The following is a 54,907-nucleotide window of genomic DNA, read 5'->3' on the forward strand; positions in this document are numbered from 1 at the left end:
ATCGTCAGCGTCGCCTGGATACGCTCGGCCTCGGTCGGCGTACGGCCGGTGGTCGGGTCCTGCGTGATGTCGCTGACCGTGAAGATTCCGAACTGCATCTCGCCCTCCTGGGCTCTTCGTCCTGCTTCATGCGTTTGCATGCAATCGTATGGAACGGAGGTCGGGTGCGAACTATTCCCGGGTTCGTCCGGCCAGTTCCAGCACCCGTTCGGCGGCCTCCGCGAGTGCGACGCCGTAGCCCCTGCCGTGGCCGGCCGCGTGCACGGCGAGCGGATGCAACTGGTGCACCGGGAGCCGCTCGCGCCATCCCGCCCGCAACGGCGAAGCGCGGTCGTACGCCGCGAGCACGTCGTCGAGGAACGGGCAGCCGAAGAGCGCGAGCATCGCGAGGTCGGTCTCCCGATGGCCGCCGTGCGCCGCCGGGTCGATGAGCACGACGCCGTCGGACGACCAGAGCACGTTCCCGTTCCAGAGGTCGCCGTGGATCCGGGCGGGCGGGTCGTCGTCGTCGAAGGCGCCGGCGGCGACCACGGCGGTCGCCCTCCGCACGAGCGCACCCTCGGCGGCCGTCGCGTTGCCGACGTCCTCGGCGATCTCGAGGTAGGGCAGCACCCGGTCGCGCGCGTAGAACGCGCCCCAGGTCCGATCCTCGGCCGCGGGCAGCGGACGGCGGCCGATGAACAGCGGGCCGCCCCACCCGTCGGGACGTGCACCGAACGCACGCGCGCCGGCCGCGTGCGTGCGGGCCAGGGACGTGCCGAACGCGCGCGCCGCACCGGCATCCGCGCTCGCTCGGTCGACGCGCTCCAGCTCGATCCGGCCCGGCGACACGGCGACGACCGCGACCGTCGCGACCCCTCCGGCGGCGCGGAGCCACGCGAGGCCGGCGGCCTCGGCCTCGAAGAAGCCGTCGGGGGCATCTGCGCGTGCCTTCACGATGGTGTCCACCCGCCCAGTGTGCCCGAGCGCCGCGACGCGGGCACGCCGACGGCGCCGCGGCACGCGAAGGGCGGGGGTGCCGTCGGGCACCCCCGCCCCGTCACTGCGTCGACTCAGTCGGCGTCGTCGTGCTCGTGACCGTGGTCGGGCGCGAGGCCGCCACCGCTCGGAAGGTTGACCGTGCCCTCAGGCCCGGCCGGCGCCGGGAACGCGAAGTTGCCCGGAACCTTCTTGCCCACCACGCCGTTCACCGTCTCGGTGGAGTAGGCGTACGTCAGCACCGCCGCCGCGATGGCGTCGGAGTTGACGTCGAGCGCGTCGAGCGCGAGGTTGTCGATGTCGTCGCATGCGAGGTGGTAGCACGGGTCGTACTGCGCACCCGCGGTACCACCCCAGATCGCCGCCTGCTGCGGGGTCTTCACGACCTCGGCGCCCGTGAACAGGCCGCCCGCGGGGACGCCGTTCTGGATGAACGCCTGGTAGTCGCTGCGACCGCTGAACTGGGCGTCGTCATACGGCACACCGGCCCAGGTGTAGTAGCTCTCGAACAGGTCCTCGATCTGGATCGAGCCCTCGGGGATCGGCACGCCCGCGGGGGCGTCCCATCCGGACTCGTCGCCGTCGTACACCATGAAGATGTAGTTCGGCGAGGCCACCATGTCGAAGTTCAGGTAGAGGGCGACCTCATCGAGCGTGCCGGCCGTCACCTGGTCGGTGACGTAGGCGCGCGAACCGAGCAGTCCGCTCTCCTCGGCACCCCACCATGCGAAGCGGATGGTGTTCTCGGGCTTCAGCTTCGAGATCTGCTGGGCGATCTCGAGCAGCGCCGACGACCCGCTGCCGTTGTCGTTGATGCCGGGGCCCGCCTGCACGGAGTCGAGGTGCGCGCCGGCCATCACGACGTTGTCGTCGTTCTGGCCGGGCAGCTCCGCGATGACGTTGACCTGCGGACGCGACTCGGGCGAGGAGACCACGACGTGGGCCCTCGAGCCGGGCTGCGCGAGCGCGGCGCCGTCGGCGAAGCTCGCACCGACCACTGGGATGCTCAACGGCGTCTGGTTCACGCCGAAGAGCGTGCCGGTGAGCAGGCCGGACCGGAGTTCCGTGTTGCCCTGGTTGAAGATGATGACCGCCGACGCGCCGGCCTCCTGGGCATTGATCGCCTTGACGCCGAACTCGCACGTGCCACGCTGGATGAGCGCGATCGACCCGACCGGGAACCCGGCGAAGTCGCTGTCCTCGCAGCCGCTCGTGACGGGGTCGCGCGGCGGCGCCAGCACGATGTCGACGGGCACGACATTGGCGGTGATGTCGCCGTAGCCCGTGCCCGTGAACACCGCCGACTCGTACTCGGCCGCGATCGGAGCGACCTGCTCGAGGATGGGCGGCGGCACGTACGTGAAGTCGAACGGGTCGAGTTCGACGTTCCAGCCGGCGGCCTCGAGCGTCTCGACCACGTAGTCGACGCTCTCGGTGTATCCGGTGGTGCCGGCCGCGCGGGTGTCGCCATTGGCATCCGCGATGGCCTGCAGGGCCTGCTCGTGCTCGAGCACTCCGTCGACCGTGACGCATCCGAGGAGCTTTTCGTAGGTGTTGTTCGTCCTCGCGTCGCACCCTGCGGCGGGGGCGGCCATGACGGCGCCCGCCGGCACGAGGGCCAGGCCGGCCACCGCAGCGGTCGCGATCGCCGCCGTCCTGACGCGCCTGGAAAGTGTTGCAGATGGGTACATCGTCTTCCCTTCCGTGCGGGTGTCCTCGTCGACACCCGTTCTGGGCGAGCCTAAGCGGATCCCCGGCGCGGCGGGAAGCCCCTCTCGGCAAATGCCGACGGCGGCGCACGAATGCTGCGTGGTCGCGCTCCCCCGGTGGCTAGACTCGCCGTGATGGGCACGATTTCGGTCATTGTTCCGAGTCTCAACGACGCGGACTACCTCGCCGTGTGCCTCGACGCGCTCGCCAGGCAGACGCGCCGGGCCGACGAGGTCATCGTCGTCGACAACGGCTCCACGGATGCCACGGCGGCGGTCGCCCGGGCGGCCGGCGCCCGAGTCGTCGACCAGCCGGTGCGCGGCATCTGGCCTGCGACGGCCGCCGGATTCGACGCGGCATCCGGCGACGTGCTCGCTCGGCTCGACGCGGACTCCGTGCCCGCGCCCGATTGGCTGGCCGAGGTCGAGCGGCGGATGTCGGCACGCGACCTCCCCACGGTGGTGACCGGCACCGGCGTGTTCTACGGCGGCACCGCGCCGCGGCGCTGGATCGCGCGCCACCTCTACATCGGCGGCTACTTCACCGTCATCGGCGCGCTACTGGGACATCCGCCGATCTACGGCTCGAACTATGCGATCCGGTCCGACGCCTGGCTCCGGCTGCGCGACATCGTGCATCGCGACCGACCCGACGTGCACGACGACCTCGACCTCGCCTGGTGGCTGCAGCCGGGCATGACCGTCGTACACGACCGGGCGCTCATCGTCGGCGTGTCGGCACGGCCGTTCGACAGCCTCTCCGAGCTCGGCCGGCGCCTGCGGATGGCATTCCACACCCTCGGCGTGCTGTGGCGGGCCTGGCCGCCGTTCGAGCGCCGAGCCGTGCGTCGCATCGGCGACGACCTGATCTCCCCGGCGATGCTCGCCGGGGCGGTGGAAGCCGAACCCGACGGCGAGGCGCCGCTGCCCGCCTGACCCGTGGCGCACGTACGCGGGGCTACGGGGTGACGCCGGTCTCGTCGAACAGCGCGGTCATGTCGCGCACCAGCTGGTGCGGCGCCGTCTCGCACGGGCTGTGGCCGGTGGGATAGACGGTGAAGCGCGCGCCGATCTCGCGTGCGAACCGCTCGTGCAGCTCGCGCGGCCACAGGTCGTGCTCGCCCACGGCGACGAGCTTCGGCACGGGCGAGGCCAGGAGCTCGGTGCGCACGTCGGGGGTCTGCATCATGAGGGCGATGATGTCGTCGACGCTCTCGCGCCGGGTGAGCGCGAATCGCTCCCGCACGAACGCGAGGCGGCGCGGGGGCACCCGGTTGAGGTTGTTGCGTATGCCCCACAGCATCAGGGCCGCGCCCTGGCGCGGCGACGTGAGGCCGCTGATCGGCCCGATGCGCTTCACCCCGCGGAACGCCTGCCCCGGCTCGGGCGGGGCGCTGAGCAGGGTGAGGCTCGCGAACCGGTCGGGCCGCACGAGCAGCGCGAGCTCGGCCAGGGTGGCCGCGAAGCTGTAGCCGAGCACGTGCGCCCGCGGTGCGCCGTCGTCGAGCACCGCGAGGAGGTCGTCGAGGAACAGCCGCTCGTCGTAGCTGGTGCGTGCCGGATCGAGGTTCCACGGCCCGGCGGCCCACGACTCGTACTGCCCGGCGAGGTCGTAGGACTCGACCCGATAGCCAGCCGCCGCGAAGAGCGGCATCATGAGGACGAAGTCCTCCTTCGAGCCGGTGGCGCCGGGGACGAGCACGACCCGAGGCCCGTCGACGGGACCGAGCGCCACGCGCGCGAGCGCACCGCTCGGGGCGTCGAAGCTCGAGCGCTCGGTGCCGGGCGCGAAGGCCCGCCAGTCGAGGTCGGGGATGGCCTCGTCGAGCACGCGCGCCTCGTCGGCGACATCCGCCGACGCCGCCGAGACGACGGGCGGCGTGCCGCGGCGACGGAACGATCCCCGCGCACCTCCGATTGCGACCACGACCACACGATACCGTCGGCCGGCGACGACCGGCAGCCGGCGCCCGGCGTGGACGACCGGTCGGGCCCTCGGACGCACTCGGGTCGCCCACAGCGAACACCGGACGAGCGCCCAGACGGCCGTCGTAGGGTGGACGCATGGCTACCGTGGCGCTGACCCTTGAGAACTTCGAGCAGACGATCCTCGACGGCGGAACCGTCTTCATCGACTTCTGGGCGGGATGGTGCGGACCGTGCCTGCAGTTCGCCCCGAACTACGAGGCCGCGTCCGAGGCGAATCCCGACCTGACGTTCGCGAAGGTCGACACCGAGGACCAGCAGCAGCTCGCCGCCGCGATGAACATCACGTCCATCCCCACGATCATGGCGTTCAAGGACGGCATCGGCGTCTTCGCACAGGCGGGGGCCCTGCCGCGGCCGATGCTCGACGACCTGATCTCCCAGGTGCGCGCGCTCGACATGGACCGCGTCCGCGCCGATCTCGCCCGGCAGGAGGCCGAGCAGGCGGTCGCCTCGTCGCAGGTCAGCGAGGCCTGAGCCCCGACGACCGGCCGGCGGATGACGCGACGGCCGGTCATTCCCCCGGAGCGATGGGCGCTCCGGGAGCGCCGGGCGCCTCGGGGGTGTCGGGCCCGTGGAGCCCCTCGAGCCCGCTGAGGTCGAGTTCGACGCGGAACGGGCGGGCCGCCCCGACGATGATGGCCGGCACGCGCACGTAACCGCCCCGTTGGCGCAGCCCGTCGAGCAGGTCGACCCATCGCTCCTGCGCGGCGCTGCCGAGGAACCCCGCGTGCCGCGGCCGGTCGCCGCCGACGAGCTGCACCCCGATGCGGTACCGACGGGAGAGCCAGCGGTTGGCGCGCGGCACGAGGACCGCGTGCTGCTCGGCGCCGCCGTGCAGTCGCGCCAGCTCGATCGCCGGCTGGTGGCGGTTGGCGTCCTCGACCGGCACGACCGTGCGCACCACGCGCTCGCGTCGCGGAGCGTCGATGAGCTCGAGGCCCTCGAGGGTGGACAGGTCGCCCCACTGGTCGGGGTTCGTGCGCCTGCTCGCCTGCACGAGCGAGACGACGAGCCACGCGAGCGCCGCCAGCACGGCGACGACCAGCAGCCAGAACACGACGAGCGGACCGTCGGGGCGGATGACGCCCGTGAGCAGCAGGAGCCCGACCAGCACGAGGAACGGGAGCGGCTCCCAGGCGTGCAGGGGCTTCGAACGGGGCGCGGGCATGGGAATCAGGCTATCGCGCGGCCGGCGGACGACCGGTCCGCGGCTGCCCGGGAGGCGGGGCCGCGCGCGGCCTCAGCGGAGGGAGGGGAGCCGCGTCGCCACCTCGTCGAGCACCGACTCGTCGCCGGCGTAGAGGCCGTGGCCACGAGGCCAGTGCGAGACCACGTCGGTGTAGCCGAGCTCCGCGGCGCGGCCGACGGCGTCCTCGAACGCATCGACGCTCACGAGGCTGTAGCGCCCCTCCGCGTCGAGCGAGAGCGTGCGGCTGATCGTGCCGGGATCGCGACCCGCGGCGTCGCAGGCGTCGTCCAGGCGTCGCACGAGCTCGCCGGCCAGGCGCCACCACGCCTCCGACTCGTCGTCGGCTCCGGCGGTCGTGACCCAGCCGTCCGCGATGCGCGTGGCGAGCGCCAGCCCCTTGGGCCCGTCGGCCGCGAGGAGCAGCGGCATCCGCGGATGCTGCGCCGGCTCGCCGACCATACGGGCGCCCGACGCGGTGAACCACTCCCCCTCGAACGAGACGCCCCCCGAGCCCGGCGACTCGAAGCGGAGCAGCAGGTCGAGCGCCTCGGCGAACTCGGCGAACCGCGCGAACCGCTGCCGGGGAGCGAGCTCCGGCTGCCCGAGCACGTACGCGTCGAATCCCGTGCCGCCGGAGCCGACGCCGAGCAGCATCCGCCCGCCCGAGATCTGGTCGACGGTCGCGACGTCCTTCGCGAACGGCACCGGATGACGGAAGTTCGGCGACGCGACGAACGTGCCGAGGGCGATCCGACTCGTGACGGTCGCCGCGGCCGCGAGCGTCGGCACGGTGGCGTGCCAGCGCTCTCCGGCCAGGCCGCGCCACGCGAGGTGATCGTACGTCCAGGCATGGTCGAAGCCGAGCTCCTCGGCGCCGCGCCATCGCCGGGCGGCCTCGGGCCAGTCGTACTGGGGCAGGATGACGATGCCGAACCGCATGGCGCGAGTCTACGGCGCGTCCGCGGGGCGGGCCGAGGCGGCCGGCACGGCAGCGTCGGTGGCATCGATCGCATCCGGCACCGGCACGAGGTCGACGTCGAGCGCCGTCGCCGCGAGCGCCGGGGCGCGCCGCTCGAGGCGCACCAGCACGATGCCGCCGAGGATGAGGAGCCCGCCGAGGAGCTGCACCGGCCCGATCGCCTCGCCCAGCAGGGCCCACGACACGATGGCCGCGAAGACGACCTCGGAGAGTCCGAGGAACGACGAGAGCCGAGTGCCGAGCAGGCGGATCGACTGGATCCCGGCGACATAGGCGAACGCGGTCGAGATCGCGCCGACCATCAGCACGGGCACCCACCAGGGCGCGGTGCCGCCGAAGAACGCGATGTCGACGAACTCGGCCTCGAAGGGCACGATCCCCGTGAGGCCCGCGAGGCCGAGGACGATCGCGCCGATGAGGCATCCGACCGCGGCGAGCGCGACGGGCGGCACGCCGACGTCGGTGCGCTCGCCCAGCACGTAGTACACCGCGACGCCGAGCATCGCGACGCCCGCGATGACCACGCCGAACGGGTCGAGCGCGCCGCCGGCGGGCCCGATCACGAGCACGAGTCCGGCGATCGCGACGACCGAGCCGGCGAGCACGACGAGTTGCGGTGCGCGCCGGGTGCGCGCCCACACGAACGCCACGAGCGCGACCGGGGCGAGGTACTCGATGAGCAGGGCGGTGCTCACCGGGATGCGGGCGATCGCCGTGTAGAAGGCCAGCTGCACGCCCGCGACCGCGATGACCGAGTAGACGAGGACGGTCCACTTCGCACGCCAGAGCGGGCGGAGGTCGAACCCGAGGGCCATGAGCCCGGGGACGAGCAGGATGAGTGCGGCGACCGACACGCGGAAGAACACCGCAGCCCCCGGCGACCACCCCGACTCGAGCAGCGGCTTCACGATCGCGCCGCCCGCGCCGAATGCGAGGCCGGCGGCCAGGCCGAGGAGGATCCCGACGATGCCGCGTGAACGGTGCATCCGCTCGACCCCTTCCCCCCGGCGCGTCAGCGCTGTAATGCCCGAAACTCGTTATACTGATGACACTACTCGGGCAGGACGTCAGGAGTCAAATGTTTTTCACCCATGACACGGAAGCGGCGCTGGGCTTCGTGGCGGCGCTCGCCGACACCACCCCCGCGGCATCCGACTCGGGCGACGACGAGCTCACGACCCCCGCCGAGCTCGTGGCCCTCCTGGACGCATGGAAGTACTCGGGCCGACGTGACGGCGACGCAGCAGAGCTCGGCGAGGTGCGTGAGGCGCGGGCCCGCCTGCGCGACCTCTGGCTCCTCGACCGCGACGAAGCGGCTGCGGCCGTCAACGAGCTCCTCGCGGAGGCGCGCGCGCTTCCTCGGCTCGTGCGCCACGACGATATCGACTGGCACATCCACGCCACCGCGCTCGACGCGCCGCTCGCCCGCCGCATCCTCGTCGAGGCGGCGATGGCGTTCGTCGACGTCATCCGCTCCGACCAGATGGAGCGCCTGCGGGTCTGCGACGCCGACGACTGCGAGAGCCTCTACGTCGACCTCTCGAAGAACGCGTCGCGACGGTTCTGCAGCACGAGGTGCGGCAACCGCATGGCGGTGCGCGCCTACCGCGCACGCACGGCCTGAGTCGGAGCCGCCGCGCCCGTGCGCTCCGCAGCGCACGACGCGCCCCGCGGCATCCGGCCGGGAATGACGAAGGCCCCCGCCGTTCGGCAGGGGCCTTCGCAAGAAGTTCGCGGTATCAGCGAGAGCCGCGTCGGAACGACGCTTAGCGGCGCAGCCCGAGACGCTCGATGAGCGAGCGGTAGCGGTTGATGTCCACGTCGGCGAGGTAGCCGAGCAGACGACGACGCTGACCGACGAGGAGGAGCAGGCCACGACGCGAGTGGTGGTCGTGCTTGTGCTCCTTCAGGTGCTCGGTGAGGTCCTTGATTCGCTTCGTGAGGAGCGCGATCTGGACCTCGGGGGATCCAGTGTCACCGGGGTGGGTCGCGTACTCTTCGATGATCGCCTTCTTGACATCAGCTTCAAGTGCCATAGATGGGATCCCCTTTCTCCTTGTTGCGCGCTGCCCGGGGCCGAATGCCTGGGCTCTCTTGATGCGCGGCCGATTTCACGGCAACCTCAGGAGTCTACCAGAGCGGATGCCGCGTGGCCGCCGTGCGCGATCCTGCGCCATCGTGCTCGTGGTGCTCGGCGTGCGCAGGGGCCGCAGGCCCTGAGGTCGCGGTTCCATCACTGCGTCGGATCGATCACCAGCTTGCCGTGCACGTCGCCGGCGCCGATCCGCGCCAGCGCCTCGGGCACGCCCCCGAGCGGCAGCACGGCGTCGATGACCGGGCGCACCTCACCCGACGCGACGATGGCATCGAGGTCCTCGAGGCCCTCGTTCGCGTGCGCGGCGAGCACCCGGTACGACCGGCCGTCGCGGCCCATGGACCGACCGAAGGCGAACGTGGCGAGGATCACGCCCATGCGTCCGCCGATGATCACGAACCGGCCCTGCGGTGCGAGCATGCTCCGGTAGTCCCGGAGGCGTCGTCGCGCGACGAGCTCGAGGATCGCGTCGTACCCGCCGTCGGGCGGCGGCTGTCCGGCCGCCGGGTCGGCGAGGTCGATCGCGCGAGTCGCGCCGAGCCGCGTCAGCAGGTCGAGCTTGTCGGACCGGTCGACGGCGGTCACCGCGGCCCCGGCTCGTCGCGCGAGCTGCACCGCCAGCGTGCCCGCGCCCCCGCCGGCGCCGTTCACCAGCACGCGGTCGCCCGGACCGACGTGCGCCAGCCGCAGTCCCTGCAGGGCGAGGCCGCCCGCCTGCGGGAGCGCCGCGGCATCCGTGAACCCGATGCCGTCGGGGATGCGGCGGAACGCCGTCGCCGGCGCGGCCACGAACTCGGCGAAGCCGCCCCAACCCGCGCTCGACAGGTCGCCGTGCACCCGGTCGCCGACGGCGAGCTCCGTGACGCCGTCGCCGACCGCGATCACCTCGCCGGCGACGTCGGCGCCGAGCACGGGCATGCGCGGCCGGAGCGGGCCGCCCAGGCGCGCGAACAGCGGACGGCCGCGCAGCAGGTCCCAGTCCCACGAGTTGACGGAGGCAGCGCGCACCCGCACGAGCACCTCGCCGGACCCGGGAACGGGCGACGGCAGCTCGACCAGATGCAGGCGCTCGGGCCCGCCGTACCGCTCATACCGCACCGCGCGCATGCGGCGAGCCTATCCATCCGGACCCCGCCGCGGGCCCTCCGATCCGCCGGAATAGCGCGGCCCCCGTCGAGGTTCACATGCATGTGAATGCAACCGAGGTGGAGGTCGCCGTCATCGGCGCCGGTCAAGCGGGCCTCTCGGCCGCGTACCACCTGCAGCGCCGTGGGTTCACGCCGGTCGGCCGGGATCCGCACGCGGCCGACACGTTCGTCGTCCTCGATGCGAACGCCGCACCCGGCGGAGCGTGGCAGCACCGATGGCCGTCGCTTCGCATGGCGACCGTGAACGGCATCCACGAGCTGCCGGGGCATCCGGTGCCCCCTGCGGACCCCGCGATGCCGAGCCGCGAGGCGCTTCCCCCCTACTTCGCCGACTACGAGCGGCGCTTCGACCTCGACGTGCAGCGCCCGGTCCGCGTGCGGGCCGTCCGACGAGCCGACGACGACCTCGAGGGGCGGCTGCTCGTCGAGACCGACCGGGGCACGTGGGCCGCGCGCCACGTCATCAACGCCACGGGCACATGGACCCGGCCGTTCCGCCCGTACTACCCGGGGATCGAGCGGTTCCGCGGTCGCCAGTTGCACGTGGCCGACTACGTCTCGGCCGACGAGTTCGCCGGTGAGCGGGTGATCATCGTGGGTGCGGGCGTCTCCGCGGTGCAGCTGCTCGACGAGATCTCGCACGTCGCCGAGACCGTCTGGATGACCCGCCGCGAACCGCAGTGGGCCGAGGAGGACTTCGACGTGCCCGCGCGCAGCGCGGCGATCGCCGGCGTCGAGGCGCGCGTCCGACAGGGCCTGCCGCCCGGCAGCGTCATCTCGGTGACCGGCATGCACTGGACCCCCTGGGCTCGGGCGGCACAGGCCCGGGGCGTGCTCGTGCGGCATCCGATGTTCTCGGCCATCGAGGAGCACGGCGTGCGCATGCCCGACGGATCGTTCATCGAGGCCGACGTGATCCTCTGGGCGACCGGGTTCCGGCCGGCGCTCGACCACCTCGCGCCGCTGAAGCTCCGCACGCCGGCGGGCGGATTCCGGGTCGCCGACACGCGTTCGCTCGACGAACCGCGGCTGTACCTGATCGGCTATGGGCCCTCGCAGTCCACGGTGGGCGCCAACCGGGCCGGACGTGCCGCAGTGCAGCAGATCACGGCCGAACGGGCCGCGCGCGCGTCGCGCACATCGCGCACGGTCGCCGCATCACGCACGGTCGCCGCGTCGCGCACGGTCGCCGCGTAGCCGGGCGGCCCCGATCGATTGCCCGGGCCGCGGCCCCGGGGCAGACTTGGCGCCATGGGGTTCGCGATGAAGCGCGTGTACGACGCGCCCGAGGCATCCGACGGCTACCGGGTGCTCGTCGACCGGCTGTGGCCGCGGGGCGTGAAGAAGGAGCGCGCCGAGCTCGACGAGTGGGCGAAGGACGCCGCGCCCTCCCCCGAGCTCCGCGCCGAGTGGCACCACCACCGCGAGCGCTTCGACGAGTTCGCGGCGCGCTACCGCGACGAGCTCGACGCCAGTCCCGCCGCCTCGGCGCTGCTCGAGACGGGTCGGGAGCACGACCGCGTCACGCTCGTGTTCGCCGCGCGTGACGAGCAGGTGAACCACGTGAGCGTTCTGCTGGCATGGCTCGCCGACCACGGGGCATCCGTCGAGGCCTGAGCGGGCGGATGCCGCGGGGCGCGGCAGGGCGCCGCAGCGCGTCCTTCGCTGCACGCGATCGGCTGCGGCGGCGACCCCCTTGTGACCGCTCGGGCGTCGGCGTAGCGTGCCGAATGACCCGAGAAAGTGAGCACTCATCATGATCACGAAGAGGCGCGCGCGAACCGCTGCGCTGACACTCGCCGCCGTCGCCGCATTCACCTTCGCCGGCGCCGGCGCCGCGCAAGCCGAACCCGCCATCCCGCTCACCGGCGGCCAGGAGGTCCCCCGACCGAATGCGTTCGGTGCGCACGGCTCGTTCAGCTACGAGATCGACGGCAACGAGTTCTGCTACACGCTCGAGGTGACCGGGCTCTCCGCTCCTGCCACCGCCGCGCACGTGCACGTGGCCCCGCGCAACACCCCCGGGCCCGTGGTGATCCCGCTCGTGGTGCCCGCGGCGACGAGCTTCGATGTCGAAGCCTGCACGACGGCCGACCCGATGCTGCTCGCCGCGATCGAGGCCAACCCGAGCGCGTACTACGTCAACGTGCACAACGCGAACAACCAGCCGGGAGAGATCCGCGGGCAGCTGAAGTAGCGGCTGGGCATCGTCGATGCCTCCGGGTCGCGGTGCGACCCGGAGCGTCGCGTTGCCGACTTGTCCTCCACAGGACGCGGGCTTGGCGCGTTTTCCACAGGCATTATCCCTGATCAACCGTGGTTTTCATGACCATCGGATGTCGGTGGGTAGTGCTGGAATGGATGCATGACCAATTCCGGGGCCACCAGCGCAGCAGCTGCGTTGCGGGCCGACCTCGACGCGATCGTGGCGCTGGAACGTCGGATCCGGGCGGCGCAGGCCGAGCAGCCGCGGCTGATCGAACGGGCGCACCAGTATGCCCACGCCGTCGAGGGCGTGCATGCGGGGTCGACGTCGGTGCAGCGGGAGTCCGGAACCCGCTCGTTCATCGCCGAACTCGCCACGGCGCTGGTCATCCCCGAGGCGACGGCGGTTACGGCGCCAGCAGGAAGATCGCCGGCCAGCCGTTGTGCGCGTAGACGATGACCGCGAACACGACCGCGTCGAAGAGGAGGTGCACGACCAGCACGTAGGTGAGCGACTTGGTGAGCTTGAACGTGTACCCCTGCAGGAGTGCGAACGGAATGGTCAGGAGGGGCCCCCACGACTGGTAGCCGAGCTCCCACAGGAACGAGACGAAGACGATCGTCTGCAGCAGGTTCGCCTGCCAGACCGGGAAGTGACGCCGCAGCAGCGCGAACACCGTGCAGATGAAGAAGAGCTCGTCCCAGGTGCCGACCGCGTTGACGCCCACGAACAAGCGGGCGATCTCGTCGGGTTCGGTCACCGTCGGCCAGTTCGTGTAGACGCCCGAGGTGATGAAGTAGAAGGGCAGGATCGCCCAGCCGAGGAAGAGCACCAGCAGCAGGTACGCCCACTGCACGCGCGTCCAACGCCGGCCTGTTCGCCACGGGAAGCGGATGACGCGGTCGCCGAACACGAACCTCGAGATCACGTACGGCACGACCACCGCGAGCCCGAGCACGGTGCCCATGAGCAGCATGTTGCCGTAGCTGATGTCGGCCGCGACCGAGATAGTCGAGATGATCACCTGGCCGAGCGCGATGAGCGACAGGTCGGGCAGCAGCCGGCTCGTGCGCCCCGAGCGGTCGGTGAGCCACGCCGCCGCGAGTCCCACGACGAGCACGACGTACCCGGCCCACGGCACCATGAAGCCGAACAGCAGCACCGCGGCACCGCACACCAGCACGGCCGGCACGAGGCCGATCGGGTGCGTGCGAACCTCGGGCGGGGCGGCGAGGGCGGCGGTGGACACGCTCCCAGCCTCCCAAGCCCGGGTGCCGGTGGCAAGAGACAGAACCGGAGCCGGGTCGACCCGGGCGTCGCGCGGCGCGGGGACGCACGTCTGTCGGCAGCACATGCCACGATCGGTGCATGACGCGGATGCCCCGGCCCTGCACCCATCCGTCGCCGCACCCGGCGATCGTGCCTCCCTACCTCCTCGCCCGAATCGCGACCACCGACGACCCCGCCTACGCCGACGCGGCGGAGGCTGCCCGGCGGTCGCTCATGCGCGACGCCCCGCTACGGGAGTTCCGCGCCGAGGGGGAACTGCCGTCGTTCATGGCGACCGAGCGACCCGCGCGCGACGAACGGCCCGCGGCGGCGCCCGGAATGGCGCCGCAGCCCGATCGCCGCATCTCCGACGCCGAGGGCGCCGACCGGCTGCCCGGCCGGCTCGTGCGCCGTGAGGGCCAGCCGCCCAGCGGCGACGCGGCCGTCGACCAGGCCTACGACGGGCTGGGCGACACGTTCGAGATGTTCGCGCGGGTGTTCGCACGAGACTCGATCGACGACGCCGGCATGCCGCTCGAGGCCACCGTGCACTACGGCGATCGCTACGACAACGCCTTCTGGGACGGCGAGCGCATGGTGTTCGGCGACGGCGACGGCGAGGTGTTCCGGGGGTTCACGCAGTCGATCAGCGTGATCGGGCACGAGCTCGCGCACGGAGTCACCGAGCGCACGGCGCGGCTGCGCTACCAGGGCCAGTCGGGGGCGCTCAACGAGCACGTCTCCGACGTGTTCGGCGCGCTGGTCGAGCAGTACTCGATGGCGCAGGACGCCGAGTCCGCGACGTGGCTCATCGGCGAGGGCGTCTTCACCGACGCCGTCGAGGGGCGCGCCATCCGGTCGTTGCTCGAGCCGGGCACCGCGTACGACGACGACATCCTCGGCAAGGACCCGCAGCCCGACCACTTCGACCGCTACATCGACACCGACGAGGACAATGGCGGCGTGCACCTCAACTCGGGCATCCCCAACCGCGCGTTCGCGCTCGCCGCCGTCGAGCTCGGCGGGTTCGCCTGGGAGCATGCGGGCCGGGTCTGGTACGACGTGCTCACGTCGGGTCGGCTGAAGCCCGACACCGACTTCCAGACGTTCGCGAACGAGACGCTGCGTGCGGCGAACGAACGGTACGGTCGCGCCTCTCGCGAGTCACGTGCGATCGCCGGAGGCTGGAGCGCCGTCGGGATCGACCCGGTCGCACCCGCCTGATCCCGGCCCCGAGCCCCGGGCCGAGCGAGGCGGGAGTAGCATCGCCGCATGGACGTCATCGTGTCGCGCAGCGGCGGACTGGCGGGCCTGCGGCTCACCTGGGAGGTGCGCGTCGACGAGCAGCCCGACGCCGACGACTGGTACCTGCTGATCGAGGCGATTCCGTGGAGCCAGCCGCCGCCCGTTCCGCCCGAGCCCGACCGCTACGTCTACCGGATCCGCTGCGCGCCGCACGAGGCGACACTCGCCGAGCGCCAGCTCACCGGACCGTGGCGCCGGCTCGTCGACCGCGTGCAGGAGACCACCGAGCCCGAGCGTGGGCGACCCGCCGGCGCGCCATCGGGCGACGGTCGCCCGCCGCCTACGCCGGCATCGACGTCCGCGCCGACGCGGACGCCGCGAGGACAGCGGAGCTGACGCTCCGCCGGTGCGCCCGCACGACCCCGAGGGCGATGAGCCCCTGCGCGGCGAGGTAGGTCGACATGACGACCGGGTCGTGCGGTCCGAACTCGTAGCCCGGCAGGAATCGGCCGAGCGCGAGCACCGAGTCGGAGACGACGAACAGCGCGCCGCCGACGGCGATGAGTCCGCCCAGGCCGCCCGCGAGTGCGGCCATGGCGCCGAGGACGAGGCCGTACGCGGCCACCGGCACGAGCATGCCGCCGAGATGCCGCTGGAGCAGGGCGAGGAAGGCGACGTACCAGGCCGCATACCCGACCGTCCAGACGGGCATGCGGCGCCCGTCCGCCGGGAGCCGGAGGAACAGCACGACGTACGTCATGTGCGCGAGCAGGAACGAGGCCAGCCCGACGACGAACCCCAGGTCGCCAGGGATGCTCAGCAGTGCGTCGCCGCCCCACGAGAGGCCGATGGCCACGAGCAGCAGCACGGGAGCGGCACCGCGCAGCGGGCGGGCCGTCAGGAGCACGGCGAGCGCGAGGGCCGGCATGAGGAGCAGCTTCGTCGCATCGGCCGCCTCGTCGAGGCCCGCGACCAGCACCGCCACGTGCCCGAACGAGATGAGCAAGTACGGCGCGAAGGCGAGCAGGGTGCGCCGGCGGTCGCCCGGCTCGGGAAGGGGTGCGTCGCCCGGCTCGGGAAGGGGTGCAGTCACGTCGTCGTGCCTCTCGGTGGTCGTCTCGCCCGAAGGGCGCCACCAGATCGTATCGAGCGGATGCCCCGCACGCGGCACCCGCCGACCCGGCCGCCCACCCGAGCCCGATCCGGACATGCCGAAGGCCGGCGGACTCGAGTCCGCCGGCCTTCGGATGGGATGCGTGGAGGTCAGCTCACGCCGAGCAGGTCGATCACGAAGATCAGCGTCTTGCCGGAGAGCTGGTGGCCGCCGCCCGCCGGCCCGTAGGCCTTCTGCGGGGGCACGGTGAGCTGGCGGCGTCCGCCGACCTTCATGCCGGGGATGCCCTCCTGCCAGCCCGCGATGAGGGCCTGGAGGGGGAAGTTGATGGACTGGCCGCGGCTCCACGACGAGTCGAACTCGTCGCCGGTGTCGTACTCGACGCCGAGGTAGTGCACGTCGACGGTGGAGCCGGGAGTGGCCTCGGCGCCGTCGCCCACGACGATGTCCTCGATGACGAGCTCGACGGGTGCCGGGCCCTCGGGGGCGTCGACCTCGGGCTTGCTGTTGGTGTCAGTCATGGGTTCCATCCAAACGGAGAGGCGGCGCGCGGACAACCGTCCACCCCCCTCTTGCGCTGACTGCGAACATCACGCACTCTGGAATCCGAGAACTCGTCGCCCCGTAGAGATGTCGGCAGTGCCACACCACAGGGCGGCGAGTTTCCTTGTGTGCGGGCGGGTCTTCGACCGTGCCGACGACAGGGAACGGGCAGGCGGCGCGCGCCGCCCCGTGGTGCGGGTTCTGTGGGCCGACGCCGATTCACTCCTCCATGAGCCGCGAGCGGATCAGGAAGCGCACCCCCTCGGGCGCCTCGACCGAGAATCCACTCCCCCGGCCGGGCACGACGTCGACGACCAGGTAGGTGTGCCGCCAGTAGCCGAACTGCTCGGCGCTCATCCAGAAGGGCGCCACCCGGGGCACGCCCTCGGCGTCGGCGCCGAGGGCGAGCTCTCCGAGCAGCACGTCGGCGTCGCTGGTGAGGAAGTCCCCCGCCGGGTAGCACATCGGGGCGCTGCCGTCGCAGCATCCGCCCGACTGGTGGAACATGAGCGGCCCGTGGCGGTGCCACAGTCGGCCGAGGAGCGCGGCCGCCGCGGGTGAGAGCTCCACCCGCGGCGACGCCTCCCCGGCGACCGTGACCGAGCCGACGATGCGGCGGGCCAGTTCGTCGACGGGCATCGGATCAGAAGAACCCGAGCGGGTTCTCGCTGTAGCTGACGAGCAGGTTCTTCGTCTGCTGGTAGTGGTCGAGCGCGAGCTTGTTGTTCTCCCGGCCGATGCCCGATGACTTGTAGCCGCCGAAGGCAGCGCCCGCCGGGTAGGCGTGGTAGTTGTTCACCCACACGCGACCCGCCTGGATGTCACGACCGGCGCGGTAGGCCTCGTTGCCGTTGCGGCTCCAGACCCCGGCCCCGAGGCCGTAGAGCGTGTCGTTCGCGATCGAGATCGCGTCGTCGTAGTCGCGGAAGCTCGTGACGGCGACCACCGGACCGAAGATCTCCTCCTGGAAGAGCCGCATGCGGTTCTCGCCCTCGAAAATCGTCGGGGCGACGTAGTAGCCCTCGCTGAGGTCGCCGCCGAGGTCGACGCGCTCGCCGCCGAGCAGCAGCCTCGCGCCCTCCTGCTTGCCGATGTCGATGTAGCTCAGGATCTTCTCGAGCTGATCGTTCGACGCCTGCGCGCCGACCTGCGTCTCGGTGTCGAGCGGGTTGCCCTGCTTCGCGAGCTTCGTTCGCTCGATCGCGTCGTCGAGGAACGTGTCGTAGATCGACTTCTGGATGAGCGACCGGCTCGGGCACGTGCAGACCTCGCCCTGGTTGAACGCGAAGAGGCTGAACCCCTCGAGCGCCTTGTCGTAGAACGAGTCGCGACGGTCCGCGACCGACTCGAACACGATGTTCGGGCTCTTTCCGCCGAGCTCGACGGTCGACGGGATGATGTTGTTCGACGCGTACTGCAGGATGAGCCGACCCGTCGTGGTCTCACCGGTGAACGCGATCTTGCGGATGCGGTTGGATGACGCCAGCGGCTTGCCGGCCTCGACGCCGAACCCGTTCACCACGTTCAGGACTCCGGCCGGCAGCAGGTCGGCGATGAGCTCGACGAGCACGAGGATCGACGTCGGCGTCTGCTCGGCGGGCTTGAGCACCACTGCGTTGCCCGCGGCGAGCGCCGGTGCGAGCTTCCACACGGCCATGAGCAGCGGGAAGTTCCACGGGATGATCTGCCCGACGACGCCGAGCGGCTCGTTGAAGTGGTAGGCGACCGTGTCCTCGTCGAGCTGCGTGAAGCTGCCCTCCTGCGCGCGGATGAGGCTCGCGAAGTAGCGGAAGTGGTCGCTCGCGAGCGGCAGGTCGGCGTTCAGCGGCTCGCGGATCGACTTGCCGTTGTCCCACGTCTCGGCGACCGCGAGCAGCTCGAGCTTCTGGTCGATGCGGTCGGCGATCGCGTTCAGGATGCCGGCGCGGTGCGCGGCGCTCGTGCGGCCCCATGCGGGTGCCGCCGCGTGCGCGGCGTCCAGCGCCGCATCGATGTCCGCGGCGGTGCCGCGGGCGACCTCGGTGAACGGCTTGCCGTTCACGGGCGAGATGTTCTCGAAGTAGGCGCCCTCGAGCGGCTTCACCCACTCGCCGCCGATGAAGTGCTCGTAGCGCGGCTTGAACTCGATCAATGCGCCGGCGGAGCCTGGCGCGGCGTACACGGTCATCGTGTCTCCTCGTGACATCGTTGTCTGGTGCCCTCAGCGAGGGTGATCGTCACGGTAGCCGCGCGGCCGTTGCGGCCCCGTTGCCCCGGGGTTGCAGTCGGGTTGCATCGAGCGGATGCCGCGGCATCCGTTCAGGGCCGCGGACGGCCGTCAGCGCAGCGCCGACTCGATCCGCTCCAGGTGCGCCACGACCGACGCGCGTCGCGGCGATCGCGGCGGCAGGATCTCGAGCAGCGCACGCCAGACGTCGACGTCGTGATATTGCTCGTCGCGCTCCGCGTACGCGAGCAGCAGCTCGGGCGAGGCATCCGACAGCATCGACTCGCGGAGGCGGCCCTCGAGCTCCTCGCGGATCTCCACGATGCCCGGCGCCGCGGAGGCGGGCAGCACCGACCCCGCGTACCGGTCGGCGGCGCGACGCAGCGAGCCCTGGCCGAGCAGTCTCGCGACGGATGCCGCGTCGAGGTCGACCTCGCGTCCGAGCCGGTACGGCCGCGACTCGAGCGGCGGTTCGCCTGCGGCCTCGAGGACCCGGCGCAGGCGCACCACCTCGGCGCGCAGCGTGACCGGGGACGCGTCCCCCTCGTAGAGCAGCGCCGCCAGTCGTTCGGCACCGAGGCCGCGCGGATGCCAGGCCAGCAGCGTGAGGATCTCGGCGTGCCGAGGGCTCAGCTCGTGCACGCCCAGGCGGGGTCGACGCTCGCCCAGGACCGTCAGCGGGGTGCGTGCCGGCTTGGCCGCGGGCACGGCGCGCAGGCGCGACCGGCGGATGGTCGCGTGCACGGCCGATTCGAGGCTCGCGATGCGCAGTTCCGCCTCGACCGCGGCGACCGTCGCCGAGACGAGGGAGAGGGTGTGCGGGGCGACGGCGTGGTCGGTGCCCGTGATGTCGATCACGCCGAGGATCGCGCCGGTCGACGGGTCGTGCACGGGCGCCGCCGTGCAGCTCCACGGGTGCACGATGCGGTTGTAGTGCTCCGCGCCCCGGATCTGCACGGCGCGGTCGAGCTGGAGCGCGGTGCCGGGCGCGCTGGTGCCGATGCTCGCCTCCGACCAGTCGGCGCCAGCGACGAACAGCATGTCCTCGGCCCGTCGGCGCAGGCCCGCGTCGCCCTCGACCCAGAGCAGGCGCCCCTGCGCGTCTCCCACCGCGACCACGAGGCCCGCGTCATCCGCACCGTCGACCAGCAGCCGCCGGATGACCGGCAGCACCGGCGCGAGCGCGTGGGCGGCGCGGTACTCGCGGAAGGCATGCTCGTCGAGCTCGAGGCGCGGGAGTGCGCGGTCGGGATCGATCGCGCCACGGATCGCCCGCTCCCACGACTCGCGCACGACCGGGCGCAGCACAGGCGGCATGACCCCCGTGGCGAACGCCGCCTCCTGGGCGCGCTGCAGCCGATCGCGCAGGTCGCGCAGGTCGCCACCCTGCGGGTGCTGCGGCACGGGCATGCCGTCTCCGATCGCCGTCGATTCCGGATGCCGCCAATCATAACCGCGGGGCATGGGGCGCGATGCCGCCGATCCTCGGCCCGCATCGGGCAGATGCCGCCCGGGTCAGCGGAGGAGTGCCGCCCGGTCGGCGGCGACGGCCTGCAGCAGCACGTGCTCGTCGACCGCCGCTCGTCGCCCCGGGTCGCGGCCGGTGAGGAGTCGCTGGCGGGTGAACGCGAGGTGCGTGGCATCCGTGATGAGCTTGCGCATGAGCGCCGTGCGGGGCGGCGTCTGAGCGCGTGCCCACGCGCGCGCCTGGCGCCGACCCGCGGGAGTCGCGAGCATCTCCACCTCGGCGAGGCTGAACCACCCCGCTGCGCCGTACTCCGCGAGGCGGGCCCGGGTGATCCGCACCTCCTGGCGCCGCAGCAGCACGGTGAGCAGCACGGCCCCGAGGAAGATCGGCACCTGGACCGTGAAGTAGAGTCCGATCGCGTCGCCGGCGAAGGCGAGGGAGCCGTTCCAGAGTGCGTGCAGCAGGACCGCGGCCGCGAGCCCCAGCAGGAACCAGCCGATCACGCCGGCCCCGCCGCCGCGTCGGGCGCCGATGCCGATCGCGATGCCGATGCACGCCGTGAAGAGCACGTGGGCGAACGGCGAGAAGATGCCGCGCACCACGAACGTGGCGCCCAGCTCGCTCGCCCCGCCCTCCGCGAGCGCCGCCCCGAAGTAGAGGACGTTCTCGGTGAAGGCGAAGCCGGCGGCGGCGGTTGCGGCGTAGACGAGCCCGTCGACCGGTCCGTCGAAGTGCGAGCGCGAGAAGGCGAAGATGAGCAGCACGCCGATGCCCTTCGCCGTCTCCTCGACGAGGGGCGCCTGAACGACCGCCTGCAGCGCCTCGTCGGGGCTGCCGCCCGGCTCCGCGAACGCGAGTGCGAGCTGCACGCCGACGTCGACGATCAGCGCGATCGCGACCGACACCGCCGCACCCCAGAGGAACGCGAACCACAGGGCCCACCGCGGCTCGGGCTCCCACCGGTCGATCCAGCGCACCGCGAGGAGCACGACGGCGAGCGGCACCAGCGCGAGCACCGATCCGATGACGAGCGTCGAGGCGCCGAGTCCCGTCGCGAGGTAGGCGATGACGAGCAGGCCGACGAACCCCGCGACGACGATGCCCACGACCGCGAACACGGCGCCCCCGCCCCGCCCTCGCGGCGGCGCGCTCCAGAGCGGCGGCGCGGGCGTCGGGTTGCGTGCGGGCGGCTGCGCGGTGGTCACCCGCGCAGCCTATCGAGCGGATGCCGCAACCGGCGGTCGCGCCTCACCGCGCGGTCGCGGCTCCCCCGGCGGTCGACTCGAACATGACGCCGGGATTCAGGATGCCGGTCGGGTCGAACAGCGCCTTGATGCCCCGCTGGAGCTCGAACGAGTCGGCGCCCAGCTCGTCGGCGAGCCAGCGTCGCTTCAGGATGCCCACGCCGTGCTCGCCCGTCAGGGTGCCGCCGAGGGCGACGGCCGTACGGAACATGTCGTCGGCGGCGGCCCACACCTCGCCGGGCACCTCCTCGCCCGCGAACACGAAGTTCGGGTGCAGGTTGCCGTCGCCGGCGTGCGCGATCGTGGGGATCTCGATGCCGTACCGCGCGCCGATCTCCTCGATCGCCCGGAACATCTCGGGCAGGCGCGAGCGTGGCACCGCCACGTCCTCGATGAGCACCTGCCCGGACGCGGCGAGCGCCGGGTGCATCGCGCGACGGATGGCCAGGAGGCGTTCCCCCTCCGCGGCATCCGTCGACACCGTGACCCGGCCGCCGGCGGCGGCGAACGCCTCGGCGATCCGGGCGGCCTCGGCGGCGGCCCCGTGCGAATCGCTCTGCGCGAGCAGGAACGCCTCGCCCGGCGCGATGGTCTCGAGCGGGGTCCCCGCGAGCGCCGTCGCGCCCAGGAACGAGGCCACCCGCGCCAACCCGGCCGCGTCGATGAGCTCCATGACGGCGGGCCGGATGCGCGCGGCCGTGACGGCGGCGGATGCCGCGGCAGCCGCCTCGACGCCGGGGAACGCCGCGGCGACGGTCACGACCTCGCCGGCCTCGATCGGGCGCAGACGCACCGTGGCCTCGACGATCACGCCCAGCGTGCCCTCGGAACCCGTGATCAACGCGGTCAGGTCGTACCCGGTCACGCCCTTCACCGTGCGGTGCCCGGTGCGCAGGAGCCGCCCGTCGGCGAGCACCACCGCGAGCCCGAGCACGGCCTCCCGGGTCACGCCGTACTTCGCGCAGAGCAGGCCGCCGGCGTTCGTGGCGATGTTGCCGCCGATGGACGAGATCGCGCGGCTCGCCGGGTCGGGTGCGAACCAGAGGCCGAGCGGTGCGAGCGCGTCGTTGAGGTCGCCGTTCAGCACGCCCGGCTCGACCACCGCGAGCTCGTCGGCCTCCGAGACCTCGAGGATGCGGTTCATCCGGGAGAGGTCGAGCACGATCGCGCCGGGGCTCGCGATGGCACCGCCGGCGAGGCCGGTGCCGGCTCCCCTCGGCACGACGGGGGTGCCCGCGGCGTGCGCGATGCGCAAGACGGCCTGCACGTCGTCGACGGATGCCGCGTGCACGACCGCGAGCGGCGGCGTCGCGCTGCGCCAGCCGGATCGGTCCTCGCGGGTGGAATCGAGCGCAGCGGGATCCGTCGTGACGGATGCCCCGAGGGCGTCGTGGAGGCGGGCGAGGACGTCGGTCGGCATCCCACCACGCTAGCTTCATCGCCCGGTGGTGCGGCGCTGCGCGCCATGTCCGATTCCCGCTGGTCGATGTCGGGCGCGCGTGCGAGGCTGGACGCATGACGCCCCGACCCGCCACCCTCACGAGGCCCGCCGCCGCGGGGGCCGATCCGCTCGCCGATCCCGTGTTCGCCGAGCGCTACCGCGCCATGCAAGCCCGCGACGCGCGGTTCGACGGGCAGTTCATCACGGGCGTGCACTCCACCGGCATCTACTGCCGCCCGAGCTGCCCGGCCGTGGCGCCGAAGCCGTCGAACGTGAGCTTCTACCTCACCGCGGCGGCCGCGCACGAGGCCGGGCTCCGCGCGTGCAAGCGATGCCTGCCCGACGCCGTGCCGGGCTCCCCCGAGTGGGACCTGCGCGACGACCTCGCGGCTCGGGCCATGCGCCTGATCGCCGACGGCGTCGTCGAGCGCGAGGGCGTTCCGGGCCTGGCCGCCCGCCTCGGGTACACCCCGCGGCACCTCGCCCGCGTGCTGACGGCCGAGCTCGGCGCGGGCCCGCTCGCACTCTCCCGCGCGCACCGTGCGCAGACCGCGCGGGCGCTCCTCACCTCGACGACCCTGCCCGCCGCCGACGTCGCGTTCGCCTCGGGCTTCGGCAGCATCCGCCAGTTCAACGACACGATCCGCGCCGTCTACGAGCGCAGCCCCCTCGAGCTCCGCATGGCGGGGCGGCTGCGCGATCGTGGTGCGGCTGCGCGCTCCGCCGGCGGCGAGCCGGGCAGCGCCGACCCGCAGGGCAACCGGGGGCCCGACGCCGAGCACCACGTGGGCGTCGTGCGCCTGCGGCTGCCCGCCCGCGCGCCGTTCGACGCCGCGGGCGTGTTCGCGTGGCTGGCGACCCGCGCGCTCGACGGGGTCGAGCAGGCCGGGGCGCTGCACTACGCCCGCACGCTCCGCCTTCCCGGCGGGCCGGCGCACGTGCGATTCGAGGCGGGCGGCGATGCGGCGGCGCCGTCGATCGACGTCGAGGCCCGCCTTGCGAGCCTCGCCGACCTGCCGCCCCTGGTCGCGCGGGTGCGGCGCCTGTTCGACCTCGACGCCGACGCCGTGGCGATCGACGCCGCCCTCGCGGCCGACCCGCGGCTCGCTGCCTCCGTCGAGGCGGTGCCCGGCATCAGGCTGCCCGGGTGCCTCGACCCGCACGAGCTCGTCTTCCGCGCCCTCGTCGGCCAGCAGGTGTCGGTGAAGGCGGCCCGCACGGCCCTCGCCCGGCTCGCGGCCGAGCTCGGCGAGCACGTGGAGGCCGGCCTTCACGGCGGCCCCGTGCTGCTGTTCCCGACCACGGCCGCCATCGCCGCCGAGGGCGAGCGGGTGCTGCGCGGGCCGGCAGCCCGCATCCGCACCATCGTCGACGTCGCCCGGCGACTCGAGTCCGGCGACCTCGTCGTCGCGGCCGAGCGAGAACGCGCAGAGCTGGCGCACGAACTGCTGGCGATCCCCGGCATCGGTCCCTGGACGGCCGGCTACGTCGCGATGCGTGTCACGCGTGCGCCCGACGTGCTGCTCACGGGCGACCTGGCGCTGCGGATCGGCGCCGCCGCGCTCGGACTGCCCACCGAGGCCGCGGCGCTGCAGGCCGAGGGGGCGCGCTGGGCGCCGTGGCGCAGCTACGCATCGATGCACCTCTGGCGCGCCGCCTCCCCCGCCTGAGTCCTGGGCCGGCGGCGGGCCGTGGGCGTGCCCGGCGGCGCCCGATTCGTGGACACCACGTCAGATCCGCCACGGTTCGTTGTACGCCATGCACAGGCCCGCGGCCGCTCGGCCCGATAGCCTAGACCGGTGAGATTCGCCCACCTGAGAGTCGAAGGCCAGACGACCCCTCGGCTCGCGGTGGTGGTGGCGGAGACGGCGCTCTTCCTCGACGAGATCATGCCGACGGCGCCGCGGGATCTCCAGGAGCTCATCGAGCGCGGCCCCGGCGGCCTCGCCGAAACGCGCGCGGTCGTCGACGCCGCGCTCGCCGCCGGCGTCGAACCCGTGCCGGTCTCCGAGCTGCGCCATTCATCGGCGGTGCTGCGCCCCGCGCAGGTCATCGCGATCGGCGCCAACTACGCCGCGCACGCCTCGGAGCTGAAGCTGCGATCGGAGACGGCGATGACCATCTTCTCCCTCTGGCCGAACTCGCTCGCCGGGCACGGCGGCACGACCACCTGGCCCGAGGATCTCACGAAGCAGGTCGACTACGAGGCCGAGCTCGGCGTGATCATCGGCCGCCCGGCCCGCGGCGTGCACGTGCGCGACGCCCTCGACTACGTGTGGGGCTACACGGTCGTCAACGACATCACGGCACGCGACCTCCAGTTCAGCGAGGCGCAATGGTCGCGCTGCAAGTCGTTCGACGGGTTCACGCCCACCGGCCCGGTGGTGGTCACGGCCGACGAGATCGCCGACCCCCAGGATCTCTGGCTCACGACGAACCTCGACGGCCACATCCTGCAGGACGCCTCGACGAACGAGATGGTGCGCGGCGTCGCCGAGATCATCTCGTACCTGTCGCGTTCGGCGACCATCCCGCCGGGCACCCTCATCTCGACGGGCAGCCCCGGCGGCGCGGGCTACTCGCGGAACCCGCAGGTCTTCCTCCGCGACGGCTCGACCGTCACGGTGTCGATCGAGGGCATCGGGTCGCTCACGACGCACTGTCGCGTCATCTGACGCGCCGCGCGCGACCCGATGCCGCGGCGCCGCCTACTCGCTCGCCTCCCCGTGCAGGTCGACGACTGGGACCGCCTGGGTGATCGGCTGGATGCCCGAGAGGCGCCCGGGCTGGAGTTGCTTCATGACCTCGACGCGGGTCATGAGCCCCGTCTCGACCACCAGGTCGGCCACCGGCCGGCCCGTGGCCAGCGCCTGCTTCGCGAGCTTCGCGGCCTCCGTGTAGCCGATGAACGGGATGAGCGCCGTGATGACGCCGACGCTCGACGCCACCATCGCGTCGAGCCGCTCGGTGTTCGCCGTGATGCCGTCGATGCAGTTCACGCGCAGCGTCCAGCAGGCCTGCCGCATCCAGGTGATCGACTGGAGGAGTGCGTGCGCGATGACCGGCTCGAAGGCGTTGAGCTGCAGCTGGCCGTTCTCGGACGCCATCATCACGGTGACGTCGGCGCCCGCCACCGAGTAGGCGACCTGGCTGACGGCCTCGGGGATGACGGGGTTCACCTTGCCCGGCATGATGCTCGACCCCGCCTGGCGCGGCGGGAGGTTGATCTCGCCGAAGCCGGCCTGCGGCCCCGAGGAGAGCAGTCGGAGGTCGTTGCAGATCTTCGAGAGCTTGATGGCACTGCGCTTCAGCGCGCTCGAGAAGGTCATGAAGACGCCGGTGTCGCTCGTGGCCTCGACGAGGTCGGGCGCCGTCTCGAGCGGCTGCCCGGTGATCTCGCTGAGATGGCGCACGACGGATGCGCCGTAGCCCGGGTCCGCCGTGATGCCCGTGCCCACGGCGGTGCCTCCGAGGTTCACCTCGGAGAGGAGCTTGATCGTCTCGCGGAGGCGGGCGATGTCCTCGCCGAGGGTCGTCGCGAACCCGTGGAACTCCTGGCCGAGGGTCATCGGCACGGCATCCTGCAGCTGCGTGCGGCCGACCTTCAGCACCTCCGCGAACTCGCGCCCCTTGCGACCGAACGAGATCCGCAGCTGGTCGAGCTCGTAGAGCATCGTCGTGAGCGACGAGGTCATCGCGAGCTTCAGCGCAGTGGGGTAGGTGTCGTTCGTCGACTGGCTGCGGTTGACGTCGTCGATGGGGTGCACGATGTCGTAGCGCCCCTTGGGGCAGCCCGCGATCTCGAGCGCGAGGTTCGCGATGACCTCGTTCGCGTTCATGTTCGTCGAGGTGCCGGCGCCGCCCTGGATGACGCCCACCACGAACTGGTCGTGCAGCTCGCCGTCGATGATGCGCTGGCACGCCTCGTCGATCCACACCTGCTTCTGCGGCGAGAGCGCACCCACCTCGCGGTTCGCGCGGCACGCGGCCTGCTTCACCTGCGCGAGCGCGATGACGAGGTCGGGATAGACGGAGATGGGTCGCTTCGAGATCGGGAAGTTCTCGAGCGCGCGCATGGTGTGCACGCCCCAGTACGCGTCGGCTGGGACCTGGACGCTGCCGAGCGAGTCGGTCTCCGTCCGGGTCGCGATCGGTTCATCGGGCTTCGTCACGTGCTCCTCCCCTCCCAGGGTCAGGTGGTGGGGCAGGTGTTCGGGTCGGGTCATCGACACTGTTCGGCTCCATTGCCTCGTTCGCGCGGGATCGCCGCACACGGTGGTACGCGCGGGATCGCCGCGCATGTTCTCGCCTTCGAGCCTACCGCCGACGCCGGCACGCGAACGGCGGCGAGGCGCCCGCACGCCCGACGACGCGGCGAAGGCGCAGCCGCGGGGACGGCGAACGGGCCGCGCCCCGAAGCCGGGGGCGCGGCCCGTTCGGGCTTCGAGGGATCAGACGAAAGCGAAGGGCAGCATCGCGAGGCCGAAGACCGCGAAGCCGAGGCCGACGAGCACGGTGCCCGCGAGCATCACGCTGTTGAGCACGATGCCCCAGATCGCCATCGTTCGCGACGCGGGTTCGCGCTTCAGCGCCATGATGCCGAGCACGAGGCCCGCGACCGGTACGAAGAACGTGGACGCGGCGACGATCGACACGAGGCCGAGCACGAGGCTCGCGATGCTGAATCCGCTCGTCTCCGCCGCCGTTGCGGGGGTCGTCGCGTAGGGGTTCGGCTCGCCGAACGCGGCCTGCTGCGACGAGGTGGGAGTTGCGGTGGTCATGGTGATGGTCTCCTGTCCGTGGGGTGTGATTCCACGGTACGGATGCCGCTGCGACGGGAGTATGGGGCTATCCCCCCGATCAGAGGGTGGCCCGCCCACGAGGGTGGGGTCAGACGAGGCCGTGCAGCACGGGCACGATGAGGTAGATGCCGAACAGCGCCGCCACGCCGCTCAACGCGAAGCACGCGCGGGCACCGAAGAGCGCGGCGCGCTTCTGGCCGTCGCTGAGCGGGCTCTTCCTCGCCGCCTTTGCGGCGCGCTTCGCGGCGGCCTTGGCCTCAGCCGGCGTGACGACCGTGATGGCATCGGTGAACTCGGCCGGGGTCACGATGGGCGTCCGCCCCGAGACCGTGAGCAGGCGGAGGCCGAGCGAGTACATGCTCACCACGACCACGGTCGCGAGCAGGGCCGAACCGAGCACCAGGAGGAACGCGAACCAGTCGATCACGGCGCCACCTTCTTCTTGGGTTTCGGATTCCGCTTGATCTTCACGGCGGTGCCCGAGTCGGCGACCTCGCTCACCACGTTCGACGGCGACACCTCGCTGCGGCGGGACCACAGGAAGATGCCCGCGATGACGACCACGCCGATGATCGTGTCGATGATGATGCCGATGGGTCCGATGGAGGCGACGAGCGCCGCGAGGGCGCCCACGATGCCGGCCGCCGGGAGCGTGAGCAGCCAGCCGACGCCGATGCGGCCGGCCGTGCGCCAGCGCACCTTCGAGCCGCGACGGCCCATGCCCGAGCCGATGACGGAGCCGGACGCCACCTGGGTGGTCGACAGGGCGAACCCGAGGTGGGTGGATGCGAGGATCGTCGCGGCCGTCGAGGTCTCGGCCGCGAAGCCCTGCGCCGGCTTCACGTCGGTGAGGCCGGTGCCGAGCGTCTTGATGATTCGCCAGCCGCCCATGTACGTGCCGAGGGCGATCGCCACGGCGCAGACCACGACGACCCAGAACTCGGGACCGCTGCCGACGGGCTGGAGCCCGACCGAGATCAGGGTGAGCGTGATGACGCCCATGGTCTTCTGTGCGTCGTTCGTGCCGTGCGCGAGGGCGACCAGCGAGCTCGAGAAGATCTGCGCGCGCCGGAAGCCGTCGCGGCCGTCGGGCTTGCCGTCGTAGCGACGGGTGATGGCGTAGGCGAGCTTCGTCGCCGTGTACGCGATGAGCCCCGCCGTCAGTGGCGCGAGGATGGCGGGCAGCACGACCTTCGACATCACCACGCTGAAGTCGATGGCCTGCAGGCCGAAGCCGACGAGGGCCGAGCCGATGAGCCCGCCGAACAGCGCGTGGCTCGACGAGGAGGGCAGTCCGAGGAGCCAGGTGATCATGTTCCACACGATCGCCCCGATGAGCCCGGCGAAGATGAGCTGCGGCGTGATGAGCACGCCGTCGTCGCCCTCCTTGATGATGCCGCCCGAGATCGTCTTGGCGACCTCCGTCGACAGGAATGCGCCCACGAGGTTCAGGATCGCGGCGATGCCGACGGCGACCTTCGGGCGGAGCGCGCCCGTGGCGATCGGCGTGGCCATGGCGTTCGCCGTGTCATGGAAGCCGTTCGTGAAGTCGAAGAAGAGCGCCAGCGCGATGACCAGCACGACGATGAGGGTGAGTTCCACCGGCGTCTTTCTCTGGATCGGTGGTGAGATTCACCGAGTGTTCAGGGGACGTAGGTTGCGGAAGCGGCGAGCGCCGTGCCCCGACGATACTACGCGACCGACTCCCGCTCAGCCACCACGGTGGCGAGGTCCTCACCGAACACGAAGGTACGGCGAACGCCCCCGCCGGCGAGCACGCCGGGCAGCCATCGCCTCGCGTCATCCCACATCTCGTCGAAGGGCACCGCGTCGAGTGCGAACCACTCGGGATCGAGTTCGTCGGATCCGGACGGCTCGCCCCGCCAGGTGCGGCAGACGAACACGTTCGACTCCTGGCTCCACGCCTCGCGATGCGGGAAGTGGTAGGTGAGCCGGCCCCGAGGCTCGAGGTCGGATGCCGCGACGACGACGCCCGACTCCTCGAGCACCTCGCGCACGGCGGCATCCACGGCCGACTCCCCCGGTTCGAGCTTGCCGCCCAGGCCGACGAAGTTGCCCATGCCGAGGCCGTGCTTCTTGCGTCCGAGGAGCACCTCGACGACGCCCGCCCGCTCGCGCAGGAGGTAGCAGACGCAGACCTGGGGCAGCGGCATCCGTCAGCCGAAGAGGATCTTCGCCTCGTCGTAGCGCGACTGGGGCACGCGGTTGAGGCTGCCCACGGCCTCGGCGATGGAGACCGTCTTGATGTCGGTGCCGCGGAGCGTCACCATCGAGCCCCACGCGTGCTCGTACACCGCGTCGACGGCGTGCATGCCGAGCCGCGTCGCGAGCACGCGGTCGTACGCCGACGGCGCGCCGCCGCGCTGGATGTGCCCGAGCACGGTGTCGCGCGACTCGATGCCGGTGCGCTCCTCGATGATGGGCGCGAGTCGCTCGGCGATGCCGCCGAGCCGCGGCCGGTTGAACGCGTCGAGGCCCTTGTGCGAGTGTGCCTCCTCCATGTCGTCGAGGTGGAAGCCCTCGGCGACGACGACGAGCGGCGCGCGACCGCGCTCGCGCACGGACTCCACCCACTCGCAGATCTGGTCGACCGACTGCGGCTGCTCGGGGATGAGGATGGCGTGGGCGCCGCCCGCCATGCCGGAGTGCAGGGCGATCCACCCGACGTGGCGGCCCATGACCTCGACGACGATGCAGCGACCGTGCGACTCCGCCGTCGTGCGCAGCCGGTCGATGGCCTCGGTGGCGATCTCGACGGCGGTGTCGAAGCCGAACGAGTAGTCGGTGGCGGCGAGGTCGTTGTCGATCGTCTTGGGAACGCCGACGATCTTCAGGCCCGCGTCGGTGAGGCGGCGTGCCGCCGTGAGCGTGCCCTCGCCGCCGATCGCGATCACCGCGTCGATGCCGTTGGCGTCGAGCATCCGCTGGATGTTCTCGGGGCCGCCGCCCTCGCCCTCGAACGGGTTGGTTCGGCTCGAGCCGAGGATGGTGCCGCCCTGCTTCGAGAGCCCGCGCACGTCGTGGCGGGTGATCGGCATGAAGTCGCCCTCGACGACGCCCTTCCAGCCCCAGCGGAATCCGACGAACTCGGCGTCGTGCGAGATGACGCCCTTCAGCACCGCCCCGCGGATGACGGCGTTCAGGCCCGGGCAGTCGCCCCCGCTCGTGAGGATCCCGATCTTCATGGTGTGCTCGACTCCAAGGGTGCTCGACGCGAACATGGATGTTGCCGGAGCCACGGCGTCGGGGCGTATCGACTGCCGCAGTCTATAGCGTTCCCGCGGATCGACCGTTCCGGCGCGGGCCTACAGGGCGCCGTCGAGCGCCGACCGCAGCAAGTGCTGGAGGGCGTCGAGCTGCACCGAGTCCGCCGAGCCGGGCTCGACGTCGCTGCCGTCCAGTGCGCGGGCGGCGAGGCCCTGCTTGGAGTCGATGAGCTCGGCGATCCGGGCGTCGATCGTGTGCGCCGCGATGATGCGCCACGCGGTGACGGGCTCGTCCTGGCCGATGCGGTGCACGCGGTCGATCGCCTGGGTCTGCTCGGCCGCGGTCCAGCTGAGCTCGGCGAGCACGACGTTCGACGCGGCCTGCAGGTTCACGCCGACGCCGGCCGCCGTGAGCGAGCAGACGGCCACGGCGACCTCGGGGTCCTTGTTGAAGGCGTCGATGGCGGCCTGGCGCTGCAGGGCCGTCTGGTCGCCTCGGAGCGAGACCGTGCGCAGCTCGCGGGCGGCGAGCGCCGCCTCGGCCTGGTCCATGACGTCGATGTGCTTGGCGAAGAACACGACCTTGCCGACCGATCGCGCGAGCTGCGCCGCGTAGTCGGCCGCGAGCCCGGCCTTCGCCTGGCCGATCCGACGCACCATCGTGAAGACGTTCTCACCGGACTTGGCCGACTTCGACTCCTCGAGCTCGGCGCTCGCCACGGCACGGATGAACTGGTCGCGCTGGTCCTCGTCGAGGTCGCCGACGCGCAGGTTCCGCGCCTCGACGAGTGCCCGGAACCGGCCGACGAGCCGGTTGCCGAGCTCGCGCTCGGCGGCGCGCACGGAGCGTCCGAGCTCGTCGTCGAGCTCGACCGGCAGGTCGGCGATGCGCTTGGCGGGAAGGTCGGCGGCCACGTCGACCTTCCGGCGGCGCACGATGCCGAGGTCGATGACGGTGCGCCGGGCTGCGCTGTAGAAGCCCTGGTCCGCCGGCGTGAGGCCGGTCTCCTCGAGCCGGCCGAGCAGCTCGGGTGCGGGCCTGTCGCCCTGGACCCAGCCGAGGAACTGCCAGATCGCCCGGAAGTCGTCGACGTCGTTGATCAGCGGGGTGCCGGTGAGGGCGAGCAGCAGCGGATTCCCGCCGGGCGACGTGCGCCGGATGCGATCGGCGAGCGCGAGCACATTGCGCGAGCGCTGCGACTGCAGGTTCTTGATGAAGTGCGCCTCGTCGACGACCATGCCCTTGAAGCCGAGCGTCGACAGCCAGGCCATGTGGCGGTCGAGCACGTCGTAGTTCACGACCACGACGTCGGCGAAGGCGTCGAGGGTGTCGCCGTCGCCGTGGATCACAGTCGCACGACGGTGCGGGGTCCACCGCTCGACCTCGCGCGCCCAGTTCATCTTCACGACGTTCGGCACGACCGCGAGCAGCGGGTAGGCGCCGGCGACGGATGCCGCGAGCACCGACTGCGCGGTCTTGCCGAGCCCGGGCTCGTCGGCCAGGAGGAAGGTGCGGTGGCCTTCGCGAGCCGCCTCGATGAACCTCACCTGGTGCTTCATCAGCTCCAGGCCGCGCGGCGAGAGCCGGTCGACCTTCGGTGCCTCGGGCAGCTCCATGCTCGCGGCCTGTCCGCCGGACCCGATCTCGAACGACTTGAACAGCGGCCCGAGGAGCTCCCAGTTCGCGAGTCGTCGCACGGGCACGGCCGCGCCGGCCGGCTTCGAGAAATCGGGGGCGAGGAAGGGGTTCGCGAGCTGGCGCGACCGCACGGAGGCGGGGATGACCTGGTTCTCGCCGAGCTCGGGACGGGCCTCGGGCTCGCGGGTGATGATGAGCTCGTCGGGGCTGAGCTCCGCGCCGGACTCGAGGAGCCAGTCGCGGCGGAACCGCTGCGCGACCGTGGAGATCGAGGCATCCGGCTCGAGCAGCGCGATGAGGCTCGTGTCGCGCGCCGCGGTCTTGGCGAGGATCTGCGCGATGCCGTCGAGGCGCTTGAGGAGCTCGGCGCGGGCCGAGTCGGCGACGTCGGGGTCGGCCTTCACCCTGGCACGCTCCTCGCGCATCAGGAGCGCGATGACCTGGAACTTCGTGCGGTTCGTGGGGCCGAGCTTGCCCTTCTGCGCCTTGGTCTCGACCTCGCGCACCTTGCGCGCGAGGATCGGGATGATGGGTGCGTCGTCGTCACGCGATCGCGTACGCTGCCGCTGCCTCGTCTGGGCCATGGTCCTCCCGCTCTCGGGCCGTCTCCGGCTCGCCCCCCTCGTCACCGGTGGCGGTGGTCGGGACCGCTCGGGACGACTCGGAGGCCGCCGCACGCGGTACGCCGAATCCCGAACCGAGCAGCACGCGAGCCGGGCTCACGCGGTCGGCCGAAGAACGGATTCGTCGGGCGCCCTGCCATTCTAGCGGGACGCGGGGCCCCTCGGCGACGTGGGACCCGCGGGGGCGCGGGTCGGGGCCCCGGCGGTGGATTTCGCCGGTGCGGGCGTGGCGGAGTCGGCCTATGCTTCAGCCATGGACGATCTCGCGGGGGCGGACGCCATCTCGCCCGACGACGACGAATTCACGGTCGCGCAGGACACGGAGTTCGACGAGGACGAACCCGCGTCCGACGACGACCACCGACCGCTCGACGACAGCCTCGCCGACGAGGTCGCGGGCATCGACGCCGAGCGGCGGGTCGACCTGGCCGACGAGCGATCCGCCGCCGACGAGGGCTGATCGCCTGACGCATGGGCGCCCGGCTCAGACGCCACCGCCGCCACCGCCTCCGCCGCCACCGCCCGACGACCCGCCGCCACCCGAGCCGCTCGACGACGAGCTCGAGCTGGACCCCGACCACGACGAGCTCGACGCCGCCGAGAACGACGAGACCGCGACCGAGAACCTCGCGGCGTCGAACCCGTCGCGTCCGGCGTACCAGCCTGGCGTCTCGCCGCGCGCCTCGTAGAGGTCGGCGAGCTCGCGGACCCACTGGCGCTCGAGCCCGAAGAGGACGGCGTAGGGCAGCAGCCGCTCGTTGAGCTTCAGCACCACCGTCGGGTCGAGCGGAGCGGTCGTCGCGGGCGCGCCGGACGCCGCCGTCTCGACGCCCACGGCGACGGGCGCCGCGGCGGGTCGGTCGACGCGCAGGGCGCCGCTCGGGCTCTGCAGCACGCGCAGCCGGTCGGCCTCCGCGAGGCGGATGTAGAGCCGCAGGCCCTCGAGGTGATCGCGGGCCGTACGGCCGCGTTCGGTGAGCGGGCGCACGTCGGCGACCATGACGAGCGCGACGATCGCGGCCACGATCGCCCCTGCGAAGAGGAGGAACGGCCAGAGGCCGCCGCGTTGGTCGTCGATGGCCAGGACCCCGAACACCACGCTCAGGGTCGCGGCGCCGATGGCGCCGATCGCGAGGAGCACCCGGATGGCGAGGTCGGGACGCCGCCGGAGGTTCCGCTGCACGACCCGCTTGGCCACGGACTGCCGCAGCGAGAGCAGGCGCCGGCCGAGCGAGACGTCGCGCGACTTCAGGTCGCGGCGCGCGCCGGGCACCGGGTTGCCGCTGTACAGCGCCAGGACGATGGACTGCGCGTCGCGGTCGCCGAGCTCGCCGCCGATGAACTCGACCGAGTACTTCTTGCGGCCGGTCTCGACGACGCGCAGCTCGCCCGCGACGGCGCGTTCGAGGATCGTGGCGGTCACGCCCTTCTCGGGGTGTCCGACGAGGTCGGCGGCCTCCATCGCGCTGATGCCCTCGGGCGGCTCGTACTGCGCGATGATCGTGCCGCGTCCGGGGTGGTCTCGCCACCGGGCGATGCGCAGCACGATCGCGGCGAGCATCGCCAGCACCGCGAACGCCGCCGCCACCGCGCCCGCGATCGCCGCAGGCGACGCCCAGAACGAATCGTCGCGGGGCTCGAAGGTGCCGGGGGCGAAGCCGACCGCGACCGTGAGGTTCTCGTACGGTCCGATCGCGAACGCCTCCGCGACGACCACGGGGGGTGCCGTGTCGGTCGTGGCGAGCGATTCGCACGGGGTGCCGGACCCGGCCCAGCCGCGATAGCAGGCGGTGGCGCCGTTGAAGCCGCCGGCGACGTCGGCCGACATCCGCACCTCGGCGCGGACCCGGCCGAACGGCTGCGCCCAGCCGGTGCCGTTGACGTCCCAGTAGAACTCGTCGATCGCCGCGTCGTCGGGTTCGAGCGTCACGTTGTGCTGCGTGTAGCGGATCACGTAGGTCTGCTCGCCGTGCACGAAGTCGTCGGCGCGCACGGTGACGAGGAGGAATTCGCCCGCCTCGTCGGCCTCCACCTCGAACCCCCGGGGCGTCCCCGCGGCATCCGTCACCGACTGCACGCGGATGTCGGTCGGGTGCCCCTCGTAGTCGAGCGGGATCGCCCGTCGGATGCCGCGGTTCTGGTCGATGTCGGGGAACACCGCGACGAGCGTCTCAGTGGTCGTGAGCACCGAGCGATTCGCGTCATCGCGCGCCAGTTCGTACACCGCGTCGAACGACGCGAACGTGAAGTCGTCGACGCCGGTCGGCACCCCGGACACGGGTGCGGGTGCGGCGCTCTGCTGGCCGGCCGCGAGCGCCGGGGCCGCGGCGGCGGGTCCCAGGGCGACGGCGGCGACGGCGAGCGCGGCGACGAGGGCCCGCGCTGAACGACGGATCATGAGGCAACGCTAGCGCCCCGCGGGCCCAGTCAGGCGGAACGCAGGCGAAGGCTGTTCAGCACCACGAAGACGCTGGAGCACGCCATCGCGGCGCCCGCGATCATCGGGTTCAGCATTCCGGCCGCCGCGAGCGGGATCGCGGCGACGTTGTAGGCGAACGCCCAGAACAGGTTGCCGCGGATGGTGCGGAGCGTGGCGCGCGCCAGCTCGATCGCGTCGGGGATCGCCGCGGGCTCGTCGCGCAGCAGCGCGAGGTCGCTGGCGGATGCCGCGGCATCCGTGCCGCCGCCCATCGCGATGCCGAGGTCGGCCGCCGCCAGCGCCGCCGCGTCGTTCACGCCGTCGCCGACCATCGCGACCCGTTGTCCGTCCGACTGGAGTCGTCGGACGAGGGCGAGCTTGTCCTCGGGGCTCGATCCCGCGTGCACCTCGTCGACGCCGACCGCGAGCGCGACGCGCTCGGCGGGGCGGCGCGCATCCCCCGACGCGATCGCGGGATGCAGGCCCAGTCGACGCAGGCGTGCCACCGCCGCGGCCGCCCCCTCGCGGACCTCGTCGCCGACCTCGAGGAGCGCCCGCACCTCGCCTCGCCACGCGACGGCGACGAGGGTCGCGTCGGAGTCCTCCGCCCTGCGGGCCAGGGAGTCGGGCATCGGGAAGCCCAGCTCGGCGAGGAAGGCGGGCCGCCCTGCCGCGGCGGCGTCGCCGGCGATGACGCCGCTGACGCCGAGGCCGGTGCGGGCCCGGAACTCCCGCACCTGGAGGTGCGGGGCGTTCGCGGCATCCGCCGCTTCGACGACGGCGCGCGCGATCGGGTGCTCGGAACCGCGCTCGAGGGCGGCCGCCACGGCGAGCGCCTCGGCGTCACGGTCGCGGGCAGGGGCGGGAGCGAGCGGATCAGCGACGCCGGCATCGGGTGCGGCGCCATCGGGTGCGGCGGAATCGGGTGCGGCGGAATCCGGGTCGTCGGCGAGCGTGATGCGGGTGAGGCGCATGCGGCCCGTGGTGATCGTGCCGGTCTTGTCGAGCAGGATGGTGTCGATGCCGGCGGTGCGGTCGAGCGCCTCGGGGCCCGTGATGAGGATCCCGCGATCGGCGCCCCGACCCGTGCCGACGAGCAGTGCCATGGGCGTGGCAAGGCCGAGCGCGCACGGGCAGGCGATGACCAGCACCGCGACCGCGGCGGCCATGGCCTGCTCGACCGGGCTCCCCGCGAGCAGCCAGGTCGCCGCCGTCACCACCGCGATCGCGATGACGACGGGCACGAACACCGCCGAGATGCGGTCGGCGAGCCGCTGCGCCCGCGACTTGCCGAGCTGCGCGTCCTCGACGAGGGCGGCGATCTGCGCGAGCCGCGTGTCCGGGCCCACCCGGGTGGCACGCACCACGAGGCGACCGCCATGGACGATCGCCGCAGCGGTCACCGCGGAGCCCGGCGCGACCTCGACGGGCGCCGGCTCCCCCGTGAGCATGCTCTCGTCGACGCTCGCCGCGCCGTGCACGACGATGCCGTCGGCGGCGATCCGCTCCCCCGGCCGCACCACGAACCGCGCGCCTGCTCGGAGCGAGGCCGACGGCACGCGCTCCTCGCGACCGACGGCCGCACCGCCGGCCGCGCCGTCGAGGCCCTCGCCGCCGTCGACGAGGACGGTCACCTCGCGCGGCGCGAGGTCGAGCAGCGTGCGCATGGATGCCCCGGCACGGCGCTTCGAACGGGCCTCGATGACCCGGCCGAGCAGGAGGATCGTCACGACGCCGGCCGCCACCTCGAGGTAGACGTCGCCGCCGGGCTCGCCGCGGACGCCGAAGGTCCAGCCGTGCGTCATCCCGAGCATGCCGGCGCCGCCGAACCAGAGCGCCCAGCACGACCACGCGTAGGCGGTGAGCGTGCCGAGCGAGACGAGGCTGTCCATCGTCAGCGCGCCGTGCCGGAGGTTGACCGCGGCGGCGCGGTGGAACGGCCACCCGCCCCAGGCCACGACCGGCGTCGCGAGGACGAGCGACGCCCACTGCCAGCCGGTGAACTGCAGCGGGGGCGCCATCGCGATCAGCACGATGGGCACCGTGAGCAGCGCCGACACGACCAGGCGCACGATGAGCGGATCACGCGGCACCGCGCGGCCGGGAATCGAGTCCGGGGATGCCCCGACGCCAGTGGATGGCGGCGTGGTCGTCTCCGGCACACGCGCCGCGTACCCCGCGGCGCGCACCGCGTCGAGGAGCTCGTCGACGCCGACGGACGGGGTGAACCGCACGCGCGCGCGTTCGGTCGCGAGGTTCACCTCGGCATGCACGCCGTCGAGCCGTTCGAGGCGGCGTTCGACCCGCGCCACGCAGCTCGCGCAGGTCATGCCCTCGATGTCGAGGTCGATCGTGCGCTCGTCGTGCTGCAGCGACATCCGTGCTCGCCCTTCCCGTCCGCTCGGAGGACAACGATACCCATAGGGGGTATCTGGTGCAAACGGGGTATCCTGATGTCGTGATCGATGACATCAAGAAGCGCGCCCTGCACCGCACGAAGATCATCGAGGGCCAGCTGCGCGGGATCGAGAAGATGATCGAGAACGAGGACTACTGCGTCGACATCATCACGCTCTCGCTCGCCGTGCAGAAATCGCTCGGCTCGCTCAACAAGCTGCTCGTCGAGAACCACCTGCGCACGCACGTGACCGAGATGTACGAGGCGGGTGGCGACCAGCGCGACGCGGCGGTGGCCGAGCTGCTGCGCATCTTCGAGCTCTCGAACAACCGGGGGTAGCCGAGCGGATGCCGCGCATCGAACTCGTCACCGGCGACATCACCGCGGAGCGCGTCGACGCGATCGTGAACGCGGCCAACTCGAGCCTGCTCGGCGGTGGCGGCGTCGACGGGGCGATCCACCGCGCGGGCGGCCCGTCGATCCTCGCGGAGTGCCGTGAGCTCCGCGCGACCACCTTGCCCCGAGGCCTGCCGGTCGGCGATGCGGTCGCGACAGGTGCCGGGCGACTGCGGGCGCGATGGGTCGTGCACACGGTCGGCCCGGTGTGGCCGGGAGCGGGCGCCGAGGCCGACGAGCGACGGGAGCTGCTCCGCGCCGCCTACCGCAACTCGCTCGAGCTCGCCGCCCGGCTGGGCGCGGCCTCCGTCGCCCTGCCCGCCGTCTCGGCGGGCGTCTACGGATGGCCCGCCGACGACGCGGCCGCCGTCGCACTCGCGACGGCCGACGCGACGGATGCCGCCCCCGAGCTGGTGCGCTTCGTGCTCTTCTCCTCCGGCATGCACGAGGAGTTCCGCGCCGCCGCCCAGCGGCTCGGGATCGCGACCGCCTGAGCACGCCGCCTCACGTGCCCGGTGCGGTGACGGCGAGCCACTCGTCGAGCTCGCTCGGCTGGTCGGTGATGATGCCGTCGACGCCGAGCTCGCTCACCTCCTGCCACCCCTCGTGCGAGTTGAGCGTGTAGCAGAGCACGGCCACGCCCGCCTCGTGCGCCGCTTCGAGCGCCCCGGGCACGGCCGTCACGGATGCCGCGGTCGTGCCGAAGCCGATCACCCCGAGTCGCTCGGCGAGGGGCACGGGGTCGGCGGGCAGCTCACGGATCAGCATGATGCGCGGGGTCGTCGGCGACACGCGCTGCACGGCGAAGAGGGTCTCCAGGCTGAAGCTCTGCAGCACGACCCGTCCGCGGAGCCCGTGCCGCTCGATGAGGTCGACCACCGTGCGCACCTCATCGGGCCGCCAGTCCGCCTTGAGCTCCACGAGTGCCCTGGCGGTCTCCCGGGCCGCGAGCGCGCGGAGGAACTCGTCGAGCGTCGGCATCCGCGCCCCCACGTGATCGCGGCCGTACCACGCCCCCACGTCGAGGCGTCGGAGGTCGGCGAGGTCGAGGTCCGCGATCGTGCGCGGATCGCCCGCCACGCGCTCCAGCGTCGTGTCGTGGAACAGCACGGGAACGCCGTCGCGGCTGAGCTGCACGTCGGTCTCGACGAACGCGAGGTCGTCCATCGCGAGCTCGAGCGAGGCCATCGTGTTCTCGGGCGCCTCGGCGCGGTCGCCGCGGTGCCCCACGATGAACGCGGCGTCACCCGGGAGCCGGAGGGCGCCGAACACGTCGACCGCGGAGGCGGTGGTCGGGGTGGCGGCGACGAACAGCACCACCGCGGTCGTGACGGTGCCCACCAGTGCGCAGGCGATGCGCACGGCGCGACGCGGCGGCACGGAGAGTCGGTCGAGCAGTTCCCCAGCGGCGGTGGTCGCACGGCGTGGGACAGGGCGGACGGGCGGTGCGAGCGTCGGGTCGGTCGCACGGGGCGTTCGGGTCACGGGCGTTCGGGCCTTTCCACCGACCGCGCTCCCTTGCGCGGTGGGTGCAGGTCACTCTAGCAACACCGTTACCATTTCGTTACCTCCTGTTCGTGGGCCGTGGCCGCCGCGTCCGCCTCGGCCTCGGCGGTGATCCGGTTCGCCATGCCCGAGAAGATCAGGTCGTGGAACGGCACGATGGCCCACCAGTACAGCCGACCCGACAGCCCCTTCGGGAAGAACACGGCACGCTGGCGGTAGCGCGAGCCGCCGCCGGGATCCTCCGTGGCGCCGAGCTCGAGCCAGGCGCGCCCCGGCAGCCGCATCTCGGCGCGCAAGCGGAGGAAGCTGCCGCGGTCGATCGCCTCGACCCGCCAGAAGTCGACCGCGTCGCCGACGTGGAGCATGTCGGCGTCGCGGCGACCGCGCCGGAGCCCGACGCCCCCGGTCAGCTTGTCGGCCCACCCCCGGATGGCCCACAGGAGCGGGAACGAGTACCAGCCGTTCTCTCCCCCGACGCCCTCGATGATGCGCCACAGCTGCGTCGAGGGGGCCGTCGAGTGCTGCTCGCGCTCGTCGACGTAGACCGTGTGCCCGGCCCAGTCGGGATCGCTCGGCAGCGGGTCGCTCGGGGCGCCCTCCACCTCGGCGTTGCGCCAGCTCGTCTCGACCTCGCCCTCGCGCTCCCGCTCGAGAGCGAGCCGCACGGCGGTGCGGTACGGGAGCAGACCCGCGGCGGGCGGCGGGATCACCTCGTAGATGTCGTGCTCGCGCATGACGCAGTCGAACTGCAGCGACTCGATGATCGGCACGGCCAGGCGTCGCGGGATGGGCGTGACGAGGTTCACCCACTGGCCGGCGAGCCACGGCGTCAGCACCGGCAGCGCCGCGATCGGACGCTGCGGGAGCCCGGCCTCGATGGCGTAGCCGTTCATGAGCTGGCCGTAGCGGTAGACGTCGGGACCGCCGATGTCGAAGGCGCGGTTCACCTCGGGCGGCACGTCGGCGGCGCGGATCAGGTAGTGCAGCACGTCGCGCACGGCGATCGGCTGGATGAAGCTGCGCACCCAGCGCGGGGCGGGCATGTACGGCAGCACCTCGGTGAGGTGGCGGATCATCTCGAACGACGTCGAACCCGACCCGATGATCACCCCGGCCTGCAGCACGATCGTGGGCACGCCCGAGGCGAGCAGGATCTCCCCCACCTGCATGCGCGAGCGCAGGTGCCGTGAGAGCCGCGTCTCCTCGGGGTGCAGCCCGCCGAGGTAGACGATGCGACGCACGCCATGATCGCGTGCCGACGCGGCCACGTTCCGCGCGATGGACAGCTCGATCGACTCGAAGTCGTCCTTGCCGCCCATCGAGTGCACGAGGTAGTACACGACCTCGATGCCCGCCATCGCGCGGTCGACCGCGGCACGATCGCCGAGGTCGCCCTCGACGACGTCGACGGATGCCGCCCACGGCACGTCGCGCAACCGTTCCGGCCGTCGCACCAGCACGCGCACCTCGTGCCCGGCCTCGATGAGACGCGGCACCAGCCGGCCCCCGATGTAGCCGGTCGCGCCGGTCACGAGCACACGCACGAGCACCCCCGTCCCGGGCCCTGCGGGTGGTCAGGCCCGTTCGTTCCCTCGACGATAGTTGCCGCTCGCGCGTGCCAGGAGGTGCTGCGCCTGTGAATCGTCCGCACGTTGGAGGGCCACGATGAGGCGTGCGGCGTCTCCGCCGCCCACGGTCATCACGACCCGACCGCCGCGCGACACGATCAGGCCGCCCTGCTTCGTCACGCGGTAGTCGAACGGGTCCGCGACCAGTCGGCCGCGCTCGTCGGATGCCCCGCCGTGCCCGGCCACGGGGCTACCGCAGGCTCTTCGTGTGCCAGACCGTCTTGGTCTCGGTGAACGCGCTGATGCGGCCCAGGGCCGGCGCCGCGGCATCCGGGCCCGACTCGGGACGCAGCACGCGCTTCAGCGTGTCGGCCGCGTCGACCTCGAGCGAGATCCAGTCGAGGTCGCCCGCCCCGACGAGGTCGATCGCGTTGACGTCGGAGTGGCTCGCGAGCCAGGGCGCGATCTCTGCGGGCGAGCCCGTGAGCACGTTGACGACGCCCTTGGGCACGTCGCTGGTCGCGAGCACCTCGGCGAGGCTGATCGCCGACAGCGGGAACCGCTCGCTGGCCACGACCACGACGGAGTTGCCGGCGACGAGCGCGGGCGCGACCGCCGACACGAACCCGAGCAGCGAGGTGTCCTGCGGCGCGATGATCGCGACGACGCCGGTGGGCTCGGGCACGGAGATGTTGAAGTACGGGCCTGCGACGGGGTTGGCGTTGCCCGCGACCTGGGCGAACTTGTCGGCCCAGCCCGCGTACCAGATCCAGCGGTCGATCGACTCGTCGACCTGCGCGGTGGCCACGGCGCGGGTGACGCCCTCCGCCTCCTCGATCTCGGCGACGAACTGCGCTCGGCGCCCCTCGAGGAGCTCCGCGATGCGGTAGAGCACCTGGCCGCGGTTGTAGGCGGTCGCGCCGCCCCAGCCGCCGACCGCGCCGCGAGCCGCGACGACGGCATCGCGCGCGTCCTTGCGCGACGCCTTCGCGGCGTTCGCGAGGAACGCGCCCGAGGCGGAGACGACCTCGTACGTGCGGCCGGACTCGCTGCGCGGGAAGGCGCCGCCGATGTACAGCTTGTAGGTCTTCGGCACGGCGAGGCGGCTCATCGCTTCGATCCCTTCGTCGCGGCCTTGGCACTTCGGGTTGCGGAGCGCACCGCTCGGCGCGCCTTCGGCGCTGCCGCGCCGTCCGCCGTCTCGACGGCCCCCCTGGTGGACGGACGCGAGAGCGCCGCCTGGCCGATCGGCGCGGGCGAGAGGTACGCGGCGAGGCCGTGACGGCCGCCCTCTCGGCCGTAGCCCGACTCCTTGTAGCCGCCGAACGGGCTCGACGGGTCGAACCGGTTGAAGGTGTTCGCCCAGATCACGCCCGCGCGGAGCTGGTCGGCGACCGCGAGGATGCGGCTGCCCTTATCGGTCCAGATGCCGGCCGAGAGGCCGTAGGGGGTGTTGTTCGCCTTGGCGATCGCCTCGGCCGGCGTGCGGAACGTGAGCACCGACAGCACGGGGCCGAAGATCTCCTCGCGGGCGATGCGGCTCGACGTCTGCACGTTGGTGAAGATCGTCGGCGCGTACCAGAACCCGTTCTCGGGGATCTCGCAGGGCACGCTCCAGCGGTCGGCGCCCTCGGCGACGCCGATGTCGGAGAGCTCGCGGATGCGCTCGAGCTGCTCCTTCGAGTTGATCGCGCCGATGTCGGTGTTCTTGTCGAGGGGGTCGCCGAGGCGCAGGGTCGAGAGGCGCAGCTTCAGCCGCTCGACGACCTCGTCGTGGATGTTCTCCTGCACGAGCAGGCGCGAGCCCGCGCAGCACACGTGCCCCTGGTTGAAGAAGATGCCGTTGACGATGCCCTCGATGGCCTGGTCGATGGGCGCGTCGTCGAACACGATGTTCGCCGCCTTGCCGCCGAGCTCGAGGGTGGCCTTCTTGTCGGTGCCGGCGATCTGCTTCGCGATGGCGCGCCCGACCGCGGTCGATCCGGTGAACGCGACCTTGTCGACGCCCTCGTGCGCGACCAGCGTCGCGCCCGTGTCGCCCGCACCCGTGATGATGTTCACGACGCCGGGCGGCAGGTCGGCCTGCTGCAGGATCTCGGCGAAGATGAGCGCCGTGATCGGGGTGGTCTCGGCCGGCTTCAGCACGACCGTGTTGCCGGCGGCCAGGGCGGGCGCAATCTTCCACGCGAGCATGAGCAGCGGGAAGTTCCACGGGATCACCTGTGCGGCGACGCCGAGCGAGCGGGGGTTCGCGCCGAGGCCGGCGTGGTCGAGCTTGTCGGCCCATCCCGCGTAGTAGAAGAACCAGGCGGCGACGAGGGGCACGTCGACGTCGCGCGACTCCTTGATCGGCTTGCCGTTGTCGAGCGACTCGGCCACGGCGAGCTCACGGGCGCGCTCCTGCACGAGCCGCGCGATGCGGAAGAGGTACTTTCCACGATCGCGGCCGCTCATGCGCGACCAGCTGCGGTCGTAGGCCCGCCGGGCGGCGGCGACGGCGTCGGAGACATCCGCCTCGTTCGCGTTCGCGATCTCGGCGATGCGCTCCTCGCTCGACGGCGAGATGGTCTGGAAGGGGGTGCCGCGGCCGTCGACGAACTCGCCGTCGATGAAAAGTCCGTAGCGGTCGCGGAGCGAGAGGATCGCCCGCGACTCGGGGGCCGGCGCGTACTCGAGGAAGCTCATGTCGGTTCTCTCAGTCGATCGTCACGTAGTCGGGACCGGAGTAGTGCCCGGTCGTCATCTTCTGGCGCTGGAGCAGCACGTCGTTCAGCAGGCTCGATGCGCCGAAGCGGAACAGGTGCGGCACGAGCCACTCCTCGCCGACGGTCTCGGCGACCGTCACGAGGTACCGGATCGCGTCCTTCGAGGCGCGGATGCCGCCGGCGGGCTTCACGCCGATGCGCTGGCCGGTCAGCAGGTGCCAGTCGCGCACGACCTCGAGCATGAGGAGCGTGACGGGGAGCGTGGCGGCCGGCTGCACCTTGCCGGTGGAGGTCTTGATGAAGTCGCCCCCCGCGAGGATGGAGAGCCACGAGGCCCGGCGCACGTTGTCGTACGTCACGAGCTCGCCGGTCTCGAGGATGACCTTGAGGCTCGCGCTCGTGCCGTCGGGGCGCCGGCAGGCCTCCTTCACGGCGGCGATCTGGTCGAACACGAGCCCGTAGCGACCGGCGAGGAACGCGCCGCGGTCGATGACCATGTCGATCTCGTCGGCGCCGGCGGCGACGGCCTCGGCCGTGTCGGCCAGCTTGATCTCGAGCGACGAGCGGCCGCTCGGGAACGCGGTGGCGACGGCGGCCACCGAGATGAGGCCGTCGTCGGGGTCGCCGTGCGCACCGCCCAGCGCGTCGATCGCGAAGGGCACCATGTCGCCGTAGACGCAGACGGCGGCGACGCGGGGCGTCGTGGCATCCGCCGGGTCGGGGCTCATCGCCTTGGCGACGAGCGAGCGGACCTTGCCCGGCGTGTCGGCGCCCTCGAGCGTGGTGAGGTCGATGAGCGAGATGATCGTGTCGAGCGCCCACTTCTTGGAGCTCGTCTTGATCGAGCGGGTGCCGAGACCGGCGGCGCGCTGCTCGAGCCCGACGGCGTCGACGCCGGCGATGCCGTGCAGGTAGCGGCCGAGCGTCGCGTCGTCGGGTTCGCCTCCGAGCACGGCGAGCGCGCGCTCCCGGGCGGTGACGAGGGAGGTGCCTGACATGGTGGTTGACCTGGCTTTCGTGTCGGTGGTGCTGGGGCGGCCCGCGAGGCGGGGGCTCAGCCGTCGAGGAGGTGGAGGGCGGTGGCCTCGTCGGTGACGAGCACCGAGCAGAGGCCGCTGCGCACGACGGCGTCGGCGACGGCGTGCTTGGCAGGCCCGGCGACGACGGCGATGCCGAGCGGGGCGGCGCGCAGCTCGTCGAGGGTGAGCCCGACGGTGCGGGCGTCGAGGGCGGGGTCGACGATGTTGCCGTCGGAGTCGATGTAGCGGCCGACGACGTCGCCGACGGCGCCCTTCTGCACCAGCACGTCGACGTCGGCGACCGAGAGGTAGCCGCTCTCGACGTGCACGGAGTTGTGGTCGGCGGCACCGGCGCTGAACAGGTAGGCGTCGGCCGACCGGGCGAGCTCGATCACGCCCGCGACGACGCGGTCGGACTCGATCGCCTCCTTGGTGGCGAGGCGCTCGAGGATCGCCGGGCTCGGCAGCAGGGTGGCGGTGCCGCCGCCCTTCTGCGCGATGCCGACGGCAGTGGCCGCCGCGGTGCCGGGGCGGCGGTTGAGGCTCACGCCCCCGTTGATCTGCACGACGTTGACGCCCGTGGCCCAGCCGTTGCGCAGGTGCTGGGAGATCTCGAAGAGCGTGCGGCCCCAGCTGACCCCGAGGGTGCGGGGCACGGGCCGGAGCGCCGTGAGGTAGTCGGCCGCGGCCTGCGCGGTGCGCTCCTGCAGCTCCTCGGGCGAGTGCACGCCCGCGGTCGACACGACGATCGCGTCGGTGAGCCCGCGCTCCTCGCGGAGGCGGCGCTCGATCGGCAGCCGACGGGCGCGCGGGTGCAGGATCTCGATGCGGATGAAGCCGCGCTGTTTGGCCTGCGCGAGGAGTCGGCCGACCTTCCAGCGGGTGAGCCGGAGCGCCTGCCCGATCTCGTCCTGGGTCTTGTTCTCCTCGTAGTAGAGCTCGGCAGCCCGGATCGAGAGGAGTTCGTCGATCTCGTCCACAGTGTCCTTCCGCTCGCCTTCCAGCGTAGGCAGCCCGGTGCTCATCGGCAACACTCGCGGGCAATCCTGCTCATATGAGCACGACGATGGCGGATGCCGCGCGGTCGCGGACGGGTGGCGAGATCGCCTCCCGCCGACCCTCCCCGCGGTCAGGCGCCGCGCTCGTCCTCGAAGAACCGCGGCCGTGCCACGACCGCGCCGGCGATGGCCGCGGGCACGGTGGACGCGACGAGCAGGAACACGAGCGGCCACACCCACTCGCCGGTCAGCTGGTGCAGCACCCCGACCGCCAGCGGGCCGATGGCGACGATGAGGTACCCCGCCGACTGCACGAAGGCCGACAGGGCGACCGCGCCCGAGTGCGTGCGGCTCCGCAGGTTGATGAGCACGAGCGAGAGCGGGAAGAAGAGCGGGCCGATGCCCGCGAGCGCCACCCAGAGCCACGTCGCGGCCGACGGCGCGAGGAGGAGCCCGAGGTAGCCCGCGATGAACGACCCGATCGCGACGCCGACGAGCAACCGCACCCGCCCGTACCGCGCGGCCACGATCGGCACGACCAGCCCGGCGGGCAGGCCGGTCGCCGCGTAGAGCGAGAGCAGCGCTCCCGCCTCGGCGGGCGAGGTGCCGGCGATGTCGTGCAGGATCGACGGCAGCCACGCGAACAGCGCGTACGCGTTGAAGCCGGCGATCGCGAAGACGACCGTGAGCGCCCACGCGAGGGGCGACCGCAGCGCGTACCGCAGCAGCCCGCGCTCCGCCTCCTCGGGCAGCGCGGCCGGCCGGTTGCGGCGCGGGTGCACGACCAGGGCGATCCACGGCACGAGGGAGAGGGCGGCCACGATCGCCCATTCCCCGAGGGAGGCGCGCCAGCCGGCGGCATCCGCGACCGGCACCGCGATCAGCGGCGGGACGAACGTGCTGATCGAGAGGGTCGTGACGTAGATCGAGGTCATGAGCCCGATGCGGTCGGGGAAGTACCGCTTCACGAGCGGCGGCAGCAGCACGTTGCCCACGCCGATGGCGGCGAACGTGAGGGTCGAAGCTGCGACCAACCCGAGCGCGTCGCCGGCGAGCCCCCGCCAGAGCAGGCCCGTCGACAGCGCGACGAGCGCGACGATGAGCGTCGGCTCGAGGTCGAAGCGCCTGGCGATCAGCGGCGTCAGGATGCCGAAGACGGCGTAGCAGAGCGGAGGCAGCATGCCGAGCAGGCCGACGACCACCGGGGCGAGCGCGATGTCGCGCTGCACCTCGAAGAGGATCGGCGAGAGCGACGCCACCGCCGTGCGGAGGTTGAACGCCACGAGCACGATGCCGAGCAGTGCGAGGGTTCGCCCGGCCCAGAGCGGACGGGGCTGGGTCGGCATCACCTCTCCGAGTCTAGGCTGGAGGGGTGGCCGACTTCGCCCGCTACCTCCCGCTCAGCCAGCGCTCGCGCATCGACGAGCGCGGCGTGACGAGCGACCGGCGCCAGCCCACCTCCACCGTGCTGCGCTCGATCGCGGGAGCGCTCCGCAGGGCCGGCGAGGCGGGGTGGTCCGCGAGGACCGACGCCGAGGCACCCACGGTGGCCGACGCCGTCGCCGCACTCGTCGCCGGATTCGACCGCCCGCCCGCGCGGCGCGTCCTCGACAGCGCCCAGCATGCGCTCGGCATGAACGGCCGCTCCCCCGCGCCCGACGCCCCGGTCGAGGGCCCGGCGGATGCCGCCGCGGCGCTCGAGGCGCGCGCGGTCACGATCACCGACCGGCCGCAGCCGACGCGTCTCGTCGAGCTCGACGACGCGGTCGTCGCCGCCGTGCGCATCGGCGACGCGCTCGGCACGCCCATCGCGGTGCCGCCGCTCGCGTCGGGCGCCGTGGCGCTGCGCCGGGCGGCCGCCGCCCCGACGCCCATCAGGGCGGTCATCGGCGGCCACAGCCTGCACGCGACGGATGCTGCGTGGACGATCGGCCACGGACCGGTGCTCGTCGGCACCGCCGACGAGCTGATCCGCTTCCTCGCCGGATTCGGCCGCGAGGCGCCGCGGCCGGCCCGCGACGGGGAGCTCGGCGACCGCGGCGCCTGACGACCAGGGGCCGCCGAACGGCGGCTCAGTCCGAGAGCAGGTCGCGCGCCCGGTCCACGTCGCCGCGCATGGTCTCGATGAGGTCGGGGATGTTCGTGAAGGCGACCATGCCGCGCAGCCGCTCCACGAACTCGACGTCGACGACGTGGTCGTAGAGGTCGAGCTCGCGGTCGAGCACGTAGGCCTCCACCTGCTTCTTCGGCACGCCCTCGAACGTCGGATTGTTCCCGACCGAGATGGCCGCCGGGTACCGCGTGCCCGCGTCGGTCAGCCAGCCGGCGTAGACGCCGTCGCCGGGGATCAGGCCCTCGGACTCGGGCGAGAGGTTCGCGGTCGGGTACCCGAGCTCGCGCCCGCGCTTCGCACCGTGCACGACGATGCCCGACACGGCGGGCGTGTGGCCGAGCAGCGCGGTCGCGTGCCGCACGTCGCCCTCGGCGAGGAGCTCGCGGATCCACGTCGACGACACGCGGCGCTCGCCCTCGGGCGCGACGTCGTCGACCACCTCGACCGTGAAGCCGAACGTCGCGCCGAGCGCGATGAGCAGGTCGACGTCACCCGCGCCGCGCGCGCCGTACCGGAAGTCCCGGCCGACGAGCACCGACTTCGCGCCCAGCGTGTCGACGAGTACGCGCTCGACGAACTCCGTGGCGGGCACCGAGGCGAGGGCCCGGTCGAACGGCAGCAGCAGGGTCGCGTCGACGCCGGTCGTGGCGAGCAGCTCGAGCTTCTGGCGCACGCTCACGAGCGCGTCGGGGCACTTGTCGGGCGCGAGCAGCGCGAGGGGATTGCGGTCGAACGTGACGACGACGGCGCGCAGGTCGTCGGCGGCCGCGATCGAGCGGATCCGGTCGATCACCGCGCGATGCCCGCGGTGCACGCCGTCGAACTTGCCGATCGTCACGGCGCTCGGTCCGAAGCCCGCCGGGACCGCGTCGAGGCCCTTGAACGTCTTCACGCGGCGTCCGTCCCGTTCGCGGCCGGCCGGTGCTTCGCGAGCCACCACATCCCGAGCAGGGGCAGCACGAGCGGGATGAACAGGTAGCCGCGGCCGAACCACGACCACACGGTGTCATGCGGGAAGAGCGCGGGGTCGACGATGCTGAGGGTGCCGACGACGATGACGCCCGTGAACTCGAACACGAGCGTTGCCCAAGCCACCCGGTACCACGTGCGGCCGGGACGCACGAGGGCGATGGTGGCGAGGACGTAGACGGCCGCTGCGAGCGCCGACAGCGAATACGCGAGCGGCGCCTCGTCGAACTTCGTGGCGATCTGCACGAACGATCGGCCCACCGCGGCGAGCGCGAGGACGCCGTAGACGGCCACGAGCACGCGCCCGATGCCGCTCATCCGCCGCCCGCGATGGGACTCGGGCCGGGCGCTCCGCACGTCAGTCATGTCGTTCGATTCTCTCATTCGCGGCTAGGCCTGCTGCACGGTCCAGATCTGCAGCATGCGGTACACCATCACCGCGACCGCGAGCGCGGCGACCCCGAGCACGACCGTGCTCCAGCGACTGCGTTCGAGCAGCGCCCAGAACACGGCGGCGGGCGGCAGCAGCAGGGCGCCGACGAGGTAGGTGTAGAACTCGAGCACGCTGCCCGTGGGTTCGTTGCCGAAGGCGGGCGCGGCGATCGCGACCACGAGCTGCACGACCAGGAGGAGCTCGACGAGGGCGAGCGCGCCGTTGGTGAGGTCGCTCGGGACGCGACCGGCGAGTCCGAGCACGAGGCAGAGCAGCCCGGCCGCCACGGCGACCGCGACCTGCACCCAGGTGAACCACTCGATCATTCCCCGGCCTCCTCGGGCGGGAAGCCGGTGACGACCTTGAACGTCGCGCCGCGGCGTTCGACGATGGCGACGAGCCGGTCGTCGGGGGCGACGGCCGCGATCGCCGCGTCGGCTCCGGCCTCGGGCCGCCCAGCGCCGCCGAGGCCGACGGCGGCGGCGTCGATGCGCTTGCCGTGGCCGAGGTCGACGGCCTGCTCGGCGGTGACGGATGCCACGGGCAGCGCCCGGCGAGCGGCATCCGCCGGGCTCATGATCGACCGCGCGACGTCGTACCCCTCGAGCGCCGGCGCCTCGTCGACGTGGAATGCGCCGATCCGCGTGCGGCGCAGCGCCGTGAGATGGCCGCCGGTGCCGAGATCGGCGCCGAGGTCGCGCGCGAGCGCACGCACGTACGTGCCGGAGGAGCACTCGACGCGGACGTCGGCGTCGACGAAGCCGTCGCCGGGTCGCAGCGCGAGGAGCTCGAACGCCGAGACGGTGACCGTGCGCGCCGCGAGCTCCACGGATTCGCCGTCGCGCACGCGCTGGTAGGCGCGCCTGCCGGCGACCTTCACGGCGCTCACCGCGCTCGGCACCTGCTCGATCACACCGGTCTGCCGCAGCATGGCCGCGAGGATGGCCTCCCGGGTCGCGCCCGTGAGGTGTTCGGCGGATGCCGCGGCCAGCGCCTCGCCCTCGGCGTCGTCGGTCGTGGTGTCCCACCCCAGCCGGATCGTGGCGAGGTACTCCTTGTCGAGGCCGACGAGGTAGTGCAGCAGCCGGGTCGCGTGGTTCACGCCGAGGACGAGGAGTCCGGTCGCCATCGGGTCGAGCGTGCCGGCATGGCCGATCTTGCGGGTTCCTGCGAGGCGGCGCATGCGCGAGACCACGTCGTGGCTGGTGATTCCCTGCGGCTTGTCGACGAGGAGGATGCCGCTGTTCACGCCGTACAGGCTAACAGCCGAGCGGGGCGCGCCCGCCCTCCCGGCCGGCGGGCCGACGCAGGCCCCGCCCCTACGCTGGGAGGGTGAGGATCGGCATCATCGGCGCGGGCGCGCTCGGCGGCACCTTCGCGGCACTGCTCGCGCGTGCGGGGCACGAGGTGGAGGTGACGGCGCGGGGTGCCGGACTCGAGGCGATCCGCTCGCGCGGCATCCGCCTCTCGGGAGGCTACGGCGAGGCGCACGCGCGCGTCGCCGCCGGGGAGGCGTTGACCGTGCGGCCCGACCTCGTGCTCGTGTGCACGAAGGCGCAGGACGCCGAGGCGGCCATCAGCGCGAACGCCGCCCTCATCGACGGCGTGCCGGTGGTGGTCGTGCAGAACGGCCTCGACGGCGTCGACGCCGCGGCGCGACTGCTCCCCCGGTCGGCGTGCATGGGCGTGCTGTCGATCATCGCCGCGAACTACACCGAGCCGGGCGTCGTGCGGGTCACGACCACCGCCGCGAGCTACCTGGGGCGCGGCGACGGTCCTGCCGACGACGAGTGCCGTCGGGTGGCCGCCATCCTCTCGGATGCGGTGCCGGTGATCGCCATCGGGGGCTTCAGGGGCGCCCAGTGGACCAAGCTCATCGTGAACATGCTGAACGCCGTGCCCGCCATCGTCGGCCGGAGCGTGCAGGACGTCGTCGACGACCGGCACCTGCGCCGCGTGGTCACGGCCTCCATGCGCGAGACCGTGCGGGTGGGCATCGCCCGCGGCGTGCGCTTCGGGTCGCTGCAGGGGCTCGGCGACCGGCGCCTGCGTCTCTTCGCCCGGATGCCGCTGGCCGTCGGCCAGCTGCTGCCCCGGCTCATGCGGGTGCGCATGGGCTCCGTGCCGAACCTCGGCTCGACGCAGCAGAGCGTGCGCCGCGGACAGCCGACCGAGGTCGACTTCCTGAACGGCGTGGTCGTGCGCGAGGCCGCCCGGGCGGGCCTGAGCGCCCCGGTGAACGCGGCGCTGACCGCGCTCGTGCACGAGGTCGAGGCATCCGGCGCATTCCTGCCCGCGTCGCGCGTGCTCGCCGAGGTGCCCGCCTGACGTCAGCAGCTGTCGAGGAACCGGCGCCGCGGATGCTCGGGATCCTGGTCGTCGACCACGGCCGACGCCGCGAGCCGCGGGTCTCCCGCCGCGTAGGCGAGCACGTCGGCCGGGTCCTCGGGCTCCCCGTCGAGCGCGATGCGGAAGTCCCAGAGGTCGACCAGGCGCTCGCGCAGCACGAACCGGCCGTCGAGCACGAGGATCGCGTCGGCCGGGCCGGTGACCCACCTGGGCTCGATCCACGCGTCGCGTGCTGGGTCGAAGACGGCCGTGACGAAGGCGGTCGACCCGCCCATCCGGAACGGCTCGACGAGCACCCGGCGCAGCGCCGACTCGTCGAATCCGTAGCGGTAGTACCGTTCGGGCGAGTCGTCGCCGAACGCGTCCTGCGCCGCCCTCGAGCGGTGGAACCGCTCCATGCTCGCGCGGAACACCCGGTGACCCCGTTCGACGAGCACCGCCGCGAGGTCGTCGGCGAATCGCGTCTTGCCGCTCTGCAACGGCCCGTCGATCGCGACGATCATGCGGCCGCGCCCGTAGTGCTGCAGGATCTCGTCCGCGAGGCCGCGGAGGAAGGTGACACGAGGCGTCGTGACCAGCTGCATGGTGCGAGCCTAGCCGCGAGGCATCCGCCCCCGACATAGGCTGAGGGGATGCCGACCCCCGACCTCGCGGGCGCCCTGAACGAGTGGTTCGCGGATGCCGCGCGGCCGCTGCCGTGGCGGGCGGCCGAGGTGTCGCCGTGGGCGGTGCTCGTCAGCGAGTTCATGCTGCAGCAGACCCAGGTCGCGCGCGTGGTGCCCCGGTGGAAGGCGTGGATCGGGCGCTGGCCGACGCCGGCCGCCCTCGCCGCCGAACCGCCGTCGGAGGCAGTGCGCGCCTGGGACCGGCTCGGCTACCCGCGCCGCGCGCTGTGGCTGCACCGGGCCGCCGTCGAGATCGTCGAGCGCCACGGCGGCGAGGTCCCCGCGGAGCTCGACGACCTGCTCGCGCTGCAGGGCGTCGGCCCGTACACGGCCCGGGCGATCGCGGCGTTCGCGTTCGGCCGGCGGCACCCGGTGGTCGACACCAACACCCGCCGGGTGATCGCGCGGGCCGTGCTCGGCCAGGCCCAGCCCGGTCCCCCGGCGACGGGCCGCGATCTCGCGGCGATGGGGGCGCTGCTTCCCGCGTCGGATGCCGCGGCCCGCGCCTTCAACGCCGCGGCGATGGAGCTCGGCGCGACGGTGTGCACCGCGCGGACCCCGTCGTGCGACGCCTGCCCGATCGCCGCCGCGTGCGCGTGGCGCGCCGCTGGGTATCCACCGTACGACGGTCCACGCAGGGCCGTGCAGGGGCGATTCGAGGGATCCGATCGCCAGGTGCGGGGGCTCGTGATGCGCGAGCTGAGGGCGGCGCATCGACCGGTGCACGCGGGCGAGCTCGCGACGCTGTGGCCGGATGCCGCGCAGCTCGAGCGCGCCCTCGGCGGCCTCGTCGCCGACGGGCTCGCCGTCGCGGATGCCGGCGGGGGCCTGCGCCTCCCCGACGCGTAGCAACCGCGACGTCGGCGCCGCGACCCCGATGTGCGAGTATGCAGGGATGTCCGTGACGTCGCTGCCCGGGCGCCGGCCCAGCCCCGACGACCTGCTCGTGCTGCTGGCCGTGGCGCGCGCGGGTCGCTACACGGCCGCGGCCGACGAGCTCGGCCTCAACCACACCACGATCGCACGGCGGATCGGCGCCCTCGAGGACGCTCTCGGCGGTCGCGTGCTGGCGCGCGGCGCGGCGGGATGGGTGCTCACGCCGCTCGGCGAGCACGCGATCGCGGCGGCCGAGGGCGTGGAGCGTGCGCTCGGCACGCTGACGCCCGACGCGCCGCGGCTGTCCGGTGTCGTCCGTCTCTCGGCGACGGACGGATTCAGCGGCTACATCGCCTCGCCGGCGATCGCCGAGGTGCGACGCGAACACCCCGACGTGTCGCTCGAGATCGTCGCGGCGACCCGGCGCGCCGCGCAGCAGCGCGTGGGGGTCGACCTCGAGGTCGTCGTCGGACGCCCGCACGTGCATCGCGCCGAGGCGATCCACCTGGGCGACTACGCGCTCGGCCTCTACGCGAGCCGGGCGTTCCTGGCCGATCACGGCACGCCGGCCACGCCGGCCGAGCTCGAGGGCGCCCCGCTCGTGTACTTCATCGAGTCGATGCTGCAGGTCGACGCGCTCGACGAGGCGCGACGCTCGACGCGCGGCATGGTCGACGCGGTATCGAGCACGAACGTGTACGTGCATGTCGACGCGACGAGGGCGGGCGCGGGGTTCGGCCTGCTGCCCGCGTTCCTGGCCGACCGGCACGGCGACCTCGTGCGCCTGTTCGCGGACGAGATCGACGAGCACCTGCCGTACTGGCTCGTCTGCCGCCCCGAGGCGCTGCGGCAGCCGACCGTGCTCGTGTTCATCGCGGCGCTGCGCGCACGCATCGCCGCCGTCGAAGACGAGCTGCTCGGCCACCGCACCCGGCCCGGCACCGGCGACGATGACGCCACCGGCGAGGGCACGGCCTAGCGGGGTCCGCCCGCCTCCGCGTCGTCGGCGAGGTCGGATGCCTCGTCGTCGAGCTCGTCCCAGTCGTCGGCGTCCTCGTCGAGCTCACGCGGCTTCACGTACGGGTCGGCGTCGCCGGCGTACTCGGCCGTCGAGGCCAGCGCGTCGGTCTCGGCGTCGCGCGTGCGCGCCTCGCGGAGCAGCGACTCGATGTGCTCGGCGTTCTCGGGAATCGCGTCGTGGATGAACTCGAGCGACGGGGTGAGCCGAGCCGTGATGTTGCGGCCGACCTCGGTGCGCAGCATTCCGGTCGCCGACTTCAGGGCGAGCGCCGAGTCGCGGCGCTCCTCCTCGCTGCCGTAGACCGTGTAGAAGATGCTCGCGTGCTGCAGGTCGCCCGTGACGCGGACGTCCGTGATCG

General features: G+C 72.6%; 58 protein-coding genes (2 of these 58 running past the window's edge). 18 read left to right on the forward strand and 40 right to left on the reverse strand.

Annotated elements, in window-relative coordinates:
* The 3 genes from EV187_RS00515 to EV187_RS00525 form a co-directional block, all read right to left on the reverse strand.
* Positions 1 to 98, reverse strand: partial view of an LLM class flavin-dependent oxidoreductase gene (locus tag EV187_RS00515; protein WP_207221697.1) — the 5' portion only. The gene continues 1,144 nt to the left of window position 1, outside the view; the window shows 98 of its 1,242 coding nt (coding positions 1-98); it begins with the start codon at positions 96 to 98; its stop codon lies off the left edge, out of view.
* A 73-nt stretch (positions 99 to 171) separates the two neighbouring features.
* The gene (locus EV187_RS00520) at positions 172 to 1,002 is read right to left on the reverse strand and encodes a fructosamine kinase family protein (RefSeq protein WP_278038800.1); all 831 of its coding nucleotides are present in this window, start codon (positions 1,000 to 1,002) and stop codon (positions 172 to 174) included.
* 50 nt (positions 1,003 to 1,052) lie between these two features.
* A complete protein-coding gene (locus EV187_RS00525; RefSeq protein WP_130351103.1) occupies positions 1,053 to 2,669 on the reverse strand; it encodes a M28 family peptidase in 1,617 nt (538 codons plus the stop codon).
* 153 nt (positions 2,670 to 2,822) lie between these two features.
* On the opposite strand from EV187_RS00525, the gene EV187_RS00530 reads away from it, so the two are divergent.
* Positions 2,823 to 3,623: a glycosyltransferase family 2 protein gene (locus EV187_RS00530; protein ID WP_130351104.1), complete on the forward strand. Its 801-nt coding sequence runs from the start codon at positions 2,823 to 2,825 to the stop codon at positions 3,621 to 3,623.
* Between the two features lie 22 nt (positions 3,624 to 3,645).
* On the opposite strand, the gene EV187_RS00535 is transcribed toward EV187_RS00530, so the two are convergent.
* On the reverse strand, positions 3,646 to 4,518 hold the full coding sequence (locus EV187_RS00535; RefSeq protein WP_242609459.1) for an alpha/beta fold hydrolase: 873 nt from the start codon (positions 4,516 to 4,518) through the stop codon (positions 3,646 to 3,648).
* Between the two features lie 233 nt (positions 4,519 to 4,751).
* Here EV187_RS00535 and EV187_RS00540 point away from each other — a divergent pair, with 233 nt between their 5' ends.
* Positions 4,752 to 5,150, forward strand: a complete 399-nt coding sequence (locus tag EV187_RS00540; RefSeq protein ID WP_130351105.1) for a thioredoxin family protein — start codon at positions 4,752 to 4,754, stop codon at positions 5,148 to 5,150.
* Between the two features lie 37 nt (positions 5,151 to 5,187).
* Here the strand turns inward: EV187_RS00540 and EV187_RS00545 are convergent, their stop codons facing one another.
* The 3 genes from EV187_RS00545 to EV187_RS00555 all read right to left on the reverse strand — a co-directional run bounded on the left by EV187_RS00545 (position 5,188) and on the right by EV187_RS00555 (position 7,830).
* Entirely contained in the window at positions 5,188 to 5,844 is a 657-nt protein-coding gene (locus EV187_RS00545) for a hypothetical protein (RefSeq protein ID WP_130351106.1), read from the reverse strand.
* A gap of 72 nt (positions 5,845 to 5,916) precedes the next feature.
* A complete protein-coding gene (locus EV187_RS00550; RefSeq protein ID WP_130351107.1) occupies positions 5,917 to 6,804 on the reverse strand; it encodes an LLM class flavin-dependent oxidoreductase in 888 nt (295 codons plus the stop codon).
* A gap of 9 nt (positions 6,805 to 6,813) precedes the next feature.
* Positions 6,814 to 7,830 (reverse strand): EamA family transporter, encoded by a 1,017-nt coding sequence (locus EV187_RS00555; RefSeq protein WP_130351108.1) that lies wholly within the window; start codon positions 7,828 to 7,830, stop codon positions 6,814 to 6,816.
* A gap of 92 nt (positions 7,831 to 7,922) precedes the next feature.
* Between EV187_RS00555 and EV187_RS00560 the strand changes: the two genes are divergently transcribed.
* Positions 7,923 to 8,468 (forward strand): CGNR zinc finger domain-containing protein, encoded by a 546-nt coding sequence (locus EV187_RS00560; protein ID WP_130351109.1) that lies wholly within the window; start codon positions 7,923 to 7,925, stop codon positions 8,466 to 8,468.
* A 142-nt stretch (positions 8,469 to 8,610) separates the two neighbouring features.
* Here EV187_RS00560 and rpsO read toward each other — a convergent pair whose 3' ends face one another.
* On the reverse strand, positions 8,611 to 8,880 hold the full coding sequence (gene rpsO, locus EV187_RS00565; protein WP_130351110.1) for a 30S ribosomal protein S15: 270 nt from the start codon (positions 8,878 to 8,880) through the stop codon (positions 8,611 to 8,613).
* A 197-nt stretch (positions 8,881 to 9,077) separates the two neighbouring features.
* Entirely contained in the window at positions 9,078 to 10,046 is a 969-nt protein-coding gene (locus tag EV187_RS00570; RefSeq protein ID WP_130351111.1) for an NAD(P)-dependent alcohol dehydrogenase, read from the reverse strand.
* Between the two features lie 77 nt (positions 10,047 to 10,123).
* Here EV187_RS00570 and EV187_RS00575 point away from each other — a divergent pair, with 77 nt between their 5' ends.
* The 4 genes from EV187_RS00575 (at position 10,124) to EV187_RS18235 (ending at position 12,752) form a co-directional block, all read left to right on the forward strand.
* On the forward strand, positions 10,124 to 11,284 hold the full coding sequence (locus EV187_RS00575) for an NAD(P)-binding domain-containing protein (protein ID WP_130351112.1): 1,161 nt from the start codon (positions 10,124 to 10,126) through the stop codon (positions 11,282 to 11,284).
* Positions 11,285 to 11,338: 54 nt separating this feature from the next.
* On the forward strand, positions 11,339 to 11,704 hold the full coding sequence (locus EV187_RS00580) for a DUF488 domain-containing protein (RefSeq protein ID WP_130351113.1): 366 nt from the start codon (positions 11,339 to 11,341) through the stop codon (positions 11,702 to 11,704).
* A gap of 139 nt (positions 11,705 to 11,843) precedes the next feature.
* Complete coding sequence (locus tag EV187_RS00585; protein WP_130351114.1) at positions 11,844 to 12,284, forward strand: CHRD domain-containing protein; 441 nt, start codon at positions 11,844 to 11,846, stop codon at positions 12,282 to 12,284.
* A gap of 168 nt (positions 12,285 to 12,452) precedes the next feature.
* Complete coding sequence (locus EV187_RS18235; protein WP_165391056.1) at positions 12,453 to 12,752, forward strand: hypothetical protein; 300 nt, start codon at positions 12,453 to 12,455, stop codon at positions 12,750 to 12,752.
* Here EV187_RS18235 and EV187_RS00590 read toward each other — a convergent pair.
* Positions 12,700 to 13,542, reverse strand: coding sequence for a CPBP family glutamic-type intramembrane protease (locus EV187_RS00590; RefSeq protein ID WP_130351115.1), 843 nt, complete (start codon positions 13,540 to 13,542; stop codon positions 12,700 to 12,702). The genes EV187_RS18235 and EV187_RS00590 overlap by 53 nt on opposite strands.
* Positions 13,543 to 13,661: 119 nt before the next feature.
* On the opposite strand from EV187_RS00590, the gene EV187_RS00595 reads away from it, so the two are divergent.
* Positions 13,662 to 14,786 (forward strand): M4 family metallopeptidase, encoded by a 1,125-nt coding sequence (locus EV187_RS00595; RefSeq protein WP_242609365.1) that lies wholly within the window; start codon positions 13,662 to 13,664, stop codon positions 14,784 to 14,786.
* A 48-nt stretch (positions 14,787 to 14,834) separates the two neighbouring features.
* Positions 14,835 to 15,203, forward strand: coding sequence for a protealysin inhibitor emfourin (locus EV187_RS00600; protein WP_130351116.1), 369 nt, complete (start codon positions 14,835 to 14,837; stop codon positions 15,201 to 15,203).
* Here the strand turns inward: EV187_RS00600 and EV187_RS00605 are convergent.
* The 7 genes from EV187_RS00605 to EV187_RS00635 form a co-directional block, all read right to left on the reverse strand.
* Positions 15,148 to 15,900, reverse strand: coding sequence for a lysoplasmalogenase (locus EV187_RS00605; RefSeq protein ID WP_165391057.1), 753 nt, complete (start codon positions 15,898 to 15,900; stop codon positions 15,148 to 15,150). The genes EV187_RS00600 and EV187_RS00605 overlap by 56 nt on opposite strands.
* A gap of 170 nt (positions 15,901 to 16,070) precedes the next feature.
* On the reverse strand, positions 16,071 to 16,442 hold the full coding sequence (locus EV187_RS00610) for an FKBP-type peptidyl-prolyl cis-trans isomerase (protein ID WP_130351118.1): 372 nt from the start codon (positions 16,440 to 16,442) through the stop codon (positions 16,071 to 16,073).
* A gap of 241 nt (positions 16,443 to 16,683) precedes the next feature.
* A complete protein-coding gene (locus EV187_RS00615; protein ID WP_130351119.1) occupies positions 16,684 to 17,103 on the reverse strand; it encodes a DUF779 domain-containing protein in 420 nt (139 codons plus the stop codon).
* Between the two features lie 4 nt (positions 17,104 to 17,107).
* On the reverse strand, positions 17,108 to 18,631 hold the full coding sequence (exaC, locus tag EV187_RS00620; RefSeq protein ID WP_130351120.1) for an acetaldehyde dehydrogenase ExaC: 1,524 nt from the start codon (positions 18,629 to 18,631) through the stop codon (positions 17,108 to 17,110).
* Positions 18,632 to 18,781: 150 nt separating this feature from the next.
* Entirely contained in the window at positions 18,782 to 20,080 is a 1,299-nt protein-coding gene (locus EV187_RS00625) for a GAF domain-containing protein (RefSeq protein WP_165391058.1), read from the reverse strand.
* A gap of 105 nt (positions 20,081 to 20,185) precedes the next feature.
* Entirely contained in the window at positions 20,186 to 21,343 is a 1,158-nt protein-coding gene (locus tag EV187_RS00630; RefSeq protein WP_130351121.1) for a PrsW family intramembrane metalloprotease, read from the reverse strand.
* A gap of 43 nt (positions 21,344 to 21,386) precedes the next feature.
* Complete coding sequence (locus EV187_RS00635; protein ID WP_130351122.1) at positions 21,387 to 22,802, reverse strand: FAD-binding oxidoreductase; 1,416 nt, start codon at positions 22,800 to 22,802, stop codon at positions 21,387 to 21,389.
* Positions 22,803 to 22,897: 95 nt separating this feature from the next.
* Here EV187_RS00635 and EV187_RS00640 point away from each other — a divergent pair, with 95 nt between their 5' ends.
* Both EV187_RS00640 and EV187_RS00645 read left to right on the forward strand, forming a co-directional pair.
* Positions 22,898 to 24,493 (forward strand): DNA-3-methyladenine glycosylase 2 family protein, encoded by a 1,596-nt coding sequence (locus EV187_RS00640; protein WP_130351123.1) that lies wholly within the window; start codon positions 22,898 to 22,900, stop codon positions 24,491 to 24,493.
* Positions 24,494 to 24,622: 129 nt separating this feature from the next.
* Positions 24,623 to 25,498 (forward strand): fumarylacetoacetate hydrolase family protein, encoded by an 876-nt coding sequence (locus EV187_RS00645; protein WP_165391059.1) that lies wholly within the window; start codon positions 24,623 to 24,625, stop codon positions 25,496 to 25,498.
* A gap of 33 nt (positions 25,499 to 25,531) precedes the next feature.
* Here EV187_RS00645 and EV187_RS00650 read toward each other — a convergent pair whose 3' ends face one another.
* The 7 genes from EV187_RS00650 to EV187_RS00680 all read right to left on the reverse strand — a co-directional run bounded on the left by EV187_RS00650 (position 25,532) and on the right by EV187_RS00680 (position 33,075).
* Positions 25,532 to 27,049 (reverse strand): aspartate ammonia-lyase, encoded by a 1,518-nt coding sequence (locus EV187_RS00650; RefSeq protein WP_130351124.1) that lies wholly within the window; start codon positions 27,047 to 27,049, stop codon positions 25,532 to 25,534.
* A gap of 225 nt (positions 27,050 to 27,274) precedes the next feature.
* Positions 27,275 to 27,604: a DUF4190 domain-containing protein gene (locus tag EV187_RS00655; RefSeq protein ID WP_242609366.1), complete on the reverse strand. Its 330-nt coding sequence runs from the start codon at positions 27,602 to 27,604 to the stop codon at positions 27,275 to 27,277.
* 109 nt (positions 27,605 to 27,713) lie between these two features.
* A complete protein-coding gene (locus EV187_RS00660) occupies positions 27,714 to 28,052 on the reverse strand; it encodes a peptidase (RefSeq protein WP_130351125.1) in 339 nt (112 codons plus the stop codon).
* Positions 28,049 to 29,227, reverse strand: a complete 1,179-nt coding sequence (locus tag EV187_RS00665) for an inorganic phosphate transporter (protein ID WP_130351126.1) — start codon at positions 29,225 to 29,227, stop codon at positions 28,049 to 28,051. The genes EV187_RS00660 and EV187_RS00665 overlap by 4 nt, the downstream gene beginning before the upstream one ends.
* Positions 29,228 to 29,316: 89 nt before the next feature.
* Positions 29,317 to 29,799 (reverse strand): 8-oxo-dGTP diphosphatase, encoded by a 483-nt coding sequence (locus EV187_RS00670; protein ID WP_130351127.1) that lies wholly within the window; start codon positions 29,797 to 29,799, stop codon positions 29,317 to 29,319.
* 3 nt (positions 29,800 to 29,802) lie between these two features.
* Entirely contained in the window at positions 29,803 to 30,831 is a 1,029-nt protein-coding gene (locus EV187_RS00675) for a 6-phosphofructokinase (protein ID WP_130351128.1), read from the reverse strand.
* Between the two features lie 120 nt (positions 30,832 to 30,951).
* Positions 30,952 to 33,075, reverse strand: coding sequence for a DEAD/DEAH box helicase (locus tag EV187_RS00680; protein WP_130351129.1), 2,124 nt, complete (start codon positions 33,073 to 33,075; stop codon positions 30,952 to 30,954).
* 292 nt (positions 33,076 to 33,367) lie between these two features.
* Here EV187_RS00680 and EV187_RS18240 point away from each other — a divergent pair, with 292 nt between their 5' ends.
* On the forward strand, positions 33,368 to 33,574 hold the full coding sequence (locus EV187_RS18240; protein ID WP_165391060.1) for a hypothetical protein: 207 nt from the start codon (positions 33,368 to 33,370) through the stop codon (positions 33,572 to 33,574).
* Positions 33,575 to 33,598: 24 nt separating this feature from the next.
* Here the strand turns inward: EV187_RS18240 and EV187_RS00685 are convergent, their stop codons facing one another.
* Complete coding sequence (locus EV187_RS00685) at positions 33,599 to 35,512, reverse strand: DUF2207 family protein (RefSeq protein ID WP_130351130.1); 1,914 nt, start codon at positions 35,510 to 35,512, stop codon at positions 33,599 to 33,601.
* A gap of 29 nt (positions 35,513 to 35,541) precedes the next feature.
* Positions 35,542 to 37,911 carry a heavy metal translocating P-type ATPase gene (locus EV187_RS00690; RefSeq protein ID WP_130351131.1) on the reverse strand — a complete coding sequence of 790 codons (2,370 nt, stop codon included), beginning with the start codon at positions 37,909 to 37,911 and terminating at the stop codon, positions 35,542 to 35,544.
* Positions 37,912 to 37,991: 80 nt separating this feature from the next.
* On the opposite strand from EV187_RS00690, the gene EV187_RS00695 reads away from it, so the two are divergent.
* On the forward strand, positions 37,992 to 38,270 hold the full coding sequence (locus EV187_RS00695; protein ID WP_130351132.1) for a metal-sensitive transcriptional regulator: 279 nt from the start codon (positions 37,992 to 37,994) through the stop codon (positions 38,268 to 38,270).
* 8 nt (positions 38,271 to 38,278) lie between these two features.
* Positions 38,279 to 38,821, forward strand: coding sequence for an O-acetyl-ADP-ribose deacetylase (locus EV187_RS00700; protein ID WP_130351133.1), 543 nt, complete (start codon positions 38,279 to 38,281; stop codon positions 38,819 to 38,821).
* 10 nt (positions 38,822 to 38,831) lie between these two features.
* Here EV187_RS00700 and EV187_RS00705 read toward each other — a convergent pair whose 3' ends face one another.
* From EV187_RS00705 to EV187_RS00740, 8 genes are all read right to left on the reverse strand, one after another.
* Entirely contained in the window at positions 38,832 to 39,812 is a 981-nt protein-coding gene (locus tag EV187_RS00705; RefSeq protein ID WP_130351134.1) for a glycerophosphodiester phosphodiesterase, read from the reverse strand.
* A gap of 68 nt (positions 39,813 to 39,880) precedes the next feature.
* Positions 39,881 to 41,383 carry an SDR family oxidoreductase gene (locus EV187_RS00710; protein ID WP_242609367.1) on the reverse strand — a complete coding sequence of 501 codons (1,503 nt, stop codon included), beginning with the start codon at positions 41,381 to 41,383 and terminating at the stop codon, positions 39,881 to 39,883.
* 24 nt (positions 41,384 to 41,407) lie between these two features.
* The gene (locus tag EV187_RS00715) at positions 41,408 to 41,647 is read right to left on the reverse strand and encodes a hypothetical protein (protein WP_242609368.1); all 240 of its coding nucleotides are present in this window, start codon (positions 41,645 to 41,647) and stop codon (positions 41,408 to 41,410) included.
* A gap of 4 nt (positions 41,648 to 41,651) precedes the next feature.
* The gene (locus EV187_RS00720) at positions 41,652 to 42,512 is read right to left on the reverse strand and encodes an aldehyde dehydrogenase family protein (protein WP_130351136.1); all 861 of its coding nucleotides are present in this window, start codon (positions 42,510 to 42,512) and stop codon (positions 41,652 to 41,654) included.
* The gene (locus tag EV187_RS00725; protein ID WP_130351137.1) at positions 42,509 to 44,086 is read right to left on the reverse strand and encodes an aldehyde dehydrogenase family protein; all 1,578 of its coding nucleotides are present in this window, start codon (positions 44,084 to 44,086) and stop codon (positions 42,509 to 42,511) included. The genes EV187_RS00720 and EV187_RS00725 overlap by 4 nt, the downstream gene beginning before the upstream one ends.
* Positions 44,087 to 44,096: 10 nt before the next feature.
* Positions 44,097 to 45,104, reverse strand: a complete 1,008-nt coding sequence (gene deoC, locus EV187_RS00730) for a deoxyribose-phosphate aldolase (protein ID WP_130351138.1) — start codon at positions 45,102 to 45,104, stop codon at positions 44,097 to 44,099.
* A gap of 56 nt (positions 45,105 to 45,160) precedes the next feature.
* A complete protein-coding gene (locus EV187_RS00735; RefSeq protein ID WP_130351139.1) occupies positions 45,161 to 46,105 on the reverse strand; it encodes a sugar-binding transcriptional regulator in 945 nt (314 codons plus the stop codon).
* 149 nt (positions 46,106 to 46,254) lie between these two features.
* Entirely contained in the window at positions 46,255 to 47,469 is a 1,215-nt protein-coding gene (locus tag EV187_RS00740; RefSeq protein WP_130352161.1) for an MFS transporter, read from the reverse strand.
* 26 nt (positions 47,470 to 47,495) lie between these two features.
* Here EV187_RS00740 and EV187_RS00745 point away from each other — a divergent pair, with 26 nt between their 5' ends.
* Entirely contained in the window at positions 47,496 to 48,170 is a 675-nt protein-coding gene (locus EV187_RS00745; protein ID WP_130351140.1) for a hypothetical protein, read from the forward strand.
* A gap of 25 nt (positions 48,171 to 48,195) precedes the next feature.
* On the opposite strand, the gene EV187_RS00750 is transcribed toward EV187_RS00745, so the two are convergent.
* From EV187_RS00750 to truB, 4 genes are read right to left on the reverse strand one after another with little or no spacing between them, the layout of a single operon-like run.
* Entirely contained in the window at positions 48,196 to 49,128 is a 933-nt protein-coding gene (locus EV187_RS00750) for a bifunctional riboflavin kinase/FAD synthetase (RefSeq protein ID WP_130351141.1), read from the reverse strand.
* Positions 49,125 to 49,571, reverse strand: a complete 447-nt coding sequence (locus tag EV187_RS00755; RefSeq protein ID WP_130351142.1) for a hypothetical protein — start codon at positions 49,569 to 49,571, stop codon at positions 49,125 to 49,127. The genes EV187_RS00750 and EV187_RS00755 overlap by 4 nt, the downstream gene beginning before the upstream one ends.
* 24 nt (positions 49,572 to 49,595) lie before the next feature.
* On the reverse strand, positions 49,596 to 49,964 hold the full coding sequence (locus EV187_RS00760; RefSeq protein ID WP_130351143.1) for a hypothetical protein: 369 nt from the start codon (positions 49,962 to 49,964) through the stop codon (positions 49,596 to 49,598).
* Complete coding sequence (gene truB, locus EV187_RS00765; protein ID WP_341272741.1) at positions 49,961 to 50,887, reverse strand: tRNA pseudouridine(55) synthase TruB; 927 nt, start codon at positions 50,885 to 50,887, stop codon at positions 49,961 to 49,963. The genes EV187_RS00760 and truB overlap by 4 nt, the downstream gene beginning before the upstream one ends.
* Before the next feature lie 83 nt (positions 50,888 to 50,970).
* On the opposite strand from truB, the gene EV187_RS00770 reads away from it, so the two are divergent.
* Positions 50,971 to 51,966, forward strand: a complete 996-nt coding sequence (locus EV187_RS00770; protein ID WP_130351145.1) for a ketopantoate reductase family protein — start codon at positions 50,971 to 50,973, stop codon at positions 51,964 to 51,966.
* Positions 51,967 to 51,968: 2 nt separating this feature from the next.
* Here the strand turns inward: EV187_RS00770 and EV187_RS00775 are convergent, their stop codons facing one another.
* Complete coding sequence (locus tag EV187_RS00775) at positions 51,969 to 52,571, reverse strand: nucleoside/nucleotide kinase family protein (protein WP_130351146.1); 603 nt, start codon at positions 52,569 to 52,571, stop codon at positions 51,969 to 51,971.
* A gap of 48 nt (positions 52,572 to 52,619) precedes the next feature.
* On the opposite strand from EV187_RS00775, the gene EV187_RS00780 reads away from it, so the two are divergent.
* Positions 52,620 to 53,501, forward strand: coding sequence for an HhH-GPD family protein (locus tag EV187_RS00780; RefSeq protein ID WP_130351147.1), 882 nt, complete (start codon positions 52,620 to 52,622; stop codon positions 53,499 to 53,501).
* A gap of 46 nt (positions 53,502 to 53,547) precedes the next feature.
* A complete protein-coding gene (locus EV187_RS00785; protein WP_207221699.1) occupies positions 53,548 to 54,507 on the forward strand; it encodes a LysR family transcriptional regulator in 960 nt (319 codons plus the stop codon).
* Here EV187_RS00785 and rbfA read toward each other — a convergent pair.
* Positions 54,504 to 54,907 carry the 3' portion of a 30S ribosome-binding factor RbfA gene (gene rbfA, locus EV187_RS00790; protein ID WP_130351149.1) on the reverse strand. Its footprint extends 103 nt past the window's final position, so 404 of the gene's 507 nt are visible here — the last part of the coding sequence; the start codon falls outside the window, past its right edge; its stop codon occupies positions 54,504 to 54,506. The two genes, EV187_RS00785 and rbfA, sit on opposite strands and share 4 nt — an antisense overlap.

The organism is Agromyces ramosus, assembly GCF_004216665.1.
Lineage (GTDB): Bacteria > Actinomycetota > Actinomycetes > Actinomycetales > Microbacteriaceae > Agromyces > Agromyces ramosus.

Excerpts from the sequence above, each read along its gene's own strand:
- EV187_RS00525 (WP_130351103.1), bottom strand. The coding sequence starts at position 2,669 with ATGTACCCATCTGCAACACTTTCCAGGCGCGTCAGGACGGCGGCGATC.
- EV187_RS00530 (WP_130351104.1), top strand. The coding sequence starts at position 2,823 with ATGGGCACGATTTCGGTCATTGTTCCGAGTCTCAACGACGCGGACTAC.
- EV187_RS00540 (WP_130351105.1), top strand. The coding sequence starts at position 4,752 with ATGGCTACCGTGGCGCTGACCCTTGAGAACTTCGAGCAGACGATCCTC.
- EV187_RS00545 (WP_130351106.1), bottom strand. The coding sequence starts at position 5,844 with ATGCCCGCGCCCCGTTCGAAGCCCCTGCACGCCTGGGAGCCGCTCCCG.
- EV187_RS00550 (WP_130351107.1), bottom strand. The coding sequence starts at position 6,804 with ATGCGGTTCGGCATCGTCATCCTGCCCCAGTACGACTGGCCCGAGGCC.
- EV187_RS00555 (WP_130351108.1), bottom strand. The coding sequence starts at position 7,830 with ATGCACCGTTCACGCGGCATCGTCGGGATCCTCCTCGGCCTGGCCGCC.
- EV187_RS00560 (WP_130351109.1), top strand. The coding sequence starts at position 7,923 with ATGTTTTTCACCCATGACACGGAAGCGGCGCTGGGCTTCGTGGCGGCG.
- rpsO (WP_130351110.1), bottom strand. The coding sequence starts at position 8,880 with ATGGCACTTGAAGCTGATGTCAAGAAGGCGATCATCGAAGAGTACGCG.
- EV187_RS00570 (WP_130351111.1), bottom strand. The coding sequence starts at position 10,046 with ATGCGCGCGGTGCGGTATGAGCGGTACGGCGGGCCCGAGCGCCTGCAT.
- EV187_RS00575 (WP_130351112.1), top strand. The coding sequence starts at position 10,124 with ATGCATGTGAATGCAACCGAGGTGGAGGTCGCCGTCATCGGCGCCGGT.
- EV187_RS00580 (WP_130351113.1), top strand. The coding sequence starts at position 11,339 with ATGGGGTTCGCGATGAAGCGCGTGTACGACGCGCCCGAGGCATCCGAC.
- EV187_RS00585 (WP_130351114.1), top strand. The coding sequence starts at position 11,844 with ATGATCACGAAGAGGCGCGCGCGAACCGCTGCGCTGACACTCGCCGCC.
- EV187_RS18235 (WP_165391056.1), top strand. The coding sequence starts at position 12,453 with ATGACCAATTCCGGGGCCACCAGCGCAGCAGCTGCGTTGCGGGCCGAC.
- EV187_RS00595 (WP_242609365.1), top strand. The coding sequence starts at position 13,662 with ATGACGCGGATGCCCCGGCCCTGCACCCATCCGTCGCCGCACCCGGCG.
- EV187_RS00600 (WP_130351116.1), top strand. The coding sequence starts at position 14,835 with ATGGACGTCATCGTGTCGCGCAGCGGCGGACTGGCGGGCCTGCGGCTC.
- EV187_RS00610 (WP_130351118.1), bottom strand. The coding sequence starts at position 16,442 with ATGACTGACACCAACAGCAAGCCCGAGGTCGACGCCCCCGAGGGCCCG.
- EV187_RS00615 (WP_130351119.1), bottom strand. The coding sequence starts at position 17,103 with ATGCCCGTCGACGAACTGGCCCGCCGCATCGTCGGCTCGGTCACGGTC.
- exaC (WP_130351120.1), bottom strand. The coding sequence starts at position 18,631 with ATGACCGTGTACGCCGCGCCAGGCTCCGCCGGCGCATTGATCGAGTTC.
- EV187_RS00625 (WP_165391058.1), bottom strand. The coding sequence starts at position 20,080 with ATGCCCGTGCCGCAGCACCCGCAGGGTGGCGACCTGCGCGACCTGCGC.
- EV187_RS00635 (WP_130351122.1), bottom strand. The coding sequence starts at position 22,802 with ATGCCGACCGACGTCCTCGCCCGCCTCCACGACGCCCTCGGGGCATCC.
- EV187_RS00640 (WP_130351123.1), top strand. The coding sequence starts at position 22,898 with ATGACGCCCCGACCCGCCACCCTCACGAGGCCCGCCGCCGCGGGGGCC.
- EV187_RS00650 (WP_130351124.1), bottom strand. The coding sequence starts at position 27,049 with ATGACCCGACCCGAACACCTGCCCCACCACCTGACCCTGGGAGGGGAG.
- EV187_RS00655 (WP_242609366.1), bottom strand. The coding sequence starts at position 27,604 with ATGACCACCGCAACTCCCACCTCGTCGCAGCAGGCCGCGTTCGGCGAG.
- EV187_RS00670 (WP_130351127.1), bottom strand. The coding sequence starts at position 29,799 with ATGCCGCTGCCCCAGGTCTGCGTCTGCTACCTCCTGCGCGAGCGGGCG.
- EV187_RS00675 (WP_130351128.1), bottom strand. The coding sequence starts at position 30,831 with ATGAAGATCGGGATCCTCACGAGCGGGGGCGACTGCCCGGGCCTGAAC.
- EV187_RS00680 (WP_130351129.1), bottom strand. The coding sequence starts at position 33,075 with ATGGCCCAGACGAGGCAGCGGCAGCGTACGCGATCGCGTGACGACGAC.
- EV187_RS18240 (WP_165391060.1), top strand. The coding sequence starts at position 33,368 with ATGGACGATCTCGCGGGGGCGGACGCCATCTCGCCCGACGACGACGAA.
- EV187_RS00685 (WP_130351130.1), bottom strand. The coding sequence starts at position 35,512 with ATGATCCGTCGTTCAGCGCGGGCCCTCGTCGCCGCGCTCGCCGTCGCC.
- EV187_RS00690 (WP_130351131.1), bottom strand. The coding sequence starts at position 37,911 with ATGTCGCTGCAGCACGACGAGCGCACGATCGACCTCGACATCGAGGGC.
- EV187_RS00700 (WP_130351133.1), top strand. The coding sequence starts at position 38,279 with ATGCCGCGCATCGAACTCGTCACCGGCGACATCACCGCGGAGCGCGTC.
- EV187_RS00720 (WP_130351136.1), bottom strand. The coding sequence starts at position 42,512 with ATGAGCCGCCTCGCCGTGCCGAAGACCTACAAGCTGTACATCGGCGGC.
- EV187_RS00725 (WP_130351137.1), bottom strand. The coding sequence starts at position 44,086 with ATGAGCTTCCTCGAGTACGCGCCGGCCCCCGAGTCGCGGGCGATCCTC.
- deoC (WP_130351138.1), bottom strand. The coding sequence starts at position 45,104 with ATGTCAGGCACCTCCCTCGTCACCGCCCGGGAGCGCGCGCTCGCCGTG.
- EV187_RS00740 (WP_130352161.1), bottom strand. The coding sequence starts at position 47,469 with ATGCCGACCCAGCCCCGTCCGCTCTGGGCCGGGCGAACCCTCGCACTG.
- EV187_RS00755 (WP_130351142.1), bottom strand. The coding sequence starts at position 49,571 with ATGACTGACGTGCGGAGCGCCCGGCCCGAGTCCCATCGCGGGCGGCGG.
- EV187_RS00760 (WP_130351143.1), bottom strand. The coding sequence starts at position 49,964 with ATGATCGAGTGGTTCACCTGGGTGCAGGTCGCGGTCGCCGTGGCGGCC.
- EV187_RS00775 (WP_130351146.1), bottom strand. The coding sequence starts at position 52,571 with ATGCAGCTGGTCACGACGCCTCGTGTCACCTTCCTCCGCGGCCTCGCG.
- EV187_RS00780 (WP_130351147.1), top strand. The coding sequence starts at position 52,620 with ATGCCGACCCCCGACCTCGCGGGCGCCCTGAACGAGTGGTTCGCGGAT.
- EV187_RS00785 (WP_207221699.1), top strand. The coding sequence starts at position 53,548 with ATGTCCGTGACGTCGCTGCCCGGGCGCCGGCCCAGCCCCGACGACCTG.